At 69.9% G+C, this 57,671-nt stretch carries 47 protein-coding genes and 1 tRNA gene (1 of these 48 running past the window's edge); 16 read left to right on the top strand and 32 right to left on the bottom strand.

Features of this window, described 5'->3' with window-relative positions; translation table 11 throughout:
- Positions 1-3,906, bottom strand: the 5' portion of a protein-coding gene (locus EV699_RS01380) for an alpha-2-macroglobulin family protein (RefSeq protein ID WP_132538209.1). The gene continues 1,269 nt to the left of window position 1, outside the view; the window shows 3,906 of its 5,175 coding nt (coding positions 1-3,906); it begins with the start codon at positions 3,904-3,906; its stop codon lies beyond the left edge, outside the window.
- 132 nt (positions 3,907-4,038) lie between these two features.
- Here EV699_RS01380 and EV699_RS01375 point away from each other — a divergent pair, with 132 nt between their 5' ends.
- From EV699_RS01375 to EV699_RS01345, 6 genes are all read left to right on the top strand, one after another.
- Complete coding sequence (locus EV699_RS01375; protein WP_132538207.1) at positions 4,039-4,644, top strand: lipid-binding SYLF domain-containing protein; 606 nt, start codon at positions 4,039-4,041, stop codon at positions 4,642-4,644.
- 21 nt (positions 4,645-4,665) lie between these two features.
- A complete protein-coding gene (locus EV699_RS01370) occupies positions 4,666-6,087 on the top strand; it encodes a DUF3300 domain-containing protein (RefSeq protein ID WP_132538205.1) in 1,422 nt (473 codons plus the stop codon).
- 34 nt (positions 6,088-6,121) lie between these two features.
- Positions 6,122-7,120, top strand: coding sequence for a DUF2950 domain-containing protein (locus EV699_RS01365; RefSeq protein ID WP_132538203.1), 999 nt, complete (start codon positions 6,122-6,124; stop codon positions 7,118-7,120).
- A gap of 432 nt (positions 7,121-7,552) precedes the next feature.
- The gene (locus EV699_RS01355) at positions 7,553-9,277 is read left to right on the top strand and encodes an ATP-dependent nuclease (protein ID WP_132538201.1); all 1,725 of its coding nucleotides are present in this window, start codon (positions 7,553-7,555) and stop codon (positions 9,275-9,277) included.
- 6 nt (positions 9,278-9,283) lie between these two features.
- Complete coding sequence (locus EV699_RS01350) at positions 9,284-11,209, top strand: ATP-dependent helicase (RefSeq protein ID WP_132538199.1); 1,926 nt, start codon at positions 9,284-9,286, stop codon at positions 11,207-11,209.
- 96 nt (positions 11,210-11,305) lie between these two features.
- Entirely contained in the window at positions 11,306-11,692 is a 387-nt protein-coding gene (locus tag EV699_RS01345) for a hypothetical protein (protein WP_132538197.1), read from the top strand.
- Between the two features lie 127 nt (positions 11,693-11,819).
- Here EV699_RS01345 and EV699_RS01340 read toward each other — a convergent pair whose 3' ends face one another.
- Positions 11,820-12,161 carry a TraR/DksA family transcriptional regulator gene (locus tag EV699_RS01340; RefSeq protein WP_132538195.1) on the bottom strand — a complete coding sequence of 114 codons (342 nt, stop codon included), beginning with the start codon at positions 12,159-12,161 and terminating at the stop codon, positions 11,820-11,822.
- A gap of 139 nt (positions 12,162-12,300) precedes the next feature.
- Positions 12,301-14,799: an ABC transporter permease gene (locus EV699_RS01335; RefSeq protein ID WP_132538193.1), complete on the bottom strand. Its 2,499-nt coding sequence runs from the start codon at positions 14,797-14,799 to the stop codon at positions 12,301-12,303.
- Positions 14,800-15,025: 226 nt separating this feature from the next.
- Here EV699_RS01335 and EV699_RS01330 point away from each other — a divergent pair, with 226 nt between their 5' ends.
- Positions 15,026-15,811, top strand: a complete 786-nt coding sequence (locus EV699_RS01330) for a response regulator (protein WP_132538191.1) — start codon at positions 15,026-15,028, stop codon at positions 15,809-15,811.
- 4 nt (positions 15,812-15,815) lie between these two features.
- Here the strand turns inward: EV699_RS01330 and EV699_RS19785 are convergent, their stop codons facing one another.
- From EV699_RS19785 to EV699_RS01320, 3 genes are all read right to left on the bottom strand, one after another.
- Positions 15,816-15,989: a hypothetical protein gene (locus EV699_RS19785; RefSeq protein ID WP_165903983.1), complete on the bottom strand. Its 174-nt coding sequence runs from the start codon at positions 15,987-15,989 to the stop codon at positions 15,816-15,818.
- A gap of 25 nt (positions 15,990-16,014) precedes the next feature.
- Positions 16,015-16,809: a methyltransferase domain-containing protein gene (locus EV699_RS01325; protein ID WP_132538189.1), complete on the bottom strand. Its 795-nt coding sequence runs from the start codon at positions 16,807-16,809 to the stop codon at positions 16,015-16,017.
- A 77-nt stretch (positions 16,810-16,886) separates the two neighbouring features.
- Complete coding sequence (locus tag EV699_RS01320) at positions 16,887-17,846, bottom strand: hypothetical protein (protein ID WP_165903982.1); 960 nt, start codon at positions 17,844-17,846, stop codon at positions 16,887-16,889.
- Positions 17,847-18,077: 231 nt separating this feature from the next.
- On the opposite strand from EV699_RS01320, the gene EV699_RS01315 reads away from it, so the two are divergent.
- Positions 18,078-18,803 carry a response regulator gene (locus EV699_RS01315; RefSeq protein WP_132538187.1) on the top strand — a complete coding sequence of 242 codons (726 nt, stop codon included), beginning with the start codon at positions 18,078-18,080 and terminating at the stop codon, positions 18,801-18,803.
- Between the two features lie 125 nt (positions 18,804-18,928).
- A complete protein-coding gene (locus tag EV699_RS01310) occupies positions 18,929-22,093 on the top strand; it encodes a PAS domain-containing hybrid sensor histidine kinase/response regulator (RefSeq protein WP_132538185.1) in 3,165 nt (1,054 codons plus the stop codon).
- Positions 22,094-22,105: 12 nt separating this feature from the next.
- Here EV699_RS01310 and nudC read toward each other — a convergent pair whose 3' ends face one another.
- On the bottom strand, positions 22,106-22,924 hold the full coding sequence (gene nudC / locus EV699_RS01305) for an NAD(+) diphosphatase (RefSeq protein WP_243662518.1): 819 nt from the start codon (positions 22,922-22,924) through the stop codon (positions 22,106-22,108).
- 25 nt (positions 22,925-22,949) lie between these two features.
- Positions 22,950-24,728, bottom strand: a complete 1,779-nt coding sequence (dauA, locus tag EV699_RS01300; RefSeq protein ID WP_132538183.1) for a C4-dicarboxylic acid transporter DauA — start codon at positions 24,726-24,728, stop codon at positions 22,950-22,952.
- A gap of 471 nt (positions 24,729-25,199) precedes the next feature.
- Here dauA and EV699_RS01295 point away from each other — a divergent pair, with 471 nt between their 5' ends.
- From EV699_RS01295 to EV699_RS01280, 4 genes are all read left to right on the top strand, one after another.
- Positions 25,200-26,225 carry an amino acid ABC transporter substrate-binding protein gene (locus EV699_RS01295; RefSeq protein WP_132538181.1) on the top strand — a complete coding sequence of 342 codons (1,026 nt, stop codon included), beginning with the start codon at positions 25,200-25,202 and terminating at the stop codon, positions 26,223-26,225.
- A gap of 73 nt (positions 26,226-26,298) precedes the next feature.
- Positions 26,299-27,486, top strand: a complete 1,188-nt coding sequence (locus tag EV699_RS01290; RefSeq protein ID WP_132538179.1) for an amino acid ABC transporter permease — start codon at positions 26,299-26,301, stop codon at positions 27,484-27,486.
- Between the two features lie 2 nt (positions 27,487-27,488).
- Positions 27,489-28,592: an amino acid ABC transporter permease gene (locus EV699_RS01285; protein WP_132538176.1), complete on the top strand. Its 1,104-nt coding sequence runs from the start codon at positions 27,489-27,491 to the stop codon at positions 28,590-28,592.
- A 24-nt stretch (positions 28,593-28,616) separates the two neighbouring features.
- Entirely contained in the window at positions 28,617-29,390 is a 774-nt protein-coding gene (locus EV699_RS01280; RefSeq protein WP_132538534.1) for an amino acid ABC transporter ATP-binding protein, read from the top strand.
- A gap of 80 nt (positions 29,391-29,470) precedes the next feature.
- Here the strand turns inward: EV699_RS01280 and EV699_RS01275 are convergent, their stop codons facing one another.
- The 4 genes from EV699_RS01275 to ilvA all read right to left on the bottom strand — a co-directional run bounded on the left by EV699_RS01275 (position 29,471) and on the right by ilvA (position 34,848).
- Entirely contained in the window at positions 29,471-30,865 is a 1,395-nt protein-coding gene (locus EV699_RS01275; protein WP_132538174.1) for an FAD-binding oxidoreductase, read from the bottom strand.
- 5 nt (positions 30,866-30,870) lie between these two features.
- Positions 30,871-31,914 carry an ABC transporter substrate-binding protein gene (locus EV699_RS01270; protein ID WP_132538532.1) on the bottom strand — a complete coding sequence of 348 codons (1,044 nt, stop codon included), beginning with the start codon at positions 31,912-31,914 and terminating at the stop codon, positions 30,871-30,873.
- 161 nt (positions 31,915-32,075) lie between these two features.
- Positions 32,076-33,032, bottom strand: coding sequence for an integron integrase (locus EV699_RS01265; protein WP_132538172.1), 957 nt, complete (start codon positions 33,030-33,032; stop codon positions 32,076-32,078).
- Positions 33,033-33,324: 292 nt separating this feature from the next.
- Entirely contained in the window at positions 33,325-34,848 is a 1,524-nt protein-coding gene (ilvA, locus tag EV699_RS01260; protein WP_243662525.1) for a threonine ammonia-lyase, biosynthetic, read from the bottom strand.
- 150 nt (positions 34,849-34,998) lie between these two features.
- On the opposite strand from ilvA, the gene rpiA reads away from it, so the two are divergent.
- Positions 34,999-35,658, top strand: coding sequence for a ribose-5-phosphate isomerase RpiA (gene rpiA / locus EV699_RS01255; RefSeq protein WP_132538168.1), 660 nt, complete (start codon positions 34,999-35,001; stop codon positions 35,656-35,658).
- 169 nt (positions 35,659-35,827) lie between these two features.
- On the top strand, positions 35,828-37,240 hold the full coding sequence (locus EV699_RS01250) for an MATE family efflux transporter (RefSeq protein ID WP_132538166.1): 1,413 nt from the start codon (positions 35,828-35,830) through the stop codon (positions 37,238-37,240).
- 15 nt (positions 37,241-37,255) lie between these two features.
- On the opposite strand, the gene EV699_RS01245 is transcribed toward EV699_RS01250, so the two are convergent.
- The 8 genes from EV699_RS01245 to EV699_RS01210 all read right to left on the bottom strand — a co-directional run bounded on the left by EV699_RS01245 (position 37,256) and on the right by EV699_RS01210 (position 46,935).
- A complete protein-coding gene (locus EV699_RS01245; RefSeq protein WP_132538164.1) occupies positions 37,256-41,110 on the bottom strand; it encodes a DUF3683 domain-containing protein in 3,855 nt (1,284 codons plus the stop codon).
- A 164-nt stretch (positions 41,111-41,274) separates the two neighbouring features.
- Positions 41,275-42,354 carry a porin gene (locus EV699_RS01240; protein ID WP_132538162.1) on the bottom strand — a complete coding sequence of 360 codons (1,080 nt, stop codon included), beginning with the start codon at positions 42,352-42,354 and terminating at the stop codon, positions 41,275-41,277.
- 198 nt (positions 42,355-42,552) lie between these two features.
- The gene (locus tag EV699_RS01235) at positions 42,553-43,584 is read right to left on the bottom strand and encodes a porin (RefSeq protein ID WP_132538160.1); all 1,032 of its coding nucleotides are present in this window, start codon (positions 43,582-43,584) and stop codon (positions 42,553-42,555) included.
- Between the two features lie 236 nt (positions 43,585-43,820).
- Positions 43,821-44,873 carry a porin gene (locus EV699_RS01230; protein ID WP_132538158.1) on the bottom strand — a complete coding sequence of 351 codons (1,053 nt, stop codon included), beginning with the start codon at positions 44,871-44,873 and terminating at the stop codon, positions 43,821-43,823.
- Positions 44,874-45,492: 619 nt separating this feature from the next.
- Positions 45,493-45,566 (bottom strand) — tRNA-Gln (locus EV699_RS01225).
- Between the two features lie 12 nt (positions 45,567-45,578).
- A complete protein-coding gene (gene rpsI / locus EV699_RS01220; protein ID WP_132538156.1) occupies positions 45,579-45,974 on the bottom strand; it encodes a 30S ribosomal protein S9 in 396 nt (131 codons plus the stop codon).
- A gap of 43 nt (positions 45,975-46,017) precedes the next feature.
- Positions 46,018-46,446: a 50S ribosomal protein L13 gene (gene rplM / locus EV699_RS01215; protein ID WP_132538154.1), complete on the bottom strand. Its 429-nt coding sequence runs from the start codon at positions 46,444-46,446 to the stop codon at positions 46,018-46,020.
- Between the two features lie 180 nt (positions 46,447-46,626).
- Positions 46,627-46,935, bottom strand: a complete 309-nt coding sequence (locus EV699_RS01210) for a (2Fe-2S) ferredoxin domain-containing protein (protein WP_132538152.1) — start codon at positions 46,933-46,935, stop codon at positions 46,627-46,629.
- Between the two features lie 132 nt (positions 46,936-47,067).
- On the opposite strand from EV699_RS01210, the gene coq7 reads away from it, so the two are divergent.
- Positions 47,068-47,712, top strand: coding sequence for a 2-polyprenyl-3-methyl-6-methoxy-1,4-benzoquinone monooxygenase (coq7, locus tag EV699_RS01205; protein ID WP_132538150.1), 645 nt, complete (start codon positions 47,068-47,070; stop codon positions 47,710-47,712).
- A gap of 228 nt (positions 47,713-47,940) precedes the next feature.
- Here the strand turns inward: coq7 and EV699_RS01200 are convergent, their stop codons facing one another.
- The 12 genes from EV699_RS01200 to EV699_RS01145 all read right to left on the bottom strand — a co-directional run.
- The gene (locus tag EV699_RS01200) at positions 47,941-48,357 is read right to left on the bottom strand and encodes an OsmC family protein (protein WP_132538148.1); all 417 of its coding nucleotides are present in this window, start codon (positions 48,355-48,357) and stop codon (positions 47,941-47,943) included.
- Positions 48,358-48,408: 51 nt separating this feature from the next.
- A complete protein-coding gene (gene trpC / locus EV699_RS01195; RefSeq protein ID WP_132538146.1) occupies positions 48,409-49,206 on the bottom strand; it encodes an indole-3-glycerol phosphate synthase TrpC in 798 nt (265 codons plus the stop codon).
- A gap of 42 nt (positions 49,207-49,248) precedes the next feature.
- The gene (trpD, locus tag EV699_RS01190) at positions 49,249-50,265 is read right to left on the bottom strand and encodes an anthranilate phosphoribosyltransferase (RefSeq protein WP_132538144.1); all 1,017 of its coding nucleotides are present in this window, start codon (positions 50,263-50,265) and stop codon (positions 49,249-49,251) included.
- A gap of 50 nt (positions 50,266-50,315) precedes the next feature.
- Complete coding sequence (locus EV699_RS01185) at positions 50,316-50,894, bottom strand: anthranilate synthase component II (protein WP_132538142.1); 579 nt, start codon at positions 50,892-50,894, stop codon at positions 50,316-50,318.
- Positions 50,895-51,097: 203 nt separating this feature from the next.
- A complete protein-coding gene (locus EV699_RS01180) occupies positions 51,098-51,565 on the bottom strand; it encodes a hypothetical protein (protein WP_132538140.1) in 468 nt (155 codons plus the stop codon).
- 79 nt (positions 51,566-51,644) lie between these two features.
- Positions 51,645-52,007, bottom strand: a complete 363-nt coding sequence (locus tag EV699_RS01175; protein WP_132538138.1) for a response regulator — start codon at positions 52,005-52,007, stop codon at positions 51,645-51,647.
- Positions 52,008-52,081: 74 nt separating this feature from the next.
- Complete coding sequence (locus EV699_RS01170; protein ID WP_132538136.1) at positions 52,082-52,522, bottom strand: chemotaxis protein CheX; 441 nt, start codon at positions 52,520-52,522, stop codon at positions 52,082-52,084.
- Positions 52,519-53,358: a CheR family methyltransferase gene (locus tag EV699_RS01165; protein ID WP_132538134.1), complete on the bottom strand. Its 840-nt coding sequence runs from the start codon at positions 53,356-53,358 to the stop codon at positions 52,519-52,521. The genes EV699_RS01170 and EV699_RS01165 overlap by 4 nt, the downstream gene beginning before the upstream one ends.
- Positions 53,352-54,536, bottom strand: coding sequence for a protein-glutamate methylesterase/protein-glutamine glutaminase (locus EV699_RS01160; RefSeq protein ID WP_279389390.1), 1,185 nt, complete (start codon positions 54,534-54,536; stop codon positions 53,352-53,354). The genes EV699_RS01165 and EV699_RS01160 overlap by 7 nt, the downstream gene beginning before the upstream one ends.
- Positions 54,537-54,540: 4 nt before the next feature.
- Positions 54,541-54,915, bottom strand: coding sequence for a response regulator (locus EV699_RS01155; protein ID WP_132538132.1), 375 nt, complete (start codon positions 54,913-54,915; stop codon positions 54,541-54,543).
- Between the two features lie 60 nt (positions 54,916-54,975).
- Complete coding sequence (locus EV699_RS01150) at positions 54,976-55,422, bottom strand: chemotaxis protein CheW (RefSeq protein ID WP_132538130.1); 447 nt, start codon at positions 55,420-55,422, stop codon at positions 54,976-54,978.
- Positions 55,419-57,671 (bottom strand): chemotaxis protein CheA (locus tag EV699_RS01145; protein WP_132538128.1); only part of this gene is annotated, 2,253 nt, incomplete at its 5' end. The genes EV699_RS01145 and EV699_RS01150, both read right to left, overlap by 4 nt.

The following is a 57,671-nucleotide window of genomic DNA, read 5'->3' as shown; positions in this document are numbered from 1 at the left end:
GGCGCCGAGCCAGTCGCGGGCGAGCGCGTTGGCGTAGAGCAGCGGCAGCGCGCGGCTGGTGGTCTGCTCGGCGCAGCCGTAGGGATAGCGGTCGAGCGCGTCGAGCAGCGCGGCGACGTCGAGCGGCGGGCGCGCGGCGAGCGTGACGGCAACCCGCCCGCTGCCGGGCTCGAAGCCGTCGAGCAGGCCGGCGCCGAGCACCACGCTGGCGCCGGGGTCGAGGCGGCGGGTGTCGGCGACCGCCTCGACCGGCTGCGCCGGGCGCACCGTCAGCGGCCATTCATGGCGCGAACGGCTGCCGTCGGGGCCGCTCAGCGTCAGCACCACGCGGCCGTCGCCGCCGCCGGTGGCGCGCAGCGCGAGCGTGCGCCGCACCTGCCTGCCCTGGTCGGGGCCGAAATTGACGTCGAAGGCCGCCGGGTCGTCGAAGGCGAGCGGCCCCTCGACGGTGAGCGCGGCGCGCCAGGCACCGGGTGCGGCGGCGAGGTCGTCGAGCTGCAACTGCACGCGCGCGCGGTCGCCGGGGGCGAGGAAGCGCGGCAGGTAGACCTCCGCCACCACCGGGTCGCGCACCGGCACCCGGGCCTCGGCGTGGCCGACGCGCTGGCGGTCCCAGGCCACCGCCATCAGCCGCAGGCTGCCGTTGAAGTCGGGCAGCGTCAGCGGAATCTCGGCGCGCCCCTGGGCGTCGGGCGTGACGAAGCCCGAGAACAGCGCGACGCTCGCGCGCTGCTTCAACTGCGCGCCTTCGAGGTTGCGCCCCTCGGCGTCGCCGCCGCTGCGCAGCTCGCCGGGCTCGCCGGCGGCGGGCGGGATCAGCCGGCCGTAGAGGTCGAGGAGGTCGAGCCCGAGCCGGCGCTTGCCGAGGTAGTGCGCGTTCGGGTCGGGCGCGGCGAAGTCGGTCAGTTGCAGGATGCCCTCGTCGACCGCCGCCAGCGTCAGCGTCACCGGCTCGCCGGCCTGGGCGCCGGCGACGCTCACCGGCAGGCGCACGCTCTGGCGCGGGCGCCACTCGGCGGGGGCGTCGAGGTTCACGCCAAGGGTGCGCGGCGCCGGGTCGAGCGCGAGCCAGGCGAGCCCGATCGCCCGCCCGGGGCCGAGCGCGGCGGCCTCGCGCCCGGGGCGGAACGCGGTCGCGGTCACGTACACGCCGCTGCCCCAGTCGGCGCTGACCGGCAGCTCGAACTCGCCGCCCTCGGGGCCGACGCGCAGGCTGTGCGTCGCCCACAGCTTGTGGCTCGCGACCGCCACCAGCACCTCGCCGGCGAACGGCGCCTGCACGCGCACGCGCGCCTTGTCGCCGGCGGCGTAGCGCGGCTTGTCGAGGCTCACGCGCAACTGGTCCGGGCGCTCGCCGGCGGCCGGCCCGGCGTACCAGCCGACGTGGAAGCGCACGCTGCTCGCCACGCCGTCGGCGTCGAACACCTCGAGCCGGTAGGGGCCGGCGTCGAGGCCGTCGAAGCCGAGCCGGCCGGGCGTGCCGGCGGCGAGCTCGAGGTTGCCGGCGCGCACCGGCGCGCCGTCGCGCACGATCAGCTTGTAGTCGAGCCGGCGGCTGTCGGTGTAGTACCAGTAGTAGTCGTAGCTCTCGCGGTAGAGCGCGTAGCGCAGCCCCGCCGCGGCGCGCGGCGCACCGTCGGGGGCGACGGCGATCAGCTCGAACGGCGCGCTCGCACCGGCAGCCACGCCGGCGTCGGCGTCGAAGCCGGCGCGGATGCCGATCGCGTAGGGCTGCGTGCGGTAGGGCAGGCGCAGCAGCCGGCGCACCGGGCGCCCGCCCGGCTCGCTGATCGCCGCGCGCACCGAAAGGCGCAGCGGGCGGCCGGTGTCGGGCGGCTCGGGCAGCGCCAGGCGCGCCGCGGCACGGCCCTCGGCGTCGGTGGCCTCGGGCAGGCCGGGCAGCTCGGGGCGGGTCGGCTCGAAGCTGTCCTGTGCCAGGCCGAAGCGGTAGTCCGGGTACTGCGGGTAGGGGTCGGGGTCCTCCTCGAGCACGGCGTCGACCTCGACCGGCAGGCCGCCGGCCGGCGCGCCGTAGAGGAACTGCCCGGCGATCGCGAGCGTGGCGCTGCCCTGCGGCGTCAGGTAGGCGGCGTCGGCGGCGAGGTCGAGCCTGATGCGCTGGGCGACGAAGTCCTCGACCTGGAAGCGCAGCTCGCCGATCGCCGGCGCGCCGGGGTCGGCGTGCACGCGCACGCTCCAGGTGCCGGTGCGGGCGTTGGCCGGCAGCTCCAGGCGGGTGTGGTAGGCGCCGGGCGCGCCCGGCTGCAGCGTACGCCGCTCGGCCTCCTCGCCGTCGGGGCGGCGCACGATCAGCGTCAGCGGCAGCCCGGTGACGGCGTCGGCGGCGGCATCGCGCAGCAGCGTCACCAGCTCGACCGCCTCGCCCGGACGGTAGACGCCGCGCTCGGCGTAGACGTAGGCGTCGAGCGCGCCCGGCGGCGTGCGCCCGTCGACGCCGCGGTCCGACAGGTCGAAGGCCGGCTGGCCGAGGTCGAGCACGTTGAAGTCGCCGCCCGGCCCGTAGGCGTAGAGGCCGAGCGCGGCGCGCCCGCCGCTGGCGCGCAGCAGGCCGGGGTCGAAGCGCGCGTGGCCCTCGGCGTCGGTGCTGGCGCGGGCGAGCTCGGCGTTGTTGCGCGCGTAGAGCTGCAGCTCCACCCCCGGCACCGGGCGCGCGCTGTCGAGCGAGCGCACGAACACGTGCAGCCCGTCCTCGCCGCGGAACACCGACAGGCCGAGGTCCGACACCACCAGCCACTGCGTGGCGCGCGCCTCGTAGTCGTCCTCCTCGGCGCCGCGCGGCGGCGCCGCGGTGAGCACGTAGATGCCGGGCTGCGGTGCGCGCAGCAGCGACTCGACCGGCAGCAGCGTGGTCGTCTCGCGGTTACGCTCGCCGCGGAGGTCGACCGTGCCGCGCCAGACCTCCTCGCCCTGCTCGGCGGCGATCTCGTTCTCCTGGTAGCCGTAGAGCGGCTCGGTGAGTTCGCCGCCCTGCAGGCGCTGGATCAGGTTGCGGTCGTTGATGCGCAGCAGCCGCAGCTCGGCCGCGGGCACGTTCACCGACACCAGCGGGATGCTCTGCCCGGGCCGGCGCGGCAGCACGTAGGTGGCGCCGCGGAAGGCGAGCCGCGCCGGGCGGTCGGGCACGGTCACCGTGAAGCTCTCGCTCGCCTGCGAGCGGCGCCTGCCGTCGGCGGCGGGCACGCCGGCGCGCACCGTCACGCGGTAGCTCTGGCCCCAGGCCGCGCCGTCGACGCACAGGTGCTCGGCGTGCGCGCTCGCCGCGCCGGGCAGCGCCGGCTCGATCTGCAGGAAGTCCTCGAAGTGCACCTGGCGGCCCTTGGCGAGCGGCTCGGAGAAGCTCACGCACAACCGCGGCGGGTCGCTCTCGACGTCGGCCTCGGCCCCGGTCGGGCGCAGCGCGAGCTGCTCGCGCAGTGCCTCGGCGCGCCTGGCGATGCCGGCGTCGGCGGTGAGCGCCAGGCCCTCGTCGTACAGCGCGAGCGCGCCGCGCGCGTCCTGGTTGACCTCGGTCAGCCGCCCGAGCACGAACAGCGCCGCGGCCTTGTCGTTCGCGCCGCCGGCGAGGCGCAGCGCCGCGTAGGCGGCCGGGCGGGCGAGCTCGTCCTGCGGGTTCTGGTTGCCGCGCGCCCGCGCGAGCCTCAGCCACAGCGTGCCGTCGTCGGGGTGCGCCCTGACCAGCGCCTCGAGCGGGACGATCGCCGCGCCCCAGCGCTTGTCGCGCAGCGCGGCGTCGACCTTCGCCAGCGCATCGGGCGCCGGCGGCTTGCCGGCCTGCGCCGCCAGCAGCGCGCGGTACTGGTCGGCGGCGGCCGCCAGCGCGGGGTCTTCGAAGGCGTGGGCGAGGCTCGCGCAGGCGAGCAGCAGACACAGCAACAGCGGGCGCATGCGCAAGGCTCCTTGATCCGCCGGGGGCGGGTCGCGCCATTTTAGTTGTCGCCGATCAAGCGCGGCGGCCCACGGCGGGCGGCGCTTGATCTACCTTGTCGCAGACACCTCCTCCATCGCACGGAATCCTTCATGACGCACCGCCACCTCACGCTCGCCCTCCTCGCCGCCACCCTGCTCACCGGCTGCATGAACGACTCGGCGATGACCTCCGCCGTCGAGGGCGGAGCCAAGCTCACCCCCGCGCAACGCGAGGCCGGGCGCCAGGAACTGCTGGCGCTGCGCGACCACACGCTGGCCGACCTGTACAAGGCCAAGCCCGAGACCCGCCAGGAGATCGGCAAGTCCGTCGGCTACGCGGTGATCGGCGCCGAGGGCCTCAACGTGGTGCTGCTGGTCGGCGCCCAGGGCCAGGGCGTGATCGTCGACAAGCGCACCGGCAAGGAGACCTTCATCCGCATGCTGCGCGCCGGCACCGGGCCCGGCCTCGGCTACATGCGCTACCGCAACGTGCTGGTGTTCAAGAACGCCGAGGTGCTCGACCAGTTCCTGCAGCTCGGCGTCGACGTCGGCGCCCAGGGCAACGCGGTGGTCAAGCCCGGCGGCGCGGGCAGCTCGGCCGACGCCATGCTGTCGTTCACGCCCTACCTGTCGATCTACAACCTCACCGACTCGGGCGTGAACGTGCAGGCCAACTGGGGCGGCACCAAGTACCTGCTCGACCCCGATCTCAACTGAAACGCCGCCGCGGAGACCGCCATGACCCGACCGCATCCGAAGTTCGCCGTCTGGCTGCTGGCCTGTCTGCTGTGGGCGATGGCTGTGCCCGTCCCCGCCCAGGACAGCCCCAAGCCCTTCACCCAGCAGCAGCTCGACGAGCTGCTCGCGCCGATCGCGCTCTACCCCGACGCGCTGCTCGCGCAGGTGCTGATGGCCTCGACCTACCCGCTCGAAGTGGTCGAGGCGGCGCGCTGGTCCAAGGCCAACCCCAAGGTGACCGGCAAGGCGCTGGAGGATGCGATGTCGGCCAAGCCCTGGGATGCGAGCGTGAAGTCGCTGACCGCCTTCCCGCAGGTGCTGGCGACGATGAACGAGCACCTGGACTGGACGCAGAAGCTCGGCGACGCCTTCCTCGCCCAGCAGCAGGAGGTGATGGCCACGGTGCAGAACCTGCGCCTGAAGGCCCATGAAGCCGGCAACCTGAAGACCACCAAGGAGCAGAACGTCGTCGTCGAGCAGGCCACGGTCAACCAGCAGCCGCAGACCGTGGTGAAGATCGTCCCCGCCGACCCCGAAGTGGTGTACGTGCCCACCTACAACCCGACCGTGGTCTACGGCTCGTGGTGGTACCCGAGCCCGCCGCCCTACTACTGGGGCCCGGCCTACGCGCCGGGCGCGGCGTTCTTCACCTTCGCCACCGGTGTCGCCATCGGCGCCGCCCTGTGGGGCGACTGCGACTGGGGCCGCGGCGACGTCGACATCGACGTCAACCGCTACAACAACTTCAACAACAGCTTCAACCGCAACAACGTTTCCAACATCGACCGCAACCGCATCGACGGCAACCGCGCGCGCTGGGATCACAACGTCGACCACCGCAAGGGCGTCGCCTACCGCGACAACGCCACCGCGAACCGCTTCCGCCCCACCAGCGGCGGCGCCGACGCGGCGAAGTCGCGCGAAGCCTTCCGCGGCCGTGCCGAAGCCGGCCAGCGCGACATCCAGCGCGGCGCCGTGCAGTCGCGCGACGTGCAGGCGCCACAGGTGCGCGACAACCAGCGCGGCGGCGCCGAGCGGCAGCGCGGCAGCGCCGGCACGCGCGAGGCCACCCGCCAGCCGAGCAGCCGCCAGAACGCCGGGGCGCGCACCCGCGAAGGCACCGGCACGCGGCCGAGCGCCGGCACGCGCGAGTCGCCGCGCAGCGCCGGGGCGACGCCGCGGCAGGGCTCCTCGCGCTCCGACGTCGGCGGCGCGTCGCGCGGCAGTTCGTCGTTCGACCGGCCGGCCGCGACGACCGGGCGCAGCAGCGGGGCCTTCGACGGCGTCGGCAGCGGCTCCAGCACCCGCGACTTCAGCCAGCGCGGCAACGCCAGCCGCGGCAGCTTCGGCGGTGGTGGTGGCGGCGGCCGGGCCGGCGGCGGCGGCGGCGGCCGGGGGGGTGGCGGTGGCCGCTTCCGCTGACCGTTCGCCCTCACGCCTACCCGGAGATCCGCCCATGACCGCGCATTCCGCTACCCCGCCGCGCCGCGCCGGCAACCTCGTCGCCCTCGCCTGCACGGTGGCGCTGTGCACCGGCCTCGCCGGCGAGGCCGGCGCCGCCAGCACGCGCAGCGCGCGCACCTTCGCGTCGACCGAGGCCGCCGTCACCGCGCTGATCGCCGCGGTCGAATCGGGCCGCCCGAGCGACATCGACGCCGTGCTCGGCGCCGGCGCCCGCAACTGGGTGCGCTCGGGCGACGCCGCCGCCGACGCCGAGGCGCTGTCGCGCTTCATCGACGCCTACCGCACGCAGCACGCCTTCGAGGACGCCGGCCCCGACCGCACCACCCTGGTGGTCGGCACCGACCGCTGGCCGATGCCGATCCCACTGGTCAAGACCCGCAACGGCTGGCGCTTCGACGCCATCGCCGGGCGCGAGGAAATGCTCGCGCGGCGCGTCGGGCGCAACGAGCTGTCGGCGATCGAGGTGCTGCGCGCGATCGTCGATGCCGAGCACGAATACGCCGTCGCCGACCGTGACGGCGACGGCCTGCTCGAATACGCCGGGCGCTTCGCCAGCCACCCCGGCCGGCAGGACGGGCTCTACTGGGAGACCGCGCCGGGCGAGCCGCCGAGCCCGCTCGGGCCACTGGTGGCGGAGGCCGCCGGCGAGGGCTATCGCGTCGGCCACCGCGGCAAGGCCGGCACGCCGCCGCCCTTCCACGGCTACCACTTCCGCCTGCTCGGCCGCCAGGGCCCGTCGGCCCCCGGCGGCGCCTACGACTACGTGGTCAACGGCCAGCAGATCGGCGGCTTCGCGGTGGTCGCGTGGCCGGCGAACTACGGCAACTCCGGCGTGATGAGCTTCCTGGTCAACCACGACGGGCGCGTGCTGCAGAAGGACCTCGGCCCCGACACCGCCCGCATCGCCCGGCAGATGACGCGCTACAACCCCGACGCGAGCTGGAAGCCGGCCGACACCCCACCACTGCCCGCCACCGCCGCCGGCGGCTGACCCCACCGCCACGCCGCTGCCGCCCCCCGCCCGCGGGGGCGGCAGCGGCGCCACGGGCCACGGCCCGCACGCCCGGCGAATCTCGGCTTCGCTCATGCGCGCCATTCCAGGCGCCACAGGATCGGGACGACGCGGGAACTTCGAGCGCCGTCGTCTGCATCGCTGCCGGGATCGCATGGCCGCACGGTATCGGCGCAAGCCTCGCACATGTGGTCCGCATGACGGATTTCGCAAGCCGATGACATCCGCCTAACGCATGTGCGGATTTGCGGATTTGTGGGCATAGTCTTGCCAGACAACCGACCGACCACTACTTTTCGACAAGTGTCCCGCAATCGCGTAGCGTAATTATGCGACCGATAGGTTGCCTAATAATTGTTATGTGAAAAGAAATTTGACACGGCATATAGAATGTAACCAGGAATTTGAACAATGAAGCTTATTGAAGTCAAAATAGAAAATTTTCGGGGCATCCGCTCATTGCATCTTCCCTTGGATCGCTTGACGGTACTCATCGGTGAAAACAATACCGGCAAGTCAACCGTGCTGGAGGCCATCCGCCTAGTGCTGACGCGCGGTTTCGGCATCCGGCGAGATGGCCGGTTCACTGAATACGATTTCCATCTGAAAGATGCAGCCGCAACACCCCAAACGGCCGCCCCGATTTTGATCACCCTGCATTTCGCCGAGGAATCGGAAAGCGAATGGCCCGACGCCATCGTCCAGCAGATGAGCGAGGTAATTCAATTGGATACGGACGGCCTGAGTCATATCTGGCTGCAGGCGAAGGGGAACTACCAGGCGGAATCAGGGTCTTTTGAAACCAAATGGGCCTTTCTGAATACAAACGGCGCGGAGTTGGTGCCCAAGAACGCGACGCCGCTCAACCTGATCTCCCGGTTTGTGCCGCTCTTTTTCCTTTCCGCGCTTCGCGACGCCTCTCAGGAGTTCGGGCAACGCGGCCAGTTCTGGAGTGGATTCCTTAAATCTATCCAACTTCCCGACGATCAGCGGGAAAGGATCGAGGAAATGCTTCGGGAGGTCAACACATCGGTAATCGGCGCGAACGTGGGATTGACCGAGGTCACAAAAAAGATAGCCGACGCCGGGCGACTCGTCCCACTGGATGCCACCGATCCAGTTGCCCTAGAGGCGATTCCAACCCGTGTCTTCGACATGGTCGGAAAAATCCAGGTACATCTAAAATCGAGTTACGGCGCGAAGCTTCCTCTGCATCGTCATGGTGAAGGCACTCAGAGCCTCGCTGTGTTGATGCTCTTTCAGGCCTTCGCCGCTGCCAACCTTGCCGAGGCCTACGCCCCGGAATCCATCCCCATACTGGCGCTGGAAGAACCTGAGGCACACCTTCACCCCTCTGCGATCCGTTCCTTGGGAGCATTTCTAGAAAATATGGCTGGACAGATTCTCGTGACAAGCCATTCCGGCGACCTAGTTTCGCGGGTACCAATCACGGCGCTGCGCAGGCTGCACAAATACAACAAGGAAACGAAAGTCGGTCGAGTTGAGAGAAACGGCTTCACGGCTCGGGAACTACAGGCCATCGACTACAGCATACGTCTCGCCAAAGGGCATTATCTGTTTTCCCGCTGCTGGCTGCTGGTGGAAGGAGAATCCGACTTCCATCTCATGCCACTGCTTTTTGAATTGATGGGGCATTCGCAGGATCAAGTCAGCTTCTCCATTCTAGAAATAAGCCAGATCATCGACAAGGGCGAGCCGCTTATAAAATTCGCCAAGGCACTGGGCATTCAGTGGTTCCTGATGGCGGACGGAGACCATGCCGGAAATGATTATGTGAACCGTGCAAACGGCCACCTCGCAACAGGCGAAAGCCTTGCTGATCGTGCACGGGCATTAACCCATGCCGACATCGAGCATGAGTTCTGGCGAAATGGTTATGACGGGTTTATCGAAAACATGGTGACAAATACACGCAAAGGGCAAATCGCAACCGAGGCGGCGGGCGACGACGTTAATAAGACGAAACTGCTGATCAAGGCGGCCATCAAGCAATCGGGAGGAAAACCGGCTTTCGCCCAGACCTTGGTGCAAGAAGTTCGACAACGTGGAGCGGATTCCATCCCCCAATCAATTCGGGAAATTATTACCCACGTTGTCCAACTGGCCGGAGGTTGAAAAAACATGATCGATTTATCATCACTGAACGAAAATCAGCGTGAGGCCGTGCTGTGGGACAAGGGGCCTCTTCTTGTACTGGCTGGCCCAGGCTCCGGAAAAACACGGGTACTGACCAGCCGAATCGCCCGTATCTTGGAGCAATCCGCCGGCCAACATTTCCGGATTCTGGCGCTAACTTTCACTAACAAGGCCGCCGCAGAAATGCGCGGTAGGGTCGAGGAATTGGTGCCCGGCGAACTTGGCCGAGTGCGGCTCACCACCTTTCACTCCTATGCGGCCGAGTTGCTCCAGCAGCATGGCAATCATCTCAGTTTCCGCCCCGACTTCCAGATTCTTTCTAACGACATCGATCGCGAAGCATTGCTGGACGATGTTCTTGAACAGCTCCGAAAAAATTTGACCTACTCACTTCCTGGTCATTTCAAGGCCGCACAACTCCTGCCTGCAGTCACACGGCTTCTCGAGCATTGCATCCCACCGGATCAGGCGGAAGTCCTGCTCCAACAGGCTAACGTGGAAAACGCCATTCCGCTGGCTCGTGTCTACACCGCCTACCGGGAAGCACTGCGCCGAACGAATTCTCTTGATTTCCCGAGCCTGATTGCCGAATCGCTCGATCTTCTGAGCAAACTTCCCTTCTTGGCCAAGCATATCCGAAAGATTTTCAAACATATCTTCGTCGATGAGTTCCAGGACACCAATCATTCCCAATACCGGATTCTCTCGCTTATCGCCCAGCCAGATCCTTCCACACTATTCGTTGTGGCGGACGATGATCAGATCATATACCAATGGAACGGCGCGAGCCCCAAAAGGATTCAAGCGTTGCGGGATGACTTCGGCGTGTCCGAGTTGCAACTTCCGGAAAACTACCGCTGCCCGCCGCTGGTTATCGAACTGGCCAACGCCCTAATTGAAAAGAACCTGAACCGCGCGGCCGGAAAAAAACCACTGAAAGCGGTCAAACAGGGTGAAAGCGACGATGTTGTGCGGGTGCTCCGCTTCGACTCCGTGGATGAGGAAGCGATATGGGTCGCGCGAGACATATCAAAAAAAAGTTTGGAAGAGCGAGCAAGTTGCGCTGTTCTCGCCCGAACGAAAAAGCTTCTTGATCTGGCTGGGAGAAAACTCGAAGAGGCGGGTGTGCCGGTTTATTTTGCAGCCCGCAAGGATGAATTCAAGAGCGCCCCATTGAGGATGCTGCACGCGATCCTTCGCCTAGTTAACTCCAAGGAGGATAAACAGTCACTCGCACGTCTTTCAAAGGCATTTTACGAACTCGAAGGTATCAATATTCAGATGGCCCCGATACTTTCCCGTGCATCCGCCGACGGCGAGGACTTGCTGCGTTCTTGGCTTGACGAGGTGAAGCAGCGCGACACCCTTGAGGAGCGCACGCGGCGCCTACTTGAAACAGACATCAGGCCACTTTTGAACTCTCTGAATTACCGTGGCTTCGCGGACAGCCTGTTCGGCTGGGCGGAAGTTTGTCAAGCCAGTTCACAGCCTGATGAGAGCGCTTTCAACGAATTCGAGGAAGAGCAAGAGGTCTGGAAAATACTTTTGGCCGATATAACCAAGAAATTCGAAGGCGAGGACGTGAGCCTGCATCAGATGCTTCATGAGCTCGACCTAACTTCCAAAACACCGCCGAAGCCACCCGAAGCGATCCCCTGCTTCACTATCCATGCTTCGAAGGGAATGGAATTCGGACATGTCTATCTCATAGGCCTAGTGGAAGATCAGCTTCCCAGTTGGGCTGCCGTCAAAAAGGGCGACAATTCCCTTGAGATGCAGGAAGAACGCCGGAACTGCTTTGTCGCTATCACTCGTACCCAGGAAACTCTGACCATGACTTTTTCAGCGCAGGTTTTCGGATGGAATAAACAGCCATCTAGATTTCTTCGTGAAATGGGGATCGAGTTATGAGCAAAGGCAAATTGCACGAGCGCATTACAAGACGGTACAGCGGACGCCCGTTGCAACACCGCTGACCTTTGTCGTTCGGCTCTGCAACATGCGAGGATGCGTGGAGCGCCCCACCAGCCGCTGCTCTGCGTGGGCCATTACGCGATGCAGAACTACTCCACCTTCGGCAACATGATCGAGATCGGCTGGAGTACCAACAAGCTCGATTTCGACTACGTGGACAGCGATCACCTGGCCTTGCAGAACGGCCTGCATGCCATCGTCCTCTGCGGCGTCGTGACCGCCACGACCGGGCCGCAGAGTCCGGTCCTGGAGATCGTGGTGTACAAGGACCCGAACCGGCCGCACGTGTATTTCGGCTTCGACTTCAGCGTCCTGCGTGCGCGCCAGGGCACGCTGCAAGGTGGGCACAACGTCTTCCACCTGCCCTGCGGGAACGCCGCGTCGTGCAGCCACACGATCAACGCCAAAGTGTTCCAGTGATGGCAGGCGGATCGGGCGCGGTGACCATCGCCACGCCCGACGGCGTGCCTTCGCGCATCGGCGGCCCGCGCCGGCCCCCTGCCCTGCCCGCGGCCCCGGCAGCGGCCCGGTTCATCGCGGGCGCCGGTCAGCGCCGCTCCAGGCGCTCGGCGCAGCTCACGCAGAGTTCGGCCCACGGCAGCACCGCCAGGCGCGCCGGCGGGATCTCCGCGCCGCAGGCGGCGCAGTAGCCGTAGTCACCGCTGTCCAGGCGCGCCAGCGCCTTGCGCACCAGCCCGAGCTGGTGGCGGGCGTCGACGCCGAGCGCGCCGAGGACGTCGTCGTTCTCGCGTTCGGTGACCTGCTCGGCGAAGTCCTGCGACGGCGGGCCGTCGGCGTGGTGCACGTGCGCGTCGATGCGCTCCACGCGATGGACCAGCTCGGCGGCAAGGGTTTCGAGTTGCGCACGCAGCGCGGCATCGGCGGACATCGGGAATCTCCTGTAACGGCGCGCGGCCGGCGGGGCGGCGCGCACGGTCTTTTGCAGGCGGCGCGACGGGCGCCGCATCCTCACCACGATGGCCGGCCGCACCGTCACGGCGGTGCGTCGCCGGCCGGCCCGAGCGGACTCACCCCTCGCGCAGGGTGCGCAACGGCGGCTGCGCCAGCACCTCGCGGGTGCCGAGCCAGCCGGCGAGGCCGACACCGCCGGCGCCGGCACCGGCGCCGACCAGCCACAGCCAGACGTCCGGGCGGTAGCGGAAGGTGAACACGAACTCCGCCACGCCCCAGCCGACCGCCGCCGCCGCGCAGGCGGCGAGCACGCCGGCGAGCAGGCCGAGCGCGGCGAACTCGACCAGCAGGCCGTGGCGCACCACCGCGCGCGAGGCGCCGAGGGTGCGCACCACCGCGGCCTCGAAGCGGCGCTCGTCGCGCGTCGCCTGGATCGCCGCGAACAGCACCGCGAGCCCGGCGGCCAGCGTGAACAGGAACACATACTCCACCGCCAGCACCACGCGGTCGATGATCTCGCGCACCTTGCTCATCAGTGCGTCGAGGTCGAGCACGGTCACCGAGGGGAAGGCGCGCACCAGTTCGGCGAGCACCGCCTGGCGCACCCTGGGCAGGTGGAAGCTGGTGATCCAGGTCGCCGGCAGCGCGTCGATCACGCCGGGCGGGAACACCACGAAGAAGTTCACGTGGAACGAATCCCACTCGACGCTGCGCAGCCCCACCACGCTGGCCTCGACCGCCTGCCCGGCGACGACGAAGCGCAGGCGGTCGCCGAGGCGGATGCCGAGGGTCTCGGCGAGCCCCTGCTCCACCGACACCAGCGGCTGGCCGGCGTCGGCCGCGCTGAACCAGCGCCCGGCGGTGACGCGGTTGTCGGACGGCAACTCGGTGCCGACCGACAGGTTGAACTCACGCTCGACCAGGCGCTGCGCGCGCGGCTCGGCATAGTCGGCGGGGGCGACCTCGCGCCCGGCGATGTGCGTCAGGCGCCCGCGCACCATCGGGTACAGCGCGGTGTCGGCGAGCGCGCGCGCGTGCAGGAACTCGCGCACCCCGGCGACCTCCTGCGGCTGGATGTTGATCAGGAAGTGGTTGGGGGCGTCGGCGGGCAGGCTCGCGCGCCAGCCGGCGAGCAGGTCCTGGCGCACCAGACCGAGCACCAGCAGCACCATGATGCCGAGCCCGATCGCCACCGCCTGCACCACGCTCGCCGGGCCGCGTCGCACCAGGTTGGCGAGGCCGAAGCGCCACGTCATGCCCACCCGCGAACGCAGCCGCCCGACCAGCCGCAGCGCGGCGAAGGCCGCCACGGCGAGCACCGCCGCGGCGCCGACGCAGCCGGCGAGCACCAGCCCGGCGAGCTTGGCATCGCCCGCCTGCCACAAGAGCAGCGCGGCGATCGCCGCCAGTGCCGCGAGGTAGACGCCGCCGCTCCAGGCATCGGCGGGCGCCAGGTCGCGGCGCAGCACGCGCAGCGGCGGCACCCGGCGCAGTTGCAGCAGCGGCGGCACCGCGAAGCCGAACAGCGCGATGAAACCGGTGGCGAGCGCCGTCGGCAGCGGCCGCCACGACGGCGCCGGCAGCTCGCCGCCGGCGAGCACGCCGAGGATGCGCGCGAGCCCCTCCTGCGCGAGCCAGCCGAGCGCGGCGCCGGCAAGCCCGGCGAGCGCGCCGAGCAGCAGCAGTTCGAACAGGAACAGCAGCAGCACCTGGCGCTGGGTGGCACCCAGGCAGCGCAGGATGGCGACCGCGTCCCAGTGGCGCGAGGCGAAGCGCCGCGCGGCGATGGCGATGCCGACGCCGGCGAGGATCGCCGCCACCACCGCGGCGAGGCCGAGGAAGCGCTCGGCGCGGTCGAGCGCGGCGCGCAGCTCCGGACGCGCGTCGCGCACCCCCTGCACCCGGGCGTTCACCGGCGTGTGCGCGGCGAGCCAGTTGCGGTAGCCGGCGACCGCCGCGGCCTCGCCGGCGACCAGCAGGCGGTGTTCGACGCGCGAACCGGGCTGGATCAGCCCGGTGCCGGGGAGGTCGGCGAGGTTGAACATCAGCCGCGGCGCGATGCTGAACAGGTCGCCGCCGCGGTCGGGCTCGTAGGCGAGGATCTGCGCGACGCTCAGCCGCGCCGTGCCGAGTTCGAGCGTGCCGCCGAGCGCGAGCCCGAGCTCGCCGGCGAGGCGCTCGTCGATCCACGCCGTACCCGGCGCCGGGATCGCGCGCGTCGGCCGCGCGTCGGCGTAGGGCGCATCGCTGATGCGCAGCTCCCCGCGCAGCGGGTAGCCCGGCCCGACCGCCTTGGCCTCGGTGAAGGCGGTGGTGTCGCCGGCCACCGCGACGCTGCGCAGCGTCACCGTGTGCGCGACCGCGAGCCCGCGCCGCTCGGCTTCGGCGACCACCGCGTCGTCGGCCGGCTGCGGCGCCTGCAGCACCAGGTCGGCGCCGAGCAGCTCGCCGGCCTGGCGCTCCATCACCAGGTGCATGCGGTCGGTGAAGAAACCGACCGCCGCCACCGCCGCGCAGGCGATCACCAGCGCCGCCGCGAGCACGCGCAGCTCGCCGCCGCGCCAGTCGCGCAGGAGCGCACGCGCGGCCAGCGCCAGCAGGCGGCGCGCGCTCATCGCCCGCCTCCGCGGCGCGACGCGCGCGGAAACGCGGGCAAACGGGTGGCGGACAGGGGGTTCATCGGGACGCTCTCCTCGGGGATGGCCGGCGCGACCGCCGGCCCTACAGCTTCAGGACCGGCGCCGGCGGCCCGCGGTTCCGCAGACGCCGCGGCCGGGCAGCGGGCCTGCGCAGACTCTAGACTGCCCCGTACGTCCGCACCGCGCGCATGGAGAGGGAACCGTGAAGCTCGCCGATCTCGCCGTCCTGCTGGTGGAACCCTCGCCGATCCAGACCCGCATCATCGTCGCGCGCCTGCAGGCGCTCGGCATCGTGCGGGTACAGACGGCGCGCAGCGGCAGCGAGGCCCTGGCGGTGCTGGACGGGCAGGACCTGCACCTGGTGATGAGCGCGATGTACCTGCCGGACATGAACGGCGACGCGCTCGCGCGCGCCGTGAACACGCTGGAACGCCGTTTCAGGCCGGCCTTCGTGCTGCTGTCGAGCGAGACCCGCGCGCCGCAGCTCGAACCGCTGCGCCAGGCCGGGGCCGCGGCCATCGTGCGCAAGCCCTTCGCCGCCGGGGAGCTGCGCGCGACCCTCGCCGACGTGCTCGACCACCTCGAGCCGGGCCAGCTGCACCTGGCCGACCGCGAGGCCGAGGAGGTGCGCGTGCTGCTGGTCGACGATTCCGCGCCGGTGCGGCGCCTGCTGCGGCAGCTGCTGGCCGGCATGGGCATCGAGCAGATCAGCGAGGCCCCCGGCGGCATCGAGGCACGGGCGCTGGTCGAGGCGCAGTTCTTCGACCTGGTGATCACCGACCTGCACATGCCGGGGCTCGACGGCGTCGGCCTGACCCGGCACATCCGCACCGACAGCGCGCAGCGCTCGCTGCCGGTGATCATGGTGACGAGCGAGGCCGACGCGGCCCGCCTCGCCGAGGCGCGCGCCGCCGGGGTGTCGGAGATCTGCTGCAAGCCCTTCGAGGCGCGCCGCCTGAAGGGCTACATCGAACGCCTGCTGGGCTGAGCCCTCAGCCGGCGCGCCGCGCCGGCGCCGCGGGCATGGCGCGCACGGCCTCGCGCGGGGGCGCGACGGCGCGGCAGGCGTCGTCGACGGCGAGCCGCAGCAGGCGCTCGGCGAGTTCGCCGGTCGCCGGCCAGGGCAGGACGGCGACGGGGACAGGGGACGGACGGTCGCGGGTCATGGTCGGTGCTCTCCCGGGGCGCGGCTCAGTGGCCGCGCCTGCGTGCGAACAGGTTGACGGACTGCACGCGCAGGTCGCGGGCGACGCGCGCCTCGGCGCTGGTGCCGCGGAAGCAGTCGAAGCGCTCGACGATGTAGACCTGGTCGAAGCCGGCGGCGTGGACCAGCGTGTAGAGCTCGTCCTCGGTCAGCGCGCCGGCGATGCAGGCCGCCCACAGCTCGGGGTTGGCGCGCGCGTCGAGCGTCAGCTCGCGGCGCACCACCACGTCGGCGAGGTACAGGCGCCCGCCGGGGCGCAGCACCCGCGCCACCTCGCCGAGCACGCGGGGCTTGTCGGGGGCGAGGTTGACGACGCCGTTGGAGAGCACGACGTCGACGCTCGCGTCGGCCACCGGCAGGCTCTCGAACTCGCCGGCGCGGATCTCGACGCGGTCGTCGAGGCCGGCCTCGCGCGCGGCCTCGACGGCGCAGGCGCGCATCGCCGGGGTCAGGTCGACGCCGATCGCGCGCCCGTCGGGGCCGACGCGCCGCGCGGCGAGCAGCAGGTCCATGCCGGCGCCGCAGGCGTGGTCGAGCACGGTCTCGCCGGCCTCGATCGGGCCGATGCGGTGCGGGTTGCCGACGCCGGCGAAGCGCGCCGTGGCGGTATGCGGCAGCTCGGCGAGCGCGTCGGCGTCGTAGTGCAGGAACTCGACCGCGTAGCGCGGCCCGCGGTGGAAGTGGAAGTCACCGTGCGGGTCGCGGGCGACGCGGTCGTAGGTGGCGAGCACCTGCCGGCGCAGGTGCTGGTTGTCGAATCCGGGGGGGCATTGCAGGGCCATGGCGGTGGGTCTCCCGAAGGGTGGCCGGTCGCGCCGGTGCTGCCGCGGACGCTGGCCGCGGCAGCACCGGCGGGGGCTTACTGGAGGATCGGCTCCAGCGCGGCGGCGATGCGCTGCGCCTGGGCCTGGTCGATGACGCGGTTGAGCGCCGCACTGAAGCGCGGCTCCTCGATGCCCGAGCCGATGAACTGCCAGCGGTAGGCGCCGAGCACGCAGGCACGCACCCGCGTGGCCTCCTGCGGCGAGAAGCGCCGACCCGCGATCGACAGGAAGTAGCCGGCATCGGCCCAGGCCTGGTCCATCAGGATGCCGTCGACCGCGGCGACCAGCTCGATCAGGTCATCGACCGCGCGGTCGCGCTCCGCCGGGCCGAGCTTGGCGTCCTCGCGCATCCATTCGAGCTCGTCGAGCACCGCGTGCTGCGACTCCTCGCGCCAGTGGAACAGGAACACGTCCTTCCACAGGTCGGAGAGGCCGGCGTCGGGCTCGATGCTGGCGCGGTAGTGCGCCTGGGTGAAGAACTCGATGTTGCAGGTCAGCGCCAGCACCGCCCAGGTCGACTTGCCGAGCACGACACCGGCCACGGCATTGGGGTCGGCGAGGAACTGGTAACCCTCGGGCATCTCGGCGGCGGTCATCGTCTCGACGCGGCGGAACAGCTCCTGGTGCTTCAGCTCCTCGTCGGCGAAGCGCACCAGCGCCTCCATCGCGGTCTGGTCGCCGAGCGCGTGCTCGCGCCCCACCTCCAGCACCTTGGCGCCGATGAAGCGTTCGGCGAGGCCGAACAGGTTGGCGTAGGTGCGGCCCTGGATCTGGCTCAGCAGGCGCTGCTCGCCGGCATCGAGGAACTCCATCCGGTCGACGTGCGACAGCCCGTCCGGCAGGAACTTCTTGCTGAAGTCGAAGCGCCGGCCGCGGATCACGTCGCGGTCGATGTCCCAGCGCACGCGCTTGGAGATGTCGATGCAGCGCGCATAGAGGCCGGCACGCGCGGCGGAGGGCATGTGGGTCTGGGCAGGGGCCTGGGTCGTGTTCATGATGGGTCTCCGGTGCGTCGGGGTGGCGGTCGGGGCGCGGTGCGCTTGCCGCTGGCAGGTGCTGCGCCTGGGGACAAAGCCTGCCGGCGCGTGGTAATCGCCTGACGACAGTTCCGGATCACTTGGTATCGGTGGGTAACCGCCGCTGAAACACGGCGTACGGTCGTGCAGCGGTGCACGCGACGCACCCGCCTATACTGCGCACGCGATCACGAGGGGGAGGGGTTGAGCATGTCCGGCGAGGCGCGGGTCCTGATCGTCGAGGACGACCCCCAGGTGCGCGAGATGCTCGGCGAGTATCTCGACAGCCACGGCTTCGAGGTGGCGCTGGCGGACGGCGGCGAGGCGATGCGCGCGGCGCTGGCGCGCGCGGTGCCCGACGTGGTGCTGCTCGACCTCGGCCTGCCGCGCGAGGACGGGCTCGCGCTCGCGCGCTACCTGCGCGAGCGCTACACGCTCGGCATCATCATGATCACCGCCGCGGCCGACGTGGTGGACCGCATCGTCGGCCTGGAGGTCGGCGCCGACGACTACGTGCCCAAGCCCTTCGACCTGCGCGAGCTGCTGGCGCGGCTGAAGAGCGTGCTGCGCCGCTGCCGCAACGCCCCGCCCGGCGCCGCGCCGCCGCCGCCCGCCGACGCCGGGCGCTACGTGCCGCTCGGGCGCTGCCGGCTCGACCTCGCCGCGCACCGCCTGCTCGCCGCCGACGGCGCCGAGATCCCGCTGACGACGATGGAGTTCGACCTGCTCAAGGTGTTCGTCGAGCACCCGGGCGCGGTGCTGACGCGCGACCGGCTGCTGACGCTGACGCGCAACCGCGACTGGGAGCCGTTCGACCGCTCGATCGACATCCGCATCGCCCGGCTGCGGCGCAAGATCGAGCCGCACGCGGGGCATCCGCAGCTGATCCGCACCGTGCGCGGCGCCGGTTACATGTACGTGCCGGCCACCGACTGATACGTCGGCGACGACTTTGTAACCGCCACGTTTCAATGGTTACCCCGGGGTAATCGCGGCCGTGCGCGCCCGCGCGTGCGGCTAGACTCGGCGCAAAGCCATCGCCCCGCGCGGAGACCACCCCCATGTCCGCCCTCCCCCGCGACACCGCGGCCGCCCCGGCCGCCTCGGCGCTGCGCGCCGAACCGGCGCGCTTCGAGCTCGGCAGCACCGGCATCGAAACCTGCAACGACGCCGCCTGCGCGCTGCTCGGCTGCACCCGCGCCGAGCTGCTCGGGCGCTCGCCGTTCGACTTCTCGGCGCCGCTGCAGGACGAGGACGGCGACCCGGCGGCGCTGCTCGCCGCGCGCCTCGCCGCCACCCGCGCCGGGCTGGCGCAGTCCTTCCAGTGGCGGCTGCAGGACGCCGGCGGGCACGACATCGAGACCCTGATCCGCACCGAGCTGCCCGCCGGCGGCACGCGGCTGCAGGTGCGGGTGTGGAACCTGACCGGCCTGTGGGACGCCGAGCGCTCGCTGCGCGAGACCGAGATGCGGCTGCAGCAGGTGCTCGACCACGCCAGCGCGATCGTCTTCGCCAAGGACCCGGCGGGCCGCTACCTGTTCGTCAACCGCCCGTTCGCACGCATCTCCGGCTGGACGCCGGACCACGCGGTCGGGCGCACCGACGCCGACCTGTTCCCGCCGGACATCGCCGAACGCTTCCGCCGCAACGACCGGCGCGTGCTGGAGGAAGGCCAGGCGATCGAGTTCGAGGAGACGGTGCGCATCGGCAACGAGACGCGCGTGTTCCTGGCGCAGAAGTTCCCGCTCTACGACCCCGACGGCAGTTGCTACGCGGTCTGCGGCGTGGCGAGCGACATCACCGGGCGCAAGCGCGTCGAGGACACGCTGCGCCGCGCGGCGCTGGCGGTGTCGGGCGCCGAGGGCGCGGACGCGGTGAAGCGGCTGACCGGCGAGCTCGCCGCGATCCTCGGCACCGAGGTCGCCTTCGCCGCGGCGTTCGCCGACGGCACGCGCACGCGCATGCACACGCTCGCGCTGTGGATCGACGGCACCCCCTGCGGCGAGGTCGAGTACGCCCTCGCCGGCACCCCCTGCGAGCGCGTCGTCGGCCGCGACTTCCTGTGCTTCCCGAGCGGCATCCGCGAGCAGTTCCACGGCGACGACATGTTCGCCGCGCTCGGCATCGAGGGTTACGCGGCCTACCCGCTGAGCGCCAGCAACGGCGAGGCGCTGGGCCTGGTCGCGGTGCTGACGCGCTCGCGCCTGCCGTGGCCCGAGCTCACCGAGGCGGTGCTGAAGATCTTCGCCACCCGCATCGCCGCCGAGCTCGAGCACGCCCGCACCGAGGCCGCGCTGCAGGCTTCCGAGGCGAGCTACCGCGCGATCTTCGACGAGTGCGAGGTCGCCATCTTCATCCACGACTACGACACCGGCGCGATCGTCGACGTCAACCCGCGCGCCTGCAGCAACTACGGCTACAGCCGCGAGGAGATGCGGCGGCTGACGGTGGACGAGCTCAGCTCGGGCGTGCCGCCGTACACCTGCGCCGACGCGCTGCAGTGGATCGAGCGCGCGCGCGCCGGCGAGCGGCCGCGCTTCGAGTGGCACCGGCGCAGCCGCGACGGCAGCCTGCACTGGGACGAGGTCTACCTGAAGCGTGCCGTGATCGCCGGCACGCCGCGCATCCTCGCCTTCACCCGCGAGATCACCGAGCACAAGCTCGCCGAGCAGAGCCTGCGCGCCAGCGAGGCGCAGTACCGCGCGGTGTTCAACGCCTCGGTCGACGGCCTGGTGCTGTGGAGCCCCGAGCACCGCGTGGTCGACGCCAACCCGGCCTTCCTGGCGATGCTCGGCTGCAGCCGCGAGGACATGCTCGGCGGCGACGGCAGTTGCTTCGTGCCCTGCGAGGCGCGCGCGCGCGAGGCCGGCCTGCTCGCCGCCGCGCTCGCCGGCCGCCCCGGCCAGACCGAGGGCCGCTACCGGCGCGCCGACGGCAGCAGCATCGACATCGAGGTGCGCGCGGTGCCGATCCGCCACCGCGGCCAGGACCACGTGCTCGCGGTGGTGCGCGACATCACCGAGCGGCGCCGCGCCGAGGCCGAGCGCGTGCAGCTCGAGGCGCAGTTGCGCCAGGCGCAGAAGATGGAGGCGATCGGCCACCTCACCGGCGGCATCGCGCACGATTTCAACAACATCCTGACCGGCGTCACCGGCTACCTGGTGCTCGTCGGCGAACGCCCGGCGGCGCTCGCCGACGAGCGCATCGGCCGCTACCTCGGCCAGGCGCAGCTCGCCTGCCAGCGTGCGCGCGACCTGATCCAGCAGATGCTGACCTTCAGCCGCGGCCAGCGCGGCACCCCGCAGCCGCTCGACCCGGCGGCGCTGGTGCGCGAAACCGCCGGGATGCTGCGCCCGACCCTGCCCGCCACGCTCGCGCTGACCACCGCCGAGCCGGCCGGGGTGTCGCCGGTGCTGATCGACCCGATCCAGGCCGAGCAGGTGCTGCTGAACCTGTGCATCAACGCGCGCGATGCCACCGCCGGCAACGGCCACGTGCACCTGACGGTGGCCCCGGCGCAGTTGCACGACGGCTTCTGCACCAGTTGCCGCCAGCCGCTGTCCGGCACCTTCGTCGAGATCGGCGTCAGCGACTCCGGCTGCGGCATCGCGCCGGAGGTGCTCGACCGCATGTTCGAGCCCTTCTTCACCACCAAGGAGGTCGGCAAGGGCAGCGGCATGGGCCTCGCGACGGTGCACGGCATCGTCCACGACCACGGCGGGCACGTGCTGGTGGAGAGTGCACCGGGCCGCGGCACCCGCTTTCGCGTGCTGCTGCCGGCGCTCGATGCCGGCGCGGCGGCACCGCGCGGCGCCGACGCCGGCCGCGCCGCGCGCGCGCCGGCGCCGGCCGCGCTCAGCGGCCACGTGCTGCTGGCCGAGGACGAGACGATCGTCGCGAGCTTCCTGTGCGAGCTGCTGGAGCACTGGGGGCTGGAGGTGACGCTCGCCAGCGACGGCCTCAGCGCCTACCGCCGCTTCGCCGCCGACCCCTTCGCCTTCGATGTGCTGCTCACCGACCAGACCATGCCGGGCGCCACCGGCGTCGAGCTCGCCGGGCGCGTGCACGCGCTGCGCCCGCAACTGCCGGTGATCGTCTGCACCGGCCACGCCGAGCAGCTCACCGAGGCCACGCTGCGCGGCCACGGCATCCGCGCGCTGTTGCGCAAGCCGCTCGACCCGGCGGCGCTGCGCGCGCGCCTGGCCGAGTGCCTGGCCGGCGCCTGAACGCCGCCGGCCTCAGGCGCCGCGCCGCAGCCAGTCGTCGATCAGGTGGCGGGCGATGCTCATCGGGCTCGGCAGGCCGGGCAGCGCATCGCGCCGGAACCAGTCGGCGGCGACGATCTCCTCGCCGTCGATGGCGATGTCGCCGCCGGCCCACTGCGCGGTGAAGGCGATCATCAGCGAGTGCGGGAACGGCCACGACTGGCTGGTGACGTAGCGCAGGTCGCGCAGCTCCAGCCCGACCTCCTCGCGCACCTCGCGCACCACGGTCTGCTCCAGCGCTTCGCCGGCGTCGACGAAGCCGGCCAGCACCGAGTACACGCCGGGCAGGAAGCGCGGCGAGCGCGCGAGCAGGATCTCGTCGCCGCGCTCGATGCGCACCATGATCGCCGGCGACACCCGCGGGTAGTGGCTGTGGCCGCAGTTCGGGCACTGCCGCGAACGCTCGTCGGCACGCCGCTCGGTGGGCGTGCCGCAGCGCCCGCACCAGCGATGGTCGGCGTCCCACGCCAGCACCTGCGCGGCCTGCCCGGCGACGCCGAGCAGCGCCTCGGGCAGCCGCCCCCACAGCGCGCGCAGCCCCTCCAGGCGCAGGCCGGGCGGCGGCACGAAATCCTCGGGCAGCGCCCGGGCACGGCAGGGCCGCCCGTCGAGGAAGCCGAGCAGCAGCGTATCGCCCGTCTCCCCCCACGGCGCGTGCGCGCCGTGGGGCACGTGGTCGTCGGCGTCCTGCACCAGCAGGCGGCCGCCGGCGAAACCGAACCACCAGCCGGGACCGTGCCCGGCGCCGGCGGGGCCGGCGGCGAACACGAAGGTATCGGGCAGCATCAGCATCGCGGGCGGACCTCCGGGTCGGTTGTCAGATGATGGCGTCGGTGATGCGTGGCTTCTCGGTGCCGGGCTCGCCGAGGTGCTGGCGCACGCGGTTCACCGCGGTGCGCAGGTTCGACTGGATGATCAGCTCGCCGGGCCGCTCGCGGATCCCGCTGCGCGCGAGGACCGCCGCGGGCTGCGCGCGGATGCCGGCGATGGCGACGAAGACGCCGTCCTTGCGCAGGCGGGTGATCGCCGAATCGAGCGACACCAGGCCGGTCATGTCCATCACCGGCACGTCCTCGAGGTCGAGGATCACCGCGCGGCAGTGCTCGTCGATCGCGTGCAGCGTCGACATCGCCTTCTCGGCGGCGCCGAAGAACAGCGGGCCGGCCACCGCGTAGAGCCGCACCCCGTTCGGCAGCGGGGCGTCGAGCCCGGGATGCTCGGTGCCGTCGAACAGCGTGCCGCCGGCGAACGCCGCCATGCGGTTCATGAACAGCAGCGCGGCCAGCACCACGCCGACGCTGACGGCGATGACCATGTCGAAGATCACCGTCAGCCCGAAGCACACCAGCAGCACGGCCACGTCGCTCTTCGGCGCGATCTGCATGATGCGCACGAAGTGCTTGGCCTCGCTCATGTTCCACGCGACCAGCAGCAGCAGCGCGGCGAGCGAGGCCATCGGCAGGTAGCCGAGCAGCGGCGCCAGCGCGAGCAGCACCAGCAGGATGAACGCCGCGTGGATCACCGCGGCGAGCGGCGAACGCGCGCCGGCGCGGATGTTGGTGGCGGTGCGCGCGAGCGCGCCGGTGGCGGCGATGCCGCCGAAGAACGGCGCGACGATGTTGCCGATGCCCTGCCCCACCAGTTCGGCGTCGGGGTCGTGCTTGGTGCCGGTCATGCCGTCGGCGACCACCGCGCACAGCAGCGACTCGATCGCGCCGAGCAGCGCGATCGCCATCGCCGGGCCGATCAGGGCCTCGATCATCGCGAGCGACAGCCCCACCGCTGCGCCGTCGGCGCCCGGCAGGCTCCACGGCAGCACGAACTGCGGCAGGATCGCCGGCACGCCGGCGTGGGTCTGCCCGCCCACCGTGAAGGAGAAGCGCGAGGCGATGGTCGCCACCTCGAAGCCGCTGATGCTGTGCGTCAACCCCCAGGCCAGCACGGTACCGATCGCGAGCGCCGCCAGGTGCTGCGGGATCGGCGTGCGCAGGCGCGGCCACAGCACCAGCACGGCGAGCGTCGCGGCGCCGATCAGCAGGTCGGGCAGGTGCGCCCCCGGCAGCGCCTGCACCACCAGGTGCACGCGTTCGAGGAAGGATTCCGGGGCGTGCGGCAGGCTCAGGCCGAAGAAGTCCTTGAACTGCAGCGAGGCGATCACCACGCCGATGCCGGCGGTGAAGCCGGTGGTGACCGGATAGGGGATGAACTGGATCAACCTGCCCATGCGCGCGAGGCCCATCAGCAGCAGCATGACGCCGGCCAGGCAGCTCGCGGTGACCAGCCCGCCCACGCCGTAGCGGGTGGCGATCGGCAGCAGGATGACGATGAACGCCGCGGTCGGGCCGGAGACGTTGTAGCGCGCGCCGCCGGTGAGCGCGATCAGCACGCCCGCCACGATCGAGGTGTAGAGGCCGTACTGCGGCGGCACGCCGCTGCCGATCGCCAGCGCCATCGCCAGCGGCACGGCGACGATGCCCACGGTGAGCCCGGCGAGCGCGTCCGCGCGCAGATCGCCCCCCCGGTAACCGCGCGCCAGCGTCTCCCGCAAGGCCGTGGCAAACGGTATCGCCGCGCGATTGCCTACGCGTGCTTTCATGATCCATTCCCTATCCAAACAAAAAATGAACGACCCGCGGCGGTTCTATGGCATCCGCCTTGCTTCATGAGGCCGGGACACGCCCGGGGACCCGCTGGGCGCCGAATTCTAGCACCGCGCCCGACACCACCGCTGGACGGCCGGACAACCCTTCGGGAGCCAGACACTTATGGATGACCGGCAACGCTCGCGGGCTTGCCCCACGACGGATATCCAGCATCGACGCCTGTTCCCTTCGCGTGCATCGCGCCCGCGGACGGTGCATCCGTCACGGGATATTGACGCTCCCCCGGCGCCAAGCATTCTCATGCACGGTTTCCGGCACTAGACTCGTTTGGAGTTCGGATCGTGAAGCCTCCTGCGCTTTACGAAACAAACCGGACCGGCATGACGTCAGAACGTGGCGGGTGTTGCGGCCGGAATGCCGCGGATACCCCGACTCATCTCTCACGACCCACCCGGAGGTCTTTCATGACCCATTCTTTCCGTCGTACCGCGGGCGCAGCGCTGGCGCTGCTCGCCACCACCGGCATCGCCCACGCCGGTGCCACGCTCGATGCAGTGAAGAAGAACGGCTTCGTCAAGTGCGGGGTCAGCGACGGCCTGCCCGGTTTCTCCTACACCGACGACAAGGGCAACGTGGTCGGCATCGACGCCGATTTCTGCCGGGCGGTCGCGGCGGCCGTGTTCGGTGACGCGACCAAGGTCAAGTTCACCCCGCTGACCGCCAAGGAGCGCTTCACCGCGCTGCAGTCGGGCGAGGTCGACGTGCTCTCGCGCAACTCCACCTGGACCTCCTCGCGCGACACCGCGCTCGGTCTGAACTTCGCCGGCGTCACCTACTACGACGGCCAGGGCTTCCTGGTGAACAAGAAACTCGGCGTGAAGAGCGCGAAGGAGCTCGACGGCGCCTCGGTCTGCATTCAGGCCGGCACCACGACCGAGCTGAATCTCGCCGACTATTTCCGCTCGAACAAGATGAAGTTCACGCCGATCACCTACGACAAGTCGGACGAATCGGCCAAGGCCCTCGAAGCCGGGCGCTGCGACTTCCTGACCTCCGACCAGTCGCAGCTCTACGCCCAGCGCATCAAGTTCGCCAACCCCGACGAGTTCGTCGTGCTGCCCGAGGTGATCTCCAAGGAGCCGCTCGGCCCGGCGGTACGCCATGGCGACGACGAGTGGTTCGACATCGTCAAGTGGACGCTCTTCGCCCAGCTCAACGCCGAGGAGCTCGGCATCACCTCGAAGAACGTCGACGAGATGGTGAAGAGCGCCACCAACCCCGACGCCAAGCGCCTGCTCGGCACCGAGGGCGAACGCGGCAAGGACTTCGGCCTCGCCAACGACTGGGTGGTCAAGGTCGTCAAGCAGGTCGGCAACTACGGCGAGATGTTCGAGCGCAACGTCGGTGAAGGCAGCGCGCTGAAGATCAAGCGCGGCCAGAACGCCCTGTGGAACCAGGGCGGCCTGCAGTACGCCCCGCCGTTCCGCTAGGCGGCGACGCCCCCGGACCGACCCGGCCGGCAGCGCTGGCCGGGTCCTTTCAACCCTCGCCGGAGTGGCCGCCATGAGTACACAACAACCCGGGTCCCTGCCCTCCAAGCCGCCGTTCTGGAACGACCCGGCGGTACGCGCCACCGTCTTCCAGGTCATCGCCCTGGCCGCCGTGCTGGCCGTGGGCGGGTACCTGTTCCACAACACCCAGGTCAACCTCGCCAACCGCGGCATCGCCTCGGGCTTCGGCTTCCTCGACCAGACCGCCGGCTTCGGCATCGTCCAGCACCTCATCCCCTACACCGAAACCGACAGCTACGGGCGCGTGTTCTGGGTCGGGCTGCTCAACACGCTGCTGGTGGCGGCGCTCGGCATCCTCTTCGCGACGCTGCTCGGCTTCGTGCTCGGGGTGGCGCGGCTGTCGAAGAACTGGCTGATCGCCAAGATCGCCCTGGTCTACATCGAGCTGTTCCGCAACATCCCGCTGCTGCTGCAGATCTTCTTCTGGTACTTCGGCGTGCTGCGCCACCTGCCGGCGGCGCGCGATTCGGTGAACGTGGGCGATGTCATCTTCCTCAACATCCGCGGCCTCTACATCCCGCGCCCGGTGTTCGGCGACGCCTTCCTCTTCGTGGTGATCGCCTTCTTCGCCGCCATCGCCGGTACGGTGTTCCTGGCGCGCTGGGCGCACCGGCGCCAGGCCGAGACGGGCCAGCCCTTCCACACCTTCTGGGTCGGCCTCGGCATCCTCGTCGGCGTGCCGCTGCTCACGTTCTTCCTCAGCGGCATGCCGCTGTCCTGGGAGGTGCCCAAGCTCACCGGCTTCAACTTCCGCGGCGGCATGGTGATGATTCCCGAACTCGCCTCGCTGCTGGTGGCGCTGACCATCTACACCGCGGCGTTCATCGCCGAGATCGTGCGCTCGGGCATCCTCGCGGTCAGCCACGGCCAGACCGAGGCGGCGCACGCGCTGGGGCTGCAGCACGGGCCGACGCTGCGCCTGGTGATCATCCCGCAGGCGATGCGCGTGATCATCCCGCCGCTGACCAGCCAGTACCTCAACGTCACCAAGAACTCGACGCTCGCCGCGGCGATCGGCTACCCCGACCTGGTCGGGCTGTTCGCCGGCACCACGCTGAACCAGACCGGCCAGGCGATCGAGACGATCTCCATCACGATGGCGGTCTATCTCGCCATCAGCCTGCTGATCTCGACGCTGATGAACTGGTACAACAAACGCAAGTCGCTGGTGGAGCGCTGAGCATGGAGACCAAGACGACCTTCACGCCGCACCCCGAACTGCCACCACCGGCGAACACCGTCGGCGCGGTCGGCTGGCTGCGCGCCAACCTGTTCTCCTCCCCGGCGAACTCGCTGCTGACGCTGTTCGCGCTCTACCTGCTGTGGCTGCTGCTCCCGCCGGCGCTGGAGTGGCTGCTGTTCAAGGCGACCTGGAGCGGCACCACGCGCGCCGACTGCGCCCCCGGCGGGGCGTGCTGGGTGTTCATCAAGATGCGCTTCGGGCAGTTCATGTACGGCTTCTTCCCCGAGCCCGAGCGCTGGCGCGTGAACCTCGCCTGGATCCTCGCCGTGCTCGGCATCCTGCCGCTGCTCGGCAAGCGCAACCCGCTGCGCCTGCCGGCGGCGGTCTTCATGCTGTTCGTCTACCCGCTGATCGCCTTCGTGTTGTTCAGCGGCGGCTTCGGCCTCGCCCCCGTCGAGACCTCGCAGTGGGGCGGCCTGATGCTGACGCTGGTGATCGCGGTGGTCGGCATCGCCGGCGCTCTGCCGGGCGGCATCCTGCTCGCGCTCGGGCGGCGCTCGAAGATGCCGGTCATCAAGACCATCTGCGTGACCTTCATCGAGTTCTGGCGCGGCGTGCCGCTGATCACCGTGCTGTTCATGAGCTCGGTGATGCTGCCGCTGTTCCTGCCCGAGGGCATGAGCTTCGACAAGCTGCTGCGGGCGCTGATCGGCGTGATCCTGTTCCAGTCGGCCTACATGGCCGAGGTGGTGCGCGGCGGCCTGCAGGCCATCCCCAAGGGCCAGTACGAGGCCGCCGACGCGCTCGGCCTGAGCTACCCCAAGGCGATGGGCCTGGTGATCCTGCCGCAGGCGCTCAAGCTGGTGATTCCCGGCATCGTCAACACGCTGATCGCGCTGTTCAAGGACACCTCGCTGGTCATCATCATCGGCCTGTTCGACCTGCTGAACAGCATCCATGCCGCCACCGTCGACCCGAACTGGCTCGGCATGTCCACCGAGGGTTACGTGTTCGCGGCGCTGATGTTCTGGCTCTTCTGCTTCGGCATGTCGCAATACAGCCAGTGGCTCGAACGCCGCCTGCACACCGGTCACAAGCGCTAGGAGACCCCACCCATGTCCGAAACCATGCCGCAGGCACCGCAAAAGAAGCTGGTCATCTCCGACAAGGTGATGATCGAGATGAAAGACGTGCACAAGTGGTACGGCCAGTTCCACGTGCTGAAGAACATCAACCTGACCGTCAAGCAGGGCGAACGCATCGTGCTCTGCGGACCGTCGGGCTCGGGCAAGTCCACCACGATCCGCTGCATCAACCGCCTGGAGGAGCACCAGCAGGGGCAGATCATCGTCGACGGCACCGAACTGACCAGCGACGTCAAGAACATCGAGATGATCCGCCGCGAGGTCGGCATGGTGTTCCAGCACTTCAACCTGTTCCCCCACCTGACGGTGCTGGAGAACTGCGTGCTGGCGCCGATCTGGGTGCGCAAGATGCCGCGCAAGGAGGCCGAGGAACTCGGCATGCATTACCTCAAGCGCGTGAAGATCCCCGAGCAGGCGAAGAAGTACCCCGGGCAGCTCTCCGGCGGCCAGCAGCAGCGCGTCGCCATCGCCCGCTCGCTGTGCATGAAGCCGAAGATCATGCTGTTCGACGAGCCGACCTCGGCGCTCGACCCGGAGATGGTCAAGGAGGTGCTCGACACCATGGTCAGCCTCGCCGAGGACGGCATGACCATGATGTGCGTGACGCACGAGATGGGCTTCGCCAAGCTCGTCTCGAACCGCGTGATCTTCATGGACCGCGGCGAGATCATCGAGCAGAACAACCCGCACGACTTCTTCGACCACCCGCAGAACGAGCGCACCAAGCTCTTCCTGAGCCAGATCCTCCACCACTGACCCCCGCACGCAGCCCCGACACGCAAAGGCCGGATCGAGCACGATCCGGCCTTTTCCTTGCCGTGCCCGGCGCCTGCGGCTCAGCCCTGTGGATCGGGGTCGAACACCTTGCCGGGGTTGAGGATGCCGGCGGGGTCGAAGGTGCGCTTGAGGCCGCGCATCAGCGCGAGTTCGTCGGCGCTGCGGCTGCGCGGCAGCCAGCGCTTCTTTTCCAGGCCGATGCCGTGCTCGGCGGAGATGCAGCCGCCGCACGCGACCAGCGGCTCGTACACCAGCGCCTCGACCGCCGCGGTCGTGGCCTGCGCCACGGCCTCGGGGTGGCCGACCAGCAGGTGCAGGTTGCCGTCGCCGAGGTGGCCGAACACGTGCAGCACGGCGGCAGGTGCCGCCCGTGCCAGCCCGGCGCGCACGCGGCCGACGTAGGCCTCCATCGCATCGAGCGCGAGGCTGACGTCGAAGGTCTGCGTCGCCCGGTAGGCATGCTGCTCGGGCTCGGTCGCCTCGCGGATCGCCCACAGCCGCTCGCGCTCCGGGCCCGACTTGGCGAGCACGGCATCGCTGACGTGGCCGGCCTCGAAGGCGGCCTCGAGCGCCGCCTGCAGGCGTGCCTCGTCGGCGGCGATGCTCTCGCCGCAGGCCTCGACCAGCACGTAGTAGCCGTGCTCCGCCGGCAGCGGCGCGGCGCCGCCACCGGCAGCGGCGTTCAGCGCGTAGAAATCGCCCCACATCAGCTCGAAGGCGCTGAGCGTGCCGGCGAGCGCGCGATCGACCAGGCGCAGCAGCGCGGTGACGTCGGTGAAGCGCTCGCAGGCCAGCAGCGCGGTCGCGCCGCCCGCCGGGCGCTCCTGCAGCGCCAGCACCGCACGCGTGACCACGCCGAGCGTGCCCTCGCTGCCGATGAAGCACTGCTTCAGGTCATACCCGGCATTGGCCTTACGGTACGGCGTCAGCGCACCGAGCACGCGGCCGTCGGCGAGCACGACTTCGAGCCCCAGCACCTGCGCGCGCGCCATGCCCCAGCGCAGCACGTTGTTGCCGCCGGCGTTGGTCGCGATCACGCCGCCGATCGTGCAGCTGCCGCGGGCGCCGAAGTCGAGCGCGAGCAGCAGCCCGTGCGCGGCCGCGACCTCCTGCGCGCGCTGCAGCGTGAGGCCGGCCTCGACGGTGAGGGCGCGGCCGGCCACGTCGACCGCCTCGACGCGGTTCATGCGTTCGAGCGACAGCGCGATCTCGCCCTCGCCACAGGCGGCGCTGCCGACCAGGTTGGTGAGCCCGCCGATCGGCACCACCGGCTGACCGGCCGCATGGCACAGCGCGAGCGCCAGCGCCACCTCGTCGGTGCTGGCGGGGCGCACCAGCGCCGCCGCGCGCAGCGGCTCGGGGTGCCAGAAGCCGGCGCTGCGCCCGGCCAGGGCCGTGCCGCTCAGCACGGCCCCCTCGCCCAGGCGCGCCCGCAGCTCGTCGAGCAGGGGCATGGCGCTCAGCGCGCCGCCCAGGCATTGAACTTCTCTTCCAGCTCCTCGCCGTGCTCGATCCAGAACTGCACGCCGAGCGGCAGCCCCTGCGCCAGGTTGGCCGGGGCGCTCGGCGAGTCGGCGGCGTTGTCGCGCGCCACCTCGTCGGCAGCCCTGGTGTTGACCGGCCCGTAGGGCTGTTCACGGAAGTAGGCGACCTGGCGGTCGGCCTGGCTCGCGTAGGCGAGGAAGCGGTAGGCGGCATCGCGATTGGGCGAGCCCTTCACCATCGCCCAGTAGTCCATCACGTAGATGTTGCCGGCCCAGGTCATGTCGACCTTGCTGGTTTCCTTCTTCGCCGAGGCGACACGCCCGCTGTAGGCCGCGGCCATCACCACGTCCCCCGCCACCAGCCACTGCATCGGCAGCGCGCCGGCCTCCCACCACTGGATCTGCGGCTTGATCTTGTCGAGCTTGGCGAAGGCGCGCTGCTGCCCTTCGGGCGTCGCCAGCACCTTGTAGACATCGGCCGCGGGCACGCCGTCGGCGAGCAGGGCGATCTCAAGCGTCGCCTCGGCGCGCTTGCGCATCGCGCGCTTGCCCGGGAAGCGCTCGAGGTTCCAGAAGTCCGCCCAGCTCTGCGGTGCCTGTGCCAGCGTCTTGCTGTAGGCCAGCGCAGTGGCCCAGACGAACTTGCCGACGCCGCAGGGATGCACCGCGGCCTCCATCATCTCGGCCTTGGCGGTGATCTTCGACCAGTCGATCTTTTCGAGCAGGCCCTCGTCGCAGGCCCGCTGCACCTCGGCGGCATCCATCTGCACCAGGTCCCAGCTGACGTTGCCGGTGTCGACCATGGCCTTGACCTTGGCCATCTCGCCGTCCCACGCGTCGAGGATCACCGGGCTTCCGGTCGCCTTGATGTAGGGCTCGACGTAGGCCGCGCGGTCGGCCTGCTGGCCGCTGCCGCCGTAGTCGACCACGGTCAGGTCGCGGGCGAACGCCGGAGCGGCGCACGGCAGCAGCAGCGCGGAGCACAGCAGCGCGAGCGGGCGGATGGTCTTCGGGGGCATGACGGGCATCGGCGTTCTCCTGGACGGACGGGGTGGCGTATCGGCGGACGGGGGCGACGGTACGCCGGCGATCCTGCGGTCATCCGTCCGACGGATAAATAGCCGTGTCGCGAAGCCCGCTTCGCTCCGGGCGATGCGTGGGCGCGGCCCGGTCGGCGGGCTCACGCGCCGTGCCCGAGCACCTGCAGGTAGATCGCGGTCGCCGCCGGGTCCGAATGCCCGAGCAGCGCCTGCACCATGCGGATGTCGTATCCGGACTGCAGCAGGTGCACGGCGAAGGCATGGCGCAACGCGTGGGTCGTCGCGGGCTTGCCGATGCCGGTCTGCACCACCGCGCGCTTGACCGCCCGCTGCAGCGCCTGCTCGTGGGTATGCGGGCGGCGTTCGACGCCGGATGCCGGGTCGAGCGTCGGCCGCCGCGCCGGGAATACCCAGAACCACGGCCAGGTGCGCCCCGCGCTCGGCTGCCGGCGCTCCACCGCCTCGGGCAGGTACACGCCGGGGCGGTCGGCGGCGCGGTCGGCATCGAACACGCGCCGTACGCCGCGCAGGTATTCCTGCAGCGGCTCGACCAGGTTGTCGGGCAGTATCGTCACGCGGTCCTTGTCGCCGGCGGCGTCGCGCACCGTCACCTCCCCCGCGGTGAAGTCCAGATCGCGCACGCGCAGGCGCGTGCACTCCATCAGGCGCATGCCGGTGCCGTACAGCAGCCGCGCCATCAGCCGGTGCGTGCCGCGCATCGCGGCCAGCACGCGCTGCACCTCCTCCGCCGTCAGCACCACCGGCAGCCGCAGCGGCTTCTTCGGCCGATCGAGCGCGTCGAGCCAGGGACGCTGGTCGCCGAGGATCTCCCTGTAGAGGAACAGCAGCGCCGACAGGGCCTGCTGGTGCGTGGAAGGCGACACGTGGCGCGTCGACATCAGGTATGACAGGAAGGCCTGCACTTCCGCGGTGCCCAGTTCCTGCGGCGGACGTCCGCCGTTGAACTGCACGAACTGCCGTACCCAGCTCGTGTAGGCCTGCTCCGTGCGCAGGCTGTAGTGCTTGTTGCGGATCCGGACCCGGTATTGCTCGAGCAGTCTGGGCAGGGGCTCCGGCAGGGTCTCGTCGCTTACCATGTTGTTCACCTCGTAGCAGCCGAAGAATCAACGGGTTGCGCCTTGACATCCGGGTACTGGCGGCTGGCACGCGAGGATACACGGCATTAACGCGATGTCCACCACCTCCATGATCTGTGCGGGATGCGGGTGGCGATGTAGTAGTCGGAACGAGGTGGCGCTGCAGGCGCCGGCAAGGACGCCCGTGCGCGGGCGATGCGGCGGACGCAGCAGCCCCGTTCAGGGGCGGCCGCGGCGGGTGGGCACGGCCCGCCGCCGCGCCGGGGCGGCGGGGTGCGCTGGGACGTCGGCCTCAGGCGCCGCCGCCGTCGAGGAACAGCCGGTAGGCGGGGTTGGCGCTCTCGTCCCAGTGCTCGTAGCCGAGTTCGGCGAGCGCGCGGCGGAAGCGCTCGCGGTCGGCGGCCGGAACCTGGATGCCGGCGAGCACGCGGCCGTAGTCGGCACCGTGGTTGCGGTAGTGGAACAGCGAGATGTTCCAGCCGTGCACCATGCTGTTGAGGAACTTCAGCAGCGCGCCGGGGCGCTCGGGGAACTGGAAGCGGTACAGCAGCTCGTTCTCGATGCCGGGGGCGTGGCCGCCGACCATGTAGCGCACGTGCAGCTTGGCCATCTCGTTGTCGCTCATGTCGAGCACCGGGTAGCCGGCCTCGCGCAGGGCGTCGATCAGGCTGCGCTTCTCCTCCAGCCCCTCGGTCAGCTGCACGCCGACGAAGATCTGCGCGTCGCGGGCATCGGCGTAGCGGTAGTTGAACTCGGTGATCGAGCGCCGGCCGAGCGCCTGGATGAAGCGGCGGAAGCTGCCGGCCCGCTCGGGGATGGTCACCGCCAGCAGCGCCTCGCGCTGCTCGCCGATCTCGGCGCGCTCGGCGACGTGGCGCAGGCGGTCGAAGTTGATGTTGGCGCCGCAGTTGATGGCGACGTAGTGGCGCCCGCTGACGCCCTCGCGCGCGGCGTACTTCTTCAGGCCGGCGGTGCCGACCGCGCCGGCGGGCTCGGCGATGGCACGGGTATCGTCGAAGATGTCCTTGATCGCCGCGCAGATCTCGTCGGTGCTGACGGTGACGACCTCGTCGACGAGCTCGCGGCACAGGCGGAAGGTCTCCTCGCCGATCTGGCGCACGGCAACGCCGTCGGCGAACAGGCCGACCTGGTCGAGCACCACGCGCTCGCCGGCGTCCAGCGCGGCCTTGAGGCAGGCGGCGTCGTCGGGCTCGACGCCGATGATCTTCACCTCGGGGCGCAGGAACTTGACGTAGGCGGCGATGCCGGCGATCAGCCCGCCGCCGCCGACGGCGACGAAGATGGCGTCGAGCGGGTCGGGGTGCTGGCGCAGGATCTCCATGCCGATGGTGCCCTGGCCGGCGATCACGTCGGGGTCGTCGTACGGATGGATGAAGGTGTAGCCCTTCTCGGCCTCGAGCTGGCGGGCGTGGGCGTGGGCCTCGTCGAAGGTGTCGCCGTGCAGCACCACGCGCGCGCCGCGCGCCTTGCACGCGGCCACCTTGATGCCGGGGGTGGTACGCGGCATCACGATGGTCGCCTTGATGTCGAGCTTCTGCGCGGCGAGCGCCACGCCCTGCGCGTGGTTGCCGGCGCTCGCGCAGATGATGCCGCGCGCGCGCGCGTCGGCCGGCAGCCCGACGATCTTGTTGTAGGCCCCGCGCAGCTTGAACGAGAACACCGGCTGCAGGTCCTCGCGCTTCAGGCTGACGGTGCAGCCGAGGCGCTGCGAGAGCTTGGGCATCGGCGCGAGCGGGGTCTCGATGGCGACGTCGTAGACGCGCGCGGCGAGGATTTTCTTGATGTAGTCGTGCATGCGGGTGGCGGGGTCTGCGCCCCGGCTCATGGCGCGCGGCCGGGCCGCGGAGGCCGCGATAGTGCATGCGCCCGCGCCCGGCTGTCCATGGCGCCGGTGCGCCTTCGCGTACACTACGCGCCCATTTCCGCGCAGATTCGGTACTTCCGCATGACTCAGGACGAACTCAAGCAGCGCGTCGCGATGGCGGCGCTGGCCCATGTCGAGGACGGCATGGTGGTGGGCGTCGGCACCGGCTCGACGGTGAACTTCTTCATCGACGCGCTGGCCGGCATCAAGGGCCGCATCGACGGCGCCGTGTCGAGCTCCGAGGCGAGCACGGCGCGGCTGAAGGCGCACGGCATCCCGGTGTTCGACCTCAACGCCGCCGGCCCGCTGCCGCTGTACGTGGACGGCGCCGACGAGGCCAACGCACGGCTGCAGCTGATCAAGGGCGGCGGCGCGGCCCTGACCCGCGAGAAGATCGTCGCCGGGGCGAGCGCGAAGTTCGTCTGCATCGCCGATGCCTCCAAGCTGGTCGACACGCTCGGGCGCTTCCCGCTGCCGGTCGAGGTGATCCCGATGGCACGCAGCCACGTCGCCCGTGCCCTGCTCGCGCTGGGCGGCCAGCCGGTGTGGCGCGAGGGCGTGGTGACCGACAACGGCAACTGGATCCTCGACGTGCACGGCCTGCGCATCACCGACCCGGTCACGCTGGAGCGTGCGATCAACGACATCGCCGGCGTCGTCACCAACGGCCTGTTCGCGCTGCGCCCGGCCGACGTGCTGCTGCTCGGCGCGCCCGAGGGCGTGCGGGAACTGCGGGCATGACCTCGCGCGCCGGCAGCGTCCCGCGCCCCCATCACCCTTCCCCCTCCGGGGGAAAGGCCGGGGATGGGGGTGTCCTTCAGGGCGCCATGACGCTACCGGCTGGCCACGGGCATCCTCTCCCCTGCCCCGCCCAGCGGGGGCGAAGGGTTGAAGCGGTGCGGCAGCGTCCATGAGCGGGGCCGCGGGCGGCGGGCGCAGCGATCTCACCGTCGGCACGGTGCCGTCGCTGGTGCGCCGGCTGGCGATCCCGGCGAGCACCGGCTTCCTCTTCAACACCCTCTACAACCTGGTCGACACCTGGGTCGCGGGGCGCTGGTCGGCGACCGCGCTCGCCGGGCTGTCGGCCTCGTTCCCGGTGTTCTTCATCATCATCGCCGCCTCGGTCGGCGCCGGGCAGGGCGCGACGGTGCTGATCGGCAACGCGCTCGGCCGCGGCGAGCCGGCGGCGGCGCGGCGGCTGGTGCCGCAGGCGCTGCTGCTCGCGCTGCTGGTGGGCGCGCTGATCAGCGCCGTCGGGCTCGCGCTCGCCCGGCCGATGTACGCGGTGATCGGCCTGCAGGGCGAGGCACTCGGCTTCGGGCTCGACTACATCCGCCCGACGCTCGCCGGCGCGGTGCTGTTCGTGCTGAACGCCATCCTCAACGCCGTGCTGACCGCCCAGGGCGACACCGTCAGCAACCGCAATGCGCTGATCGTCGGCTCGTTCGCCAACGCCGGGCTGGCGCCGTGGCTGATGTGGGGCGGCTTCGGCATGCCGCGGCTCGGCATGTCCGGCATCGCGCTCGCGACACTGACGATCCAGGCGGCGACCGCGAGCTACCTCGCCTGGCGCTGCCGCGGCAGCCCGCTGCTCGCCGCCACGCGGGTGCGCGCGCTCGACTGGCGCCCGCACGGGCGGCTGCTGGTCGAGCTGCTGCGCCAGGGCCTGCCGGCGGGGCTCAACCTGGTGCTGATCGGCGCCGGCATCTTCATCATCACGAGCTTCGCCGGCCGCCACGGCGAGGCGGTGGTGGCCGCCTACGGCGCGGCGATCCGCATCGAGCAACTGGTGCTGCTGCCGACCATCGGGCTGAACGTCGCCACGCTCGCGCTGGTGGCGCAGAACGCCGGCGCCGGGCGCTTCGACCGCGTCGTCACGGTGTACCGCACCGGGGTGGGCTACGGCGTGGGGCTGATGGCGAGCGGCGGCGTGCTGCTGTGGCTCGCCGCGCCGTGGCTGGCGGCGCAGTTCGCGCGCACCGCCGAGGTGGTCGCGCACGTCACCACCTACCTGCGCATCGAGGTGTTCACGCTCTGCGCCTACGCGCTGATCATGCAGAGCGTGGCGCTGATGCAGGGGCTGAAGCGCCCGCTGTTCGGCCTCGCGGTGCACGGCACGCGGCACTTCCTGGCACCGGTGCCGGTGTTCTGGCTGCTCGACGTCGGCCTCGGCCTCGGCCCGCGCGGCATCTGGTTCGGCATCCTGCTGATCACCTGGAGCAGCGCACTGGTAGCGACCGGCTTCGCGCTGCACTACCTGCGGCGCACGCTGCGCACGGCGACGGCGCTGGCGCCGCCGGCCTGCGTGCCGGACGACGCCTGACCGGCTTGCCGCGCGCTACAGCAGCACACGCTCGATGCCGCCCTGGCGCGCGCGCGCGATGAAGTCCGCCTGCCAGCCCGCGCCGAGCCGGCGGTTGGCGAGCTCGACCACGATGTAGTCGGTGTCGAGGCCGGTGTCGTCGGCGTAGCGGCTCAGGCCCTGCTGGCAGGCCGGGCACGAGGTCAGCATCTTCACGTTGCCGTCGACCGCACGCTCACTGCCGGTCAGCGCGGCGATGCCGCGGTGCAGCTCCTCCTCCTTGCGGAAGCGCACCTGGGTGGCGATGTCCGGGCGCGACACCGCGAGCGTGCCGGCCTCGCCGCAGCAGCGCTCGGACAGCCGCACCTCGGCGCCGCCGAGCAGCTTCGAGGCCACCGTCACCGGGTTGTGGACCTTCATCGGCGTGTGGCAGGGGTCGTGGTAGAGGTACTTGACCCCGGGCACGCCGTCGAGCGACACGCCCTTCTCCATCAGGTACTCGTGGATGTCGAGCAGCCGGCAGCCGGGGAAGATGCGCTCGAACTCGTAGCGCAGCAGCTGGTCCATGCACGTCCCGCAGGACACGATCACGGTCTTGATGTCGAGGTAGTTCAGCGTGTTGGCGACGCGGTGGAAGAGCACGCGGTTCTCGGTGGTGATCGCGTTGCCGCGCGCGTGGTCGCCGGCCGAGGTCTGCGGATAGCCGCAGCACAGGTAGCCCGGCGGCAGCACGGTCTGCGCGCCGACGTCGAACAGCATCGCCAGCGTCGCCAGGCCGACCTGGCTGAACAGGCGCTCGGAACCGCAGCCGGGGAAGTAAAACACCGCGTCGGCATCCTCGGCGGCACGCGCCGGATCGCGCAGGATCGGTACCAGCTTGGGGTCTTCGAGGCCGAGCATCTGCCGCGTGGTCTGCGCCGGCAGCCCGCGCGGCATCGGCTTCTTCACGAAGTGCACGACCTGCGCCTTCAGCGGCATCTTGCCGGTGGTCGCCGCGGGCGTTTCGGCGCGGCCGGCGAGGCCGAACCTCTTCGCCAGGTCGTAGCCGAGCACCTGCGCCTTCGCGCCCCACTCCACCACGCCCTTGCGCAGCGCGTGCACGGTGCGCGGGTCCTTGGCGTTGAGGAAGGCCATCGCCGCGCGCGTGGCGAGGCTGCTGCGCTTCTGCCCGCGCTCGGTGAGGATCTTGCGCATGCGGATCGAGACGTCGCCGAAGTCGATGTCGACCGGGCACGGGTTGGCGCACTTGTGGCACACCGTGCAGTGGTCGGCGACGTCGTTGAGCTCGTCGAAGTGGCGGATCGACAGGCCGCGGCGGGTCTGCTCCTCGTACAGGAAGGCCTCGATGATCAGGCCGGTGGCGAGGATCTTGTTGCGCGGGCTGTAGAGCAGGTTGGCGCGCGGGATGTGGGTGTTGCACACCGGCTTGCACTTGCCGCAGCGCAGGCAGTTCTTGATGTCGTCGTTGAGCGCGCCGAGCTCGCTCTGTTCGAGGATCAGCGCCTCCTGCTCGACCAGGCGCAGGCTCGGCGTGTAGGCGCGCTCCAGCCCCGAGCCGGCGAGCAGCTTGCCGCGGTTGAAGCGGCCCTCGGGGTCGACCTTGTGCTTGTAGGCGGCGAAGGCCTCGACCGCCTCGGGCTCCATGAACTGCAGCTTGGTCAGGCCGATGCCGTGCTCGCCCGAGATCACGCCACCGAGCGACTTGGCGAGCGCCATGATGCGCGCGACCACCCGTTCGGCCTCGTGCAGCATCGCGTAGTCGTTGGAATGCACGGGGATGTTGGTGTGCACGTTGCCGTCGCCGGCGTGCATGTGCAGCGCGACGAACAGCCGCGAGCTGCGGATGCCGGCGTGGATCGCGTCGAAGCGCCGGCGCACCGCGTCGAGGTCCTGGCCGGCGAAGATGTCCTTCAGCGGACGCTCGACCTCGCGCCGGTAGCTGACCACCAGGTCGCGGCGCAGCAGCAGGTCGAGCAGGCGGTCGCCGGGGCGGATGCGCGCCGCGACCGCCTCGTCGAGCAGCGCCACGTGCTGCGCGGCGGGCTCGTCCAGGCAGCCGAGAAAGCTCGTCCAGCGCGCGCGCACCGCGTGCAGGCGCGCGCGCGCGGCCTCGCGCTTGGCGTCGACGATGGCGTCGTTCTCGGCGCTGGCCTCGAAGTCGGCCGACTGGCGCGATTCCGGCATCGGCCCGGCGAGGTAGTCGAGCACCGCATCGATCATCGCCAGCTTGTTGCCGATCGACTGCTCGATGTTGATGCGCTCGATGCCCTGGTTGTAGGCGTTCAGGCGCTCGAGCGGGATCACCACGTCCTCGTTGATCTTGAAGGCGTTGGTGTGGCGCGAGATCGCCGCGGTGCGCGAGCGGTCGAGCCAGAAGCGCTTGCGCGCCTCGGGACTCGCGGCGATGAAGCCCTCGCCGTCGCGCGCGTTGGCGAGGCGTACCACGTGCGAGGCGGCCTCGCCGACCAGGGTCTCGTCGTCGGACGCGATGTCGGCGATCAGCACCATCTTCGGCCGCTCGCGGCGCGGTGCCTTGGTGCTGTACTTGACCGCCTTGACGTAGCGCTCGTCGAGATGTTCGAGGCCCGACATCACCACGCCGGGCTTGGCGTCGAGGTAGTCCTTGATCTCGACGATCGCCGGCACCGCCTGCGCCAGGTCGGTGCCGAAGAACTCCAGGCAGACGGTGCGGATGTGCCCGGGCATGCGGTGCAGCACGAACACGCCCGAGGTGATCAGGCCGTCGCAGCCCTCCTTCTGCACCCCCGGCAGGCCGCCGAGGAACTTGTCGGTGACGTCCTTGCCGAGCCCGGCCTTGCGCAGGCTGGCGCCGGGCATGGTCAGTTCCTCGGGTTCGCCGAGGCGGGTGCTGCCGTCGGGGGCGTAGCGCGTCAGGCGGAAGCGCACCGTCGGCTGGTCGTGGATGCGGCCGAGGTTGTGCTCGAGCCGCTCGACCTCGAGCCAGTGGCCGTCGGGCGTCACCATCCGCCACGACACCAGGTTGTCGAGCGTGGTGCCCCACAGCACGGCCTTCTTGCCGCCGGCGTTCATCGCGATGTTGCCGCCGATGGTGCTGGCGTCCTGCGAGGTCGGGTCGACCGCGAACACCAGCCCGTGCAGCGCGGCGAGATCCGACACGCGCCGCGTGACCACGCCGGCGCCGGCGCGCACCGTCGCCACCTGGCCGGCGACGCCCGGCAGCTCGCGCCACTCGACCGCCGACAGCGCTTCGAGCTTCTCGGTGTTGATCACGGCGGATTTCGCATCGAGCGGGATCGCGCCGCCGGTGTAGCCGGTACCGCCGCCGCGCGGGACGATGGTCAGGCCGAGTTCGATGCACGCGGCGACCAGCGGCGCCACCTCGGCCTCGGTGTCGGGGCAGATGACGACGAAGGGGTACTCGACGCGCCAGTCGGTGGCGTCGGTGACGTGAGACACCCGCGCCAGCCCGCCGAAGTCGATGTTGTCCTTGCGGGTCACCTTCGCCAGCCGCTTCAGCGCGCGCGCGCGCAGCGCGGCGAGCTCCGGCAGCCAGGCCTCGAAGCGGCCCACTGCGGCGCGCGTGGCATCGATCAGTTGCTGGGCCTGCGCATTGCCGTCGACGCGCGCCTGCATCTGCTCCAGGCGATGGTGCAGCGCGCCGACCAGCGCCTCGCGCCGCTTCGGGTTGTCGAGCAGGTCGTCCTGCAGGTAGGGGTTGCGGTCGAGCACCCACATGTCGCCGAGCACTTCGAACAGCATCCGCGCCGAACGGCCGGTGCGGCGCGTGCCGCGCAGGGCCTCGACGGTGTGCCACATCGGCTCGCCGAGGTAGCGGATGACGATCTCGCGATCCGAAAACGAGGTGTAGTTGTAGGGGATTTCGCGGATGCGGGCGGGCTGGGCACTCATGGCGGGACTCGAAGGCAGGCGGCGGGCCGCCGATTATCGGAAGCCCCCCCCGACGATGCAACACGCCCCAAGCCTCGCAGAATCAGGCGCCTGCACGCGATGCGCAGGCGCGCGGCGGCAACGGGGGGCATGCCGCCCCCCGTGCCGCCGCTTTCGGCACGCGATCAGAAGTCGTGCCGCATGCCGATCGACAGGTTGGAGTAGTCGAAGCCCTGCTGGAAGCCGTTGGCGTTGTTGCTGAAGCTCGAGAAGTCGTAGTCGCCGTACTCGATCCACGCGCGGGTGCGCTTGCTGAAATCGTACTGGTAACCGACCTTCCAGATGTCCTGGTTCTCGTCCTCGCGGCCGTAGCTCGCGGCCAGCTTGTCGAGGTCCATGCGGCCGACCGCCGCGCGCAGCGTGTTCGCGCCGAAGCTGTACTCGCCGGTGAGGCTGTAGGCGCGCGGCGAGGCACCCTCGACGCGCAGGTCGGTCTCGGCCTGCTGGTAGACGCCGATCAGGTTGAAGACGCCACCGAACTTGTACGCCGCCGCGACCCCCCACAGCGAGTCGCCGGCCCCGTAGAAGTTCTGCCCGGCGTCACCGAGCACCCGCCCCTCGTACTTGCGGTAGGCCGCACCGAGGCGCAGCGGCCCGTTGGTGTAGGTGGCACCGATGTCGTACATGTCGATGCCGTCCTTGGTCGACAGCGAATCGTTGGCGCTGTCGTGGCTGCCGGCACCGTCGATCACCACCGCGCCGGAGGCACTGAAGCCCGACAGGTTCGGCGTCGTGTACATGATCATGTTGCTGACACGGTACGGGCCGCCGAGCTGGTAGAAGGTGCTGGTGGTGTCGTCGCTGTTCCATACGCCATCGAAGGCGACGGAGTTGTTGTAGACGGTCCACTGGCGGCCGACCGTCACCTGGCCGAAATCGCCCTTGAAGCCGACCCAGCTCAGGCGCTGGTTGAACGGGTTGCCGTCGGCCTTGCCGTCGATGTTCACCCCGAACTCGTACTGGTAGATCGCGCTCAGGCCGCCGCCGAGGTCCTCGGACCCGCGCACGCCGAGGCGCGACCCGCCCTCGTCGCGCACGTCCCAGAAACCGCCGTCGTCGATGCTGGCACCGGTCGGACTGCGGTCGCGTTCGGTGTAGGCGATGCCGACCCGCGCCGATCCGTACAGCGTGGTTTCGGCCCGGACGGCGACGGCCGGCGCTGCGGCCATGGCGAGCAATGCCAACGTACTCAACGAAGTCTTCATGAATGCTGCCCCTCTGGTTGGACTGGCACCCCGATCACGGTCGTCATAGCGACCATGTGGGAACTTCGTTAAGTTTACATTTTTAATTAAAATTGTAAACAATTTAACTTAATTTTGTGCACAAATAAAAACGGGCACCCGAAGGTGCCCGTTGTCATGAAGCGCCGATCGGGGCCGGGAACCGGCCCCACCGGAGGATCAGAAGTCGTGACGGATGCCCGCCGCGAAGTGGTTGTACTCGTGACCGAAGGCAACCACGCTGGCGCCCTGGCTCGCGAAGTCGGAATCGCGGTACTCGGCCCACAGGCGGGTGCGCTTGCTCAGGTTGTACTGGTAGCCCACGCGCCAGTTGTCGTAATTCTCGTCGGCATCGTCGACGTCGAAGCGACCCCAGGCGGCACGCAGCGTGTTGGCGCCGAACTTGTACTCGCCGGTGATGCTGTAGGCCTTGGCACCGAAGCCGTCGGTGAACTCGGCATCCTGATAGCTGGCGATCAGGTTGAGCGCATTGAAGAACTCGTACGAAGCCGCCAGACCCCAGACGTGACCGTCAGAGCCGTAGAAGGCGTTGCCGCTTTCGCCGCCGGCCACGGACTCGAAGCCACGGTAGGCCGCACCCAGCACCAGCGGGCCGTTCTTGTACGACGCCGCGAGGTCATACAGGTCGACGCCGTCGCTCTTCTTCAGCGGATCGTCGAGGTCGTTGCCGGCACCGTCCATCGTGATCGCGCCGGCGAGGGTCAGGCCGCTGAAGCTCGGAGAGGTGTAGACCACGGCATTGGAGATGCGGTGCGGCATACCGAGGTAGTAGTAGCTGGCACCGCCATCGTCGCCGTTGAACACGTCGTCGATGCCGACGGCGTTGTAGTAGGGGCTCCACTGGCGACCGGCCGTCACCGAACCGAACCCGCCCTTCAGGCCCACCCAGCTCAGGCGCTGGTTGAACGGGCTGCCGTCAGCCTTGCCGTCGATGTTGACGCCGAACTCGTACTGGTAGATCGCGCTCAAGCCACCGCCCAGGTCCTCGGACCCACGCACACCGAGGCGCGAGGCCTCGTTACGCACGTCCCACGAGCTGACGTCGACATCGGTGTCGGTGATGACGTTGCGCTTGTCGTCCGTATAGTTGACCGACACACGGGCGGAACCGTACAGCGTGGTTTCGGCTTTGGCGACGGCCGAGGCCGCGAGCGCACCCGCGACGGCCAGAGCGATCAGAGACTTGTTCATCGATTAACTCCCAGGTTGTTGTTGCACAGAGACAACAAAGTCATATTCCGCACTTCGTTGTTGACTTTATACGTGAGCATACGCACAAAAGCAACTCTTTTTCTCAAAAAGAATACAAATAGCTCTTTATTGTTGCAAGCGCACTACAAGCAATCCCCACTGGGAAATCCAAAAAACAAAGGGCGCCCGAAGGCGCCCTTTGCAGAACAGAAGCTTCGCTTCTGTACGGGCCAGACTCAGAAGTCGTGGCGGATGCCGAGGGCGAGGTTCGAACCACCCTTGACCTGGCCGTCGGTGCCGACCACGCTGAACTCGGACAGGTAGGCCGGGATCTCGGTGTCGACGTACTCGACCCACAGGCGGGTACGCTTGCTCAGGCGATGCTCGAAGCCGATCTCCCAGGTATCGTAACTTTCGAGGCTGTTGATATCCGGCTCCATACGCCCCCAACCGCCACGGATGGTGTTGGCACCGAAGTCGAAGCCGGCGATCAGGCCGTAACCGGCATAGTCGTTGTGATCGCCCGTGCCCTTGTCGTCGAACTTCTCGTAGGTCGCGCCGAGGCTGAAGTCACCGAAGGTCAGCGTACCGCCGACACCCCAGATCCAGATGTCGTCACCGTTGCCTGCAAAGCTGGCTTCCTGGGCATCGTGGAAATAGCCGCCGAGCAGCACCCCAACGCCCCCGAACGTGTTCTCGTACTTGCCCGCCACCTGGTAGTGGTCGACGCTATCCGAGCCCGTGTTCTCGTTGGCGGTGTTGTAGGGGAACGGCACACCGTTGTTCTGATCCATGATGAGCGCGCCGGCAGCGGTGAAGCCGCTGAACGACGGCGTGACGTAGGAGACGACGTTGCCGCGGCGCTGCAGGATCTCGGTGGACGGCGACCAGGGGTTGGTGATCGGGCCGTTGAAGATGTCGGTGTTGGAGCCGACGAACGTATAGGCCGGGGTCTCCTGGCGACCGATGGCCACCGTACCGAAGCCGCCGGTCAGGCCGACCCAGCTCAGACGCTGGTTGAACGGATTGCCCGTCGAGTTGCCATCGGCGTTGACACCGAACTCGTACTGGTAGATGGCCTTCAGACCGCCGCCCAGATCCTCGCTGCCCTTGACACCCAGGCGCGAAGCTTCGTTCTTCACGTCCCAGGAGGCGTCGGCGCCCTTGGCATCCGGGTTGGTGTAATCAACGTCCATACGCACCGAACCGTACAGCGTGGTTTCGGCGTTCGCCGCAGCAGCGAACACCAGCGTGCTCGCAACGGCAACAGCAACCAGATTCTTCTTCATGGTGATGACTCCTTCAGTCGACAACAGAATGATGAATATCCAACTGCGTGCAACTGTACCACGCAATTGCAGAAACGCAACTGAAGAGTGACAAAAAAACCACAAAGCTTTTCAGGGCAACCGGAGGGGCATTCCGTCGACATGCCCAACGCCTCACGGGCGGGGGAACGGGTCCGGTTCGGACGACGAAACCAACCGCGTCGAGGGCGACACCTACGTATACGCAAGGCGCGCTCCCGGACACGGCCAAGCACCCGCGGTCCACGGGTGTGACACGGCCGAGATCATCGCGATACTCGCGAGCCTTCCGCAGGTACCGTTCCCCCAAACGGGAGAGCCTTGGCAAGCGGACCGAACAATGGCGACAGGCCGCGCCAGAAGGTGGCCCTAATCGAGTCACGCCGGGTTCCCCCTCGTCTGCACAGCGCAGTCATGGCAGGAACGCTTCACGGGCACAGCCGTTCAGGCTACCGACTACCTCGCGATCACCATGACGACCCGGTCAGCCGATGGGCATGCGCACCCCGGATGCCTCTTTATCGGTAGCGGGTACCGAGGCAAGCGGGAAGAACATAAATGACAAGGGCCCGCACCGGATGATGCAGGCCCTCGATGGTGTTGGCTGGGGGACTAGGATTCGAACCTAGGTTGACGGAGTCAGAGTCCGTAGTCCTGCCGCTAGACGATCCCCCAATAAATCTGCGATCAGCGCTTGGAGAACTGCACCGCGCGACGGGCCTTGCGCAAACCGATCTTCTTGCGCTCGACCGCACGGGCGTCGCGCGTCACGAAGCCCGCCTTGCGCAGCGTCGGCCGCAGGCTCTCATCGTAAGCCATGAGCGCGCGGGTGATGCCATGCCGGATGGCGCCTGCCTGCCCCGTCATGCCGCCACCGGCGACCGTGATGTACAGGTCGAACCGGCCCACGCTATCGACCGCCTCAAGCGCCTGACGCACCACCATGCGCGAGGTTTCGCGCCCGAAGTACGTATCCAGGTCACGGCCGTTGACCATGATGGTGCCCGTGCCCCGGGGCCTCAGGAACACTCGCGCCGTGGAAGTCTTGCGCCGGCCGGTGCCGTAGAACTGATTGTCTGCCATGTCCGTTCCGCTATTTCTGTCGGGTTCCAGACGCCGTCACGCGTCAGATGTCGAGAGCCTGGGGCTGCTGCGCCGCGTGGTTATGCGTCGGGCCGGCATACACCTTCAGCTTGCGATACATGGACCGGCCCAGGGGGTTCTTCGGCAGCATCCCCTTGACGGCGATCTCGATGACCCGCTGGGGCGCACGCTGCAACATCTTTTCCAGGCTGAACGCCTTCATGTTGCCGATGTAGCCGGTGTGCTTGTAGTAAATCTTGTCAGACATCTTGTTGCCGCTGGCACGCACCTTCTCGGCGTTGACGACGATGATGTAGTCACCGGTGTCCACGTGCGGCGTGTACTCGGCCTTGTGCTTGCCACGCAGGCGACGCGCGATCTCGCTGGACAGACGGCCGAGCGTTTTGTCGGTGGCATCGACCACGAACCAGTCGCGCTTCACTTCGGCTGGCTTGGCACTGAACGTCTTCATCAACTTGCTCCAAGGATTCCGTGACCGCAGTGCATGGGTGGGCGTCAACCATCACCTCACCGCATCGGCATGCATTCGGTGTCATTCTGTTCGCACGGCCCGCAGGCGGCGCGAGGATGCCACTGCAATCGAGGGCGCGAATACTAAGCGCGCCTCCCCGCCCTGACAAGACCCCGCGGCTCAGATTTTGAGCCGCTCCACTATGCGCCCCTCGCGCAGGTGCACGTCGATGATTTCGTCGATGTCGTCGGTGTCGACATAGGTGTACCAGACTGCTTCGGGGTAGATGACCAGCACCGGGCCCTCGGCACAACGATCGAGACAGCCGGCGGTATTGATCCGGACCCCGCCAGCGCCGCTCAGCCCCAGTGCCTTGACGCGCGCCTTCGCATGATCGCGCACGGCGCTGGCGCCGCACTGCTCGCATGCCTGGCGGCCATCGTCGCGCTGGTTCGTGCAAAAGAACACATGATGGCGGAAGTACGACATCGGGCCCCGGCTCCGGCTGACACGGCCGCGGGAGTATGCGGGCTGCCGCCGGGCAGGGCAATCGACGGTTTTCCGACGGTCGCGCCGGACTTATGATCGGCCGATCGATGCTCTTGAAGAGTCCCCGCCGCGATGAACGCCCGCCGCATGACCCCTGCCGACCGCCTGCTCGTCAACGTCGATCAGGCCCTCCGCACCCTGTTCGGCCGCCCTGCGGTGACCGGCCGCCCGCACCCGGCCGCCGAGCTTGCCGCCGGCGAACTGGATGCCACCGAGCGTACCCTCGCCATGCGCCTGATGCGCGTCAACCACACCGGGGAGGTCTGCGCCCAGGGTCTGTACCAGGGGCAGGCGCTGACCGCCCGGCTCGGTACGACACGCGCGAAGATGGAGCAGGCGGCCGCCGAAGAGAACGACCATCTCGACTGGTGCGAGCAGCGCGTCAAGGAGCTCGGCGGTCATACGAGCGTGCTCAATCCGTTCTTCTACGCCGGCTCGTTCGCACTCGGCGCCGTCGCCGGCGCGGTCGGTGACCGCTGGAGCCTCGGCTTCGTCGCCGAAACCGAGCGGCAGGTGGTGCATCACCTCGATGAGCACCTGCAGCACCTGCCGGCGCAGGACGCCCCCAGCCGCGCCATCGTCGAGCAGATGAAGCTCGACGAAGCGCACCACGCCACCGCCGCCGCCGATGCCGGCGGGCGGCCCCTGCCGCTGCCCGTGCGCCTGGCGATGCGGATGACGGCGAAGCTGATGACGCGCAGCGTCTACTGGGTCTGAGCACGCGAAAGGCGGCGCGCGCCTGCCGCCCCCTCCCCCGCCGTTTGTGACCTCCTCGCGGGGCGGTGGCGCACGGCTGGGCCCGCGCGGGCTCGACCTGCCCCCGCCACCGGCGCCGATGCGCCTGCGCCCTGAACGGGGTACGAGCGGCGCTCGGGCCTCGGAGGTTCGAAGGCGCGCGATCTCACGCCGGGCGGGCCCCGGCGGCGGCCCTGAAGCCCGGTCGCCTCAGACCTCGACGATCGCGTAGGTGTGGGTCACGTCGGCGGTACGACCGAGCATGATCGACGCCGAGCAGTACTTCTCGGCCGACAGCGACACGGCCCGCTTCACGTGGTTCTCGGACAGCTTGCGGCCGCTGATCACGAAGTGCAGATGGATCCTGGTGAAGACCTTGGGGTCGGTCTCGGCACGCTCGGCCTCGACCTCGCAGATGCAGTCGGTCACCTCCTGGCGCGACTTGCGCAGGATCAGCATGACGTCGATCGCGCTGCAGCCGCCGGTACCGATCAGCAGCATCTCCATCGGCCGCGGCCCGAGGTTGCGCCCGCCGACGTCGGGCGACGCATCCATCACCACCGCGTGCCCACTGCCGGACTCACCGACGAAGGTCATGCCGTCCAGCAGTTTCACCCTGGCTTTCATCGTTTCACTCCAAAGGGACGAGGCGAACGGCGCGGACCGCGCCGCGCGCGTTCAGGCAAACAGTTCGGCGAGCCGCGCGCCGGGGTCGGCCGCGCGCATGAAGGCTTCGCCGACCAGGAAGGCGTTGACGCCGTGCGCCTGCATCCGCGCGACGTCAGCGGGGGCGAGGATGCCGCTCTCGGTGACCACGGTCACCCCGGCGGGGATGCACGGCAGCAGGGCGATCGTGGTGTCGAGGCTGACCTCGAAGCTGCGCAGATCGCGGTTGTTGATGCCGACGAGATCGAGATCGAGGCGCAGGGCCCGCTCCAGCTCCTCGGCATCGTGCACCTCGACCAGCACGTCCATGCCGAGTTCGCGTGACAGCGCGTAGAGCCGGGCCAGCGTCGCGTCGTCCAGCGCCGCGACGATCAGCAGCACGCAGTCGGCGCCGATCGCCCGCGCCTCGACGACCTGGTAGGGATCGACGAGGAAATCCTTGCGGATCACCGGCAGGGTGCAGGCGGCACGCGCCTCGCGCAGGTAGTCCTCGTGTCCCTGGAAGAAGTCGCGGTCGGTCAGCACCGACAGGCACGCCGCGCCGTGCTCGGCGTAGCTGCGCGCGATCGCCGCCGGTTCGAACGGCTCGCGCAGCAGGCCCTTGCTCGGCGAGGCCTTCTTGATCTCGGCGATCACCGCCGGGGCGCCCGCCGCGAGCCTGGCGCGCAGCGCGGCGTTGAAACCCCGTGCGGGCGGCTGCTCAAGCGCCTGCGCCTGCCATTCGGCGTATGTCCGCCGCGCGGAGCGTTCGGCGACCTCTTCGTGCTTGCGGGCGATGATCTTCTTCAGGATGTCGGGCGTATCGCGCATGTCGTTCGTTTCGTGCGGGCCGAGGGGGTTGCGACGGCCGCGTCAGCCGCCGCGGGTGAAGCTCACCAGTCGGTCGAACACCCGCTGGGCGGCACCGTCGGCGATCACGCCGAGGGCCTTCTCGATGCCTTCGGCATGGCTCCCGGCGAGCCCGGCCACGTAGATCGCGGCACCGGCGTTCAGCGCCACGATGTCGCGCGCAGGCCCCGGTTCGCCGGCGAACACCCGCTGGATCATCGCCAGCGACTCCGCCGGCGACGCGACCTTGATCGCTTCGAGCGGCGCGCGTTCGAGGCCGAAATCCTCGGGCGTGATCGTGTACCGGCGCACCTGGCCGTCGCGCCCCTCCGCCACCAGCGTCGGCGCGCCGATGGAGATCTCGTCGAGCCCGTCCTCGCCGTGCACCACCATCACGTGCCGGCTGCCCAGCTGCACCAGCACCTGGGCCAGCGGCTCGACCAGCGCCGCGCTGAACACGCCCATCACCTCGTTCGGCACGCCGGCGGGATTGGTCAGCGGGCCGAGCACGTTGAACAGGGTCCGCACCGCCATCTCGCGGCGCGGGCCGATCGCGTGCTTCATCGCCCCGTGGTGCATCGGCGCGAACAGGAAGCCCACGCCCACCTCGCGGATGCAGGCCTCCAGACGGTCGAGTGGCAGGTCGAGCTTCACCCCCGCGGCCTCCAGCACGTCGGCCGCGCCGGTCTTGCCGGATACCGCGCGGTTGCCGTGCTTGGCGACGGTGCCGCCGGCCGCCGCGACCACCATCGCCGCCGCCGTGGAAACGTTGAAGCTCCCCGACACGTCGCCGCCGGTGCCGACGATGTCGACCACGTGCTCGCCGCTCACGCGCACCGGGGTCGCGAGGTCGCGCATCACCTGCGCGGCCGCCGCGATCTCCTCGACGGTCTCGCCCTTCATGCGCAGCCCGACCAGGAAGCCCCCGATCTGCGCGGGCGTGGCCTCGCCGGTCATGATCGTGCGCATGACGGCACTCATCTCCGTGCCGGACAGATCGTGCCGCTCGATCACACGGCGAATCGCCGCCTGCATGTCCATACCGAATCACCTGTAGGCAGAAACGCGGCCCGAAGCCGCACGAGCGTCGTTCACTGACCGAGGAAGCTCGCCAGCATCGCGTGGCCGTGTTCGGTCAGGATCGCCTCGGGGTGGAACTGCACCCCTTCGACCGCCAGCGACCGGTGCCGCACGCCCATGATCTCGTCGATCGAGCCGTCCTCGCGTTCGGTCCACGCGGTGACCTCCAGGCAGTCGGGCAGGCTCGCCTGTTCGATCACCAGCGAGTGATAGCGCGTGACCGTGAACGGGTTCGGCAGCCCCGCGAACACGCCTTCGCCGCGGTGCTTCACCGGCGAGGTCTTGCCGTGCATCACCTCGCGCGCATGCACCACCCTGCCGCCGAAGGCCTGGCCGATGCTCTGGTGGCCGAGGCACACGCCGAGGATCGGGATCTTCCCCGCGAAGCGCCCGATCGCCGGCACCGAGACCCCGGCTTCGCTCGGCGTGCACGGACCGGGCGAGATCACGATGTGCGACGGCGCCAGCCGCTCGATCTCGTCCAGGTCGATCTGGTCGTTGCGAAACACCTGCACGTCGGCGCCGAGTTCCCCGAAGTACTGCACGAGGTTGTAGGTGAACGAATCGTAGTTATCGATCATCAGCAACATGACGGGGCCCATCCCAGTGATGCGGTTGCCCGGCGCATCACGGGGGGCACATCGGGGGATATGTGCCAGGCGCACCGCTACGCACCGAGCGCAGCGCCGAGCGAGCGCCGCGAGGAACGGCCAACGTATCCTCTGAACCCCGCCCTAGGCAAGGCTTGCCGCACGCACGGCGGCGGGGCCGGGCTACGGCAGGACCGCAGGCCTCAGCCGGGCACCGCCAGCACCAGCATGCCGCTGCCGTACTTGTCGATGTCGAGCACGAGGTCGAGGCGTTTGCCGCCCGCCAGCAGTGCCGTGGCCGCCGGTGGCAGCGGTTCGGGGGCGAAATGGCGGGTGTCGAGCGTGACGCGGTGCTGGTCGTCCGAGGTGAACAGCCGCGAGCAGACGTTCAGCACCTCGCCGCAGTTGTCGAGGATGTCCTCCTCGAGGCGGCCCTTCTTGACGTACCCGGTGGCCACGGCGACCGGCAGCAGCGACAGCGCCGCGCCGGCGTAGGCGCCGAAGCCGGCGTCCATCAGGCACATCGCGGCGTTCGCGATGTCGCCGGAACGGTAGGTGCCGGCAATCGTCAGCTTCGCGTCGTCGACCTTGCCGGCGCCGACCTTGACGGGGCGGCCGAGCAGGCTCGCGAGCAGTTTCGCCGTGGCGTCCGGCGTGGGCAGGTGCAGCATGCGGGAATCCTCCCCGGGGGTTGTCGCGGCAGATCGGGCCCGGCGCCGGCGCGGCCATGCCGTGCGGGCGGCGGGGCGCTCAGTCGAGGAAGCGGTCGCAGTGCTGCTGGAAGTCTTCCGGCGTGAACGGCTTGGTGATCAGGAAGGCCGCGCCGGCCTCGGCGGCCATCACGCGCATCTCCGGGCTCGCCTCGGTGGTCACGAAGCCGAACGGGGTCTCGACGCCGTCGGCGCGCAGGGCCTTGAGGAACTCGAGCCCGTTCATCTGCGGCATGTTCCAGTCCGAGATGATCAGGTCGGGCTCCTCGTCGCGCGCCAGCGCCAGCCCCTGGGCACCGTCCTCCGCCTCGATGATCTTGTGGCCGCTGTAGCCGGCCTGGCGCAAGGTCCGTACCACGATGCTGCGCATCGCCTTGCTGTCGTCGGCAATCAGGATCTTCATCTGCGTCTCCCGCTAGAAGGTGAAGGTCATGGGTGATGGGGAACGGCGTGGCGCCGGTGGCCGCCCCGCGGAGTCTAATCCATCGCGTACAGGCTCACGCGACCGTGCCCGTGCGCACAGCGGAACTCGACGCAGGCGAGCCGCCGCTGCCCGCTGCACGGCCGCAGCGTGCCGACGGCGCCGGTCTGCGGCAACTGGAGCTTCGAGGGCGCCGGCAGCACCGACTTCAGGTTGCCACCGATCACGTTGATCAGCTCGCTGGCGGTGTCGGCCGCGTCCCGCGGCGTGGCGGTGCCGGCCGGCAGGCGCAGCATCGCGTGCGCGCAGGCGCGGGCGAGGTCGGCATCGAGCTCCAGCAGCACCTCGCCGCGGAAGGTCCCCTCGATGCCGATCGCACCGGCCAGCCCGCCGGTGAAGGGGGCGTCGCCGCACGGCCCGCTCTCGACCTCGAAGCCGAGCATGGTGCTCCACACCGCCGCGATGACCTGCCCGACTTCGGACTCGCCCACGTTCATATGCGCCCTCCGCCGTCGCCACCGCGGACGCGGTAGCACAGGGTCCGGTCGAGGCGCACCTGGTCGAAGCGCGCATCGAGGTTCAGCGTGGTCTCGGAACCGCCGAGCAGCAGGTAGCCGTCGCCGCGCAGCGCGCCGTGCACGCGCCCGAGGATCGCGCGCTTGGTGGCCTCGTCGAAGTAGATCAGCACGTTGCGCAGCAGGATCAGGTCCATCGTCGGCAGCCCCGGCCAGCTCGCGGCGAGGTTCATCTCGCGGAACTCGACCATCTGGCGGATCGTCTCCTTGAGCCGCCAGTCCATGTCGACCCGTTCGAAGTACTTCACCAGCATCGCCGCCGGCAGGCCGCGATTGACCTCGAGCTGCGAGTAGCGCCCCTCGCGGCAGCGCAGGATCATCTCCCGCGAGATGTCGGTCGCGAGCAGGCGCACGCGCCAGCCGAGCAGCTCGGGGAAGTGCTCGCGCAGCAGCATCGCCAGGGAGTAGATCTCCTGCCCGCTAGAGGCGGCACCGCACCAGACGTTGAGCGCGCGCTCGCCCGCCCGCAGGCGGAGCAGCTCGGGCAGGATCTGCCTGCGCAGCGTCTCGAAGGGGTGGATGTCGCGAAAGAACGAGGTCTCATTGGTGGTCATCGCCTCGACCACCTGGCGCTGCAGCGTTCCCGAGCGGTCGCTGCGCAGGCGCTCGACGAAGGCGCCCATGTCGGCCACGCCGCAGTCGCGCAGCAGCGGCTTCAGCCGCAGCTCGACCAGGTACTCCTTGCCGGCCTCGAGCACGATCGCCGAGCGTTCCTGCACCAGCCGGCAGATGTAGTCGAAATCGCCGCGGTTCAGCATGGCCCGGGCTCCGCGGCATGGCGGGGGGCGGACGGCGGGCGGCGGCGCAGCGGCCCGCCGGCGCAGCGGGCGACGATCTCGGTCGCGAGTTCGGACAGCGTCAGCACGCGCTCGGCGAGGCCCGCACGCGCCACGGCACCCGGCATGCCCCAGACCACGCTGGTGCGCTCGTCCTGCGCCAGCACCTGCGCCCCCGCCTCCACCAGCCGGGTCGCGCCGAGCAGCCCGTCCTGCCCCATGCCGGTGAGGATCACCGCCAGCACGCGCCCGCCGTAGACCTCGGCCAGCGAACGCAGCAGCACGTCCACCGAGGGCCTGCACGAGTTCTCGGGCGGGGCGCGGTTGAGCGCGAGCACGATGTCGGCCGCGCTGCGGCGCACGGTCATGTGATGATCGCCGGGGGCGATCCACGCCTCGCCAGGGCGCAGCACCGCCCCCTCCACGCCCTCGCGCACCTGCAGGGCACCGAGCCCGTCCAGGCGCTCGGCGAGCATGCGCGTGAACACCGGCGGCATGTGCTGCACCACCAGGACCGGCACGCCGAGGCCCGCCGGCAGCTCGGCGAACAGCGCGGCCAGCGCATTGGGGCCGCCGGTCGAGCAGCCGATCGCGAGCACCGCGGGCGCCTGCCCGCGCAAGGCCGCGGTGGCCGATGCCAGCGGCCGCCGCGGCACCGCCGGCGGGGCCGCGGTCACCACCGCCGCCGCGGGGCGGGCCGACGCCGGCGGCGGCGCCGACGGGGCCAGGGGCGGCGGCGGGGCGGCCCTGGCACAGAGGGCGCGAATCTTCGGCAGCAGCGCCTGGCGTACCCCCAGCAGCGCCTCGCCCACGCTGCCGGCCACCTCGGGCTTGGTGACGTAGTCCGACGCCCCGCGCGCCAGCGCCTCCAGCGTCGCCGAGGCGCCACGCCGGGTCAGCGTGCTGAACATGATCACCGGCAGGCGCGGCCGCTCGCGGCGCAGCGCCTGCAGCGTCTCGAGCCCGTCCATCTCGGGCATCTCGATGTCGAGGATCACCAGGTCGGGCGCGAGCCCGGCCAGCTTGGCGAGCGCGTCGCGGCCGTTGGCGGCGGTGCCCACCACCTCCATGTCGGTTTCCTCCGTCAGCAGTCTGGCCAGCATGCGCCGCACGACGATCGCGTCGTCGACGATCAGCACGCGGATCGGCGAAGGCTCCACGCGCCTACTCCAGCACGCCGAGCAGGCTGAGCTTCTCGAGCACCGATTCGGCGCTGAAGGGCTTCATCAGGTACTCGCTGGCCCCGGCGGCGAGCGCCTCGACCACGTGGTCCATCTCGGTCTCGGTGGTGACCATCATCAGCGGCAGCCGTCCCCAGCAGGGCTCGGCCCGCACCGCGCGGATGAAGTCGTAGCCGTTCATCACCGGCATGTTCCAGTCGACCAGCACGACGTCGACCGTGTCGGCCTCGCGCAGCCGCTGCAGCCCCTCGCGGCCATCGCCGGCCTCGATCACCTCGAAGCCCTGTTCGCCGAGGATGCCGGCTAGGATCCGCCGCATCGCCCGCGAATCGTCGATCACCAGTGCGCGCTTGCCCATCACGTCCCCCTTCCGGCGCGGGCGCCCTGCCCGCCAGGTTCGCTACCCGCCCTGCCGTCCTCAGGCCGCCGGCGCGATCGTGCCCGGCTGGATGATGCGTTCGGTGTCGAGCACCAGCAGCAGGCTGTCGGTGAGCTTGTAGGCGCCGAGGATCAGTTCGCGCGCGACACCGGCCAGCGTGTCGGGCACGCGCTCGAAGGCCTCGGCCTCCACCTGGATCACGTCGCCGATGCGGTCGACCAGCAGGCTCACCGCGCCTTCGTCGGTGCGCACCACCACGTTCATCGGCAGGGCCCCGGGCGGGCGGTCGTCGAAGCCGAGCACGCGCCGCAGGTCGATCGCCATGACGATCTGCCCGCGCAGGTTGATCAGCCCCGACACCACGCGCGGCGCGAGCGGGATCGGCGTCATCGCCTGGTAGCGGATGACCTCCTGGACCTTGGTCACTTCCATGCCGAAGTACAGGCCGCCAAGGTAGAAGGTGCAGAACTGCTGCTCGCCGCTCATCCGGTCACCCGCTGCGCCGCGGCCGCGTGCGGGAACAGCGCGGCGAAGGTCCGCTCGAGGAAGCGCTGCACGTCGAAGAGTTCGGTGACGCGCCCCTGCAGCACCGTGGTGCCGAGCACCCCCTCGCGCGAGCCCTCGCCGGACAGGCTCAGGCTGGCCTCGACGATGTCGATGATCTGTTCGACCACCAGCCCCAGGCTGCGGCCGTTGACGGTGTAGACGACGACCTGCACCACCGGCGCCTCGGGCAGCGCCGGCACGGCGGCGAGGCGGTCGGGCGTGCGCCGCTCGGGCAGCACCTCGTCGAGCTGGATCAGCGGCAGGATCTGGCGCCGGTACTGCACCACCTGCTGATGGCCGGCGTACTCCAGGCTCGCGCGCGGGAACTCCTCCAGCCGCGCCACCTGGGAGAGCGGGATCGCCAGCCGGCCGTCCCCGGGTGAGCGCACCAGCAGCAGGTTGCAGTGCTCGCCGGCGGCGTCGCCGGCGCTGACCGCGACCGCCAGCGCATGCGCGTCGCGGGTCTCGGCGACGATGCGGGCACGCTGCGCGAGGCCGAGGATGTCGAGGATCAGCACCACCCGCCCGTCGCCCATCACCGTGGCGCCGGCGAACACCGTCAGCCCCTTCAGCAGCGTCGACAGCGGCTTGACGACGATTTCCTGGGTGTCGTTGATCGCGTCCACCACCAGCCCGAAGCGGCGCTTGTCGGCGGCCAGCACGACGATGTTGCCGCCGCGCGCCGCCGCCGGCTCCAGGCCGAGCTCGCGGGCGAGGTAGACCAGCGGCAGCAGCTTGCCGCGCAGCCGGTACACCGGCGCGCCGTGGATGTCCTCGATGCGCTGGCCGTCGTCGAGGCGGATCAGCTCCTGCAGGCTGCCCTGCGGGATCGCGAAGCGCTGCTCGCCGCTGGTGACGATCAGCGCCGGCACGATCGCGAGCGTCAGCGGCAGGTGGATCTTGAACAGCGTGCCGCGGCCGGGTTCGCTGTGCAGTTCGATGTTGCCGCTGATCTTCTCGATGTTGGTCTTGACCACGTCCATCCCCACGCCGCGCCCGGAGATGTTGGTGACCTGCTCGGCGGTGGAGAAGCCGGGCAGGAAGATCAGGTTGGTCAGCTCGCGCTCGCTCATCGCCTCGGCCTGCTCGGCGCCGATCAGCCCCTTGGCGAGCGCCTTGGCCTTGAGCTTGTGCGGGTCGATGCCGGCGCCGTCGTCGCTGATCTCGACGATGACCTGGCCGCCCTCGTGGTAGGCGCGCAGCGTCAGCACGCCCTCCGCCGGCTTGCCGCGCGCGCTGCGCGCCACCGGGGTCTCGATGCCGTGGTCGACGCAGTTGCGCACGAGGTGCGTCAGCGGGTCCTTCATCGCTTCGATCAGCGACTTGTCGAGCTCGGTCTCCTTGCCGACCATGTCCACGCGGATCTGCTTGCCGACGCCGAGCGCGAGGTCGCGCACCACCCGCGGCACCTTGTTCCAGATGTTGTTGATCGGCTGCATGCGGGTCTTCATCACCCCTTCCTGCAGCTCGGTCGTGATCAGGTTGAGCCGCTGCGAGGTCGTCGCCAGGCGGCTGTCGTCGACCGTCTTGGCGTACTGCAGCACCTGGTTGCGCGTCAGCACGAGCTCGCCGACCAGGTTCATCAGCTGGTCCAGCAGGCCGACGTCGACGCGGATCGAGGTCTCGGCGGCAACCGGCGCCTTGGCCTCCCGCGCGACGTCCTTCTGCGCCTTCAGCGCGTCCACCAGCGCCGCCGGCGGCACCGCGCCCTCGTGCACCAGGATCTCGCCGACCAGCCGGGGATCGCCGGCATCCTGCCGCGCCAGCGCCTGCTCGACCCGGGCCGGCGGCACCACGCCCTGCTGCACCAGGATCTCGCCGAGCGAGGGCACCGCCGCCGCGGCCGGCGCAGCGGCGGGCGCCTCCCGCTGCAGCGTCTTCAGGCGCTCGATCAGCCCGGCGTAGTCCTCGCGGCCGTCGCCGCCCTCGCGCTCGATCGCGCCGAGCATCGCCCGCACCGCGTCGACCATCGCCAGCAGCGCCGTGGTGCGCTCGGGGGTCAGCCGGATCTCCCCGTCGCGCAGCTTCGACAGCAGGTTCTCCCCCGCATGCGCGACCTTCTCCAGCCGCCCGAACCCCAGGAAGCCGCAGGTACCCTTGATCGTGTGGATGGTGCGAAAGATGCTCGCGAGCGTGTCGCGATCGTCCGGAGCCGTCTCCAGCGCCACCAGTTCGTTGTCGAGACGGTC

The organism is Plasticicumulans lactativorans (assembly GCF_004341245.1).
Taxonomy (GTDB): domain Bacteria; phylum Pseudomonadota; class Gammaproteobacteria; order Competibacterales; family Competibacteraceae; genus Plasticicumulans_A; species Plasticicumulans_A lactativorans.
The sequence above is the reverse complement of the archived record's forward strand: the minus strand, read 5'-3'. Positions and strand labels throughout refer to the sequence as shown.

Excerpts from the sequence above, each read along its gene's own strand:
- EV699_RS01375 (WP_132538207.1), top strand. The coding sequence starts at position 4,039 with ATGACGCACCGCCACCTCACGCTCGCCCTCCTCGCCGCCACCCTGCTC.
- EV699_RS01370 (WP_132538205.1), top strand. The coding sequence starts at position 4,666 with ATGACCCGACCGCATCCGAAGTTCGCCGTCTGGCTGCTGGCCTGTCTG.
- EV699_RS01365 (WP_132538203.1), top strand. The coding sequence starts at position 6,122 with ATGACCGCGCATTCCGCTACCCCGCCGCGCCGCGCCGGCAACCTCGTC.
- EV699_RS01355 (WP_132538201.1), top strand. The coding sequence starts at position 7,553 with ATGAAGCTTATTGAAGTCAAAATAGAAAATTTTCGGGGCATCCGCTCA.
- EV699_RS01350 (WP_132538199.1), top strand. The coding sequence starts at position 9,284 with ATGATCGATTTATCATCACTGAACGAAAATCAGCGTGAGGCCGTGCTG.
- EV699_RS01345 (WP_132538197.1), top strand. The coding sequence starts at position 11,306 with ATGCGTGGAGCGCCCCACCAGCCGCTGCTCTGCGTGGGCCATTACGCG.
- EV699_RS01340 (WP_132538195.1), bottom strand. The coding sequence starts at position 12,161 with ATGTCCGCCGATGCCGCGCTGCGTGCGCAACTCGAAACCCTTGCCGCC.
- EV699_RS01335 (WP_132538193.1), bottom strand. The coding sequence starts at position 14,799 with ATGAGCGCGCGCCGCCTGCTGGCGCTGGCCGCGCGTGCGCTCCTGCGC.
- EV699_RS19785 (WP_165903983.1), bottom strand. The coding sequence starts at position 15,989 with ATGACCCGCGACCGTCCGTCCCCTGTCCCCGTCGCCGTCCTGCCCTGG.
- EV699_RS01325 (WP_132538189.1), bottom strand. The coding sequence starts at position 16,809 with ATGGCCCTGCAATGCCCCCCCGGATTCGACAACCAGCACCTGCGCCGG.
- EV699_RS01320 (WP_165903982.1), bottom strand. The coding sequence starts at position 17,846 with ATGAACACGACCCAGGCCCCTGCCCAGACCCACATGCCCTCCGCCGCG.
- EV699_RS01315 (WP_132538187.1), top strand. The coding sequence starts at position 18,078 with ATGTCCGGCGAGGCGCGGGTCCTGATCGTCGAGGACGACCCCCAGGTG.
- EV699_RS01310 (WP_132538185.1), top strand. The coding sequence starts at position 18,929 with ATGTCCGCCCTCCCCCGCGACACCGCGGCCGCCCCGGCCGCCTCGGCG.
- nudC (WP_243662518.1), bottom strand. The coding sequence starts at position 22,924 with ATGCTGATGCTGCCCGATACCTTCGTGTTCGCCGCCGGCCCCGCCGGC.
- dauA (WP_132538183.1), bottom strand. The coding sequence starts at position 24,728 with ATGAAAGCACGCGTAGGCAATCGCGCGGCGATACCGTTTGCCACGGCC.
- EV699_RS01295 (WP_132538181.1), top strand. The coding sequence starts at position 25,200 with ATGACCCATTCTTTCCGTCGTACCGCGGGCGCAGCGCTGGCGCTGCTC.
- EV699_RS01290 (WP_132538179.1), top strand. The coding sequence starts at position 26,299 with ATGAGTACACAACAACCCGGGTCCCTGCCCTCCAAGCCGCCGTTCTGG.
- EV699_RS01285 (WP_132538176.1), top strand. The coding sequence starts at position 27,489 with ATGGAGACCAAGACGACCTTCACGCCGCACCCCGAACTGCCACCACCG.
- EV699_RS01280 (WP_132538534.1), top strand. The coding sequence starts at position 28,617 with ATGCCGCAGGCACCGCAAAAGAAGCTGGTCATCTCCGACAAGGTGATG.
- EV699_RS01275 (WP_132538174.1), bottom strand. The coding sequence starts at position 30,865 with ATGCCCCTGCTCGACGAGCTGCGGGCGCGCCTGGGCGAGGGGGCCGTG.
- EV699_RS01270 (WP_132538532.1), bottom strand. The coding sequence starts at position 31,914 with ATGCCCCCGAAGACCATCCGCCCGCTCGCGCTGCTGTGCTCCGCGCTG.
- EV699_RS01265 (WP_132538172.1), bottom strand. The coding sequence starts at position 33,032 with ATGGTAAGCGACGAGACCCTGCCGGAGCCCCTGCCCAGACTGCTCGAG.
- ilvA (WP_243662525.1), bottom strand. The coding sequence starts at position 34,848 with ATGCACGACTACATCAAGAAAATCCTCGCCGCGCGCGTCTACGACGTC.
- rpiA (WP_132538168.1), top strand. The coding sequence starts at position 34,999 with ATGACTCAGGACGAACTCAAGCAGCGCGTCGCGATGGCGGCGCTGGCC.
- EV699_RS01250 (WP_132538166.1), top strand. The coding sequence starts at position 35,828 with ATGAGCGGGGCCGCGGGCGGCGGGCGCAGCGATCTCACCGTCGGCACG.
- EV699_RS01245 (WP_132538164.1), bottom strand. The coding sequence starts at position 41,110 with ATGAGTGCCCAGCCCGCCCGCATCCGCGAAATCCCCTACAACTACACC.
- EV699_RS01240 (WP_132538162.1), bottom strand. The coding sequence starts at position 42,354 with ATGAAGACTTCGTTGAGTACGTTGGCATTGCTCGCCATGGCCGCAGCG.
- EV699_RS01235 (WP_132538160.1), bottom strand. The coding sequence starts at position 43,584 with ATGAACAAGTCTCTGATCGCTCTGGCCGTCGCGGGTGCGCTCGCGGCC.
- EV699_RS01230 (WP_132538158.1), bottom strand. The coding sequence starts at position 44,873 with ATGAAGAAGAATCTGGTTGCTGTTGCCGTTGCGAGCACGCTGGTGTTC.
- rpsI (WP_132538156.1), bottom strand. The coding sequence starts at position 45,974 with ATGGCAGACAATCAGTTCTACGGCACCGGCCGGCGCAAGACTTCCACG.
- rplM (WP_132538154.1), bottom strand. The coding sequence starts at position 46,446 with ATGAAGACGTTCAGTGCCAAGCCAGCCGAAGTGAAGCGCGACTGGTTC.
- EV699_RS01210 (WP_132538152.1), bottom strand. The coding sequence starts at position 46,935 with ATGTCGTACTTCCGCCATCATGTGTTCTTTTGCACGAACCAGCGCGAC.
- coq7 (WP_132538150.1), top strand. The coding sequence starts at position 47,068 with ATGAACGCCCGCCGCATGACCCCTGCCGACCGCCTGCTCGTCAACGTC.
- EV699_RS01200 (WP_132538148.1), bottom strand. The coding sequence starts at position 48,357 with ATGAAAGCCAGGGTGAAACTGCTGGACGGCATGACCTTCGTCGGTGAG.
- trpC (WP_132538146.1), bottom strand. The coding sequence starts at position 49,206 with ATGCGCGATACGCCCGACATCCTGAAGAAGATCATCGCCCGCAAGCAC.
- trpD (WP_132538144.1), bottom strand. The coding sequence starts at position 50,265 with ATGGACATGCAGGCGGCGATTCGCCGTGTGATCGAGCGGCACGATCTG.
- EV699_RS01185 (WP_132538142.1), bottom strand. The coding sequence starts at position 50,894 with ATGTTGCTGATGATCGATAACTACGATTCGTTCACCTACAACCTCGTG.
- EV699_RS01180 (WP_132538140.1), bottom strand. The coding sequence starts at position 51,565 with ATGCTGCACCTGCCCACGCCGGACGCCACGGCGAAACTGCTCGCGAGC.
- EV699_RS01175 (WP_132538138.1), bottom strand. The coding sequence starts at position 52,007 with ATGAAGATCCTGATTGCCGACGACAGCAAGGCGATGCGCAGCATCGTG.
- EV699_RS01170 (WP_132538136.1), bottom strand. The coding sequence starts at position 52,522 with ATGAACGTGGGCGAGTCCGAAGTCGGGCAGGTCATCGCGGCGGTGTGG.
- EV699_RS01165 (WP_132538134.1), bottom strand. The coding sequence starts at position 53,358 with ATGCTGAACCGCGGCGATTTCGACTACATCTGCCGGCTGGTGCAGGAA.
- EV699_RS01155 (WP_132538132.1), bottom strand. The coding sequence starts at position 54,915 with ATGGGCAAGCGCGCACTGGTGATCGACGATTCGCGGGCGATGCGGCGG.
- EV699_RS01150 (WP_132538130.1), bottom strand. The coding sequence starts at position 55,422 with ATGAGCGGCGAGCAGCAGTTCTGCACCTTCTACCTTGGCGGCCTGTAC.